Source organism: Mesorhizobium sp. M0244 (genome assembly GCF_040321795.1).
GTDB lineage: Bacteria > Pseudomonadota > Alphaproteobacteria > Rhizobiales > Rhizobiaceae > Mesorhizobium.
The window spans coordinates 1-57,162 of the sequence record NZ_JAMYSE010000016.1 but is presented as its reverse complement, the minus strand read 5'-3'; the positions used below and the strand labels follow the sequence as shown (position 1 = coordinate 57,162).

50 protein-coding genes and 1 pseudogene (1 of these 51 only partly in view) are annotated in these 57,162 nt (G+C 62.4%); 26 read left to right on the top strand and 25 right to left on the bottom strand.

Annotated elements, in window-relative coordinates; translation table 11 throughout:
• The 3 genes from fabI to fabA form a co-directional block, all read right to left on the bottom strand.
• Positions 1-20, bottom strand: partial view of an enoyl-ACP reductase FabI gene (gene fabI, locus NKJ08_RS13435; protein WP_352526710.1) — the start only. 793 nt of this gene lie to the left of the window's left edge; 20 of the gene's 813 nt are visible here — the first part of the coding sequence; its start codon is at positions 18-20; its stop codon lies beyond the left edge, outside the window.
• 13 nt (positions 21-33) lie between these two features.
• A complete protein-coding gene (gene fabB, locus NKJ08_RS13430; protein ID WP_352776135.1) occupies positions 34-1,254 on the bottom strand; it encodes a beta-ketoacyl-ACP synthase I in 1,221 nt (406 codons plus the stop codon).
• 122 nt (positions 1,255-1,376) lie between these two features.
• Positions 1,377-1,895, bottom strand: a complete 519-nt coding sequence (gene fabA, locus NKJ08_RS13425; protein WP_352526713.1) for a 3-hydroxyacyl-[acyl-carrier-protein] dehydratase FabA — start codon at positions 1,893-1,895, stop codon at positions 1,377-1,379.
• A 240-nt stretch (positions 1,896-2,135) separates the two neighbouring features.
• Between fabA and irrA the strand changes: the two genes are divergently transcribed.
• Positions 2,136-2,567, top strand: a complete 432-nt coding sequence (gene irrA, locus NKJ08_RS13420) for an iron response transcriptional regulator IrrA (protein WP_352526715.1) — start codon at positions 2,136-2,138, stop codon at positions 2,565-2,567.
• 10 nt (positions 2,568-2,577) lie between these two features.
• Entirely contained in the window at positions 2,578-2,937 is a 360-nt protein-coding gene (locus NKJ08_RS13415; RefSeq protein WP_352776132.1) for a DUF4260 domain-containing protein, read from the top strand.
• A gap of 81 nt (positions 2,938-3,018) precedes the next feature.
• Here the strand turns inward: NKJ08_RS13415 and NKJ08_RS13410 are convergent, their stop codons facing one another.
• Entirely contained in the window at positions 3,019-3,576 is a 558-nt protein-coding gene (locus NKJ08_RS13410) for an SH3 domain-containing protein (protein WP_352776130.1), read from the bottom strand.
• 155 nt (positions 3,577-3,731) lie between these two features.
• Here NKJ08_RS13410 and NKJ08_RS13405 point away from each other — a divergent pair, with 155 nt between their 5' ends.
• Complete coding sequence (locus tag NKJ08_RS13405; protein ID WP_352470076.1) at positions 3,732-4,733, top strand: 2-hydroxyacid dehydrogenase; 1,002 nt, start codon at positions 3,732-3,734, stop codon at positions 4,731-4,733.
• Between the two features lie 64 nt (positions 4,734-4,797).
• Here NKJ08_RS13405 and NKJ08_RS13400 read toward each other — a convergent pair whose 3' ends face one another.
• From NKJ08_RS13400 to NKJ08_RS13360, 9 genes are all read right to left on the bottom strand, one after another.
• Positions 4,798-5,286 carry a GNAT family N-acetyltransferase gene (locus NKJ08_RS13400; protein ID WP_352526719.1) on the bottom strand — a complete coding sequence of 163 codons (489 nt, stop codon included), beginning with the start codon at positions 5,284-5,286 and terminating at the stop codon, positions 4,798-4,800.
• The gene (locus NKJ08_RS13395; protein ID WP_352781973.1) at positions 5,283-6,044 is read right to left on the bottom strand and encodes a molybdopterin-synthase adenylyltransferase MoeB; all 762 of its coding nucleotides are present in this window, start codon (positions 6,042-6,044) and stop codon (positions 5,283-5,285) included. Before NKJ08_RS13395 ends, NKJ08_RS13400 begins: the two co-directional genes overlap by 4 nt.
• Before the next feature lie 76 nt (positions 6,045-6,120).
• A complete protein-coding gene (recF, locus tag NKJ08_RS13390; protein ID WP_352781972.1) occupies positions 6,121-7,275 on the bottom strand; it encodes a DNA replication/repair protein RecF in 1,155 nt (384 codons plus the stop codon).
• Positions 7,276-7,301: 26 nt separating this feature from the next.
• Positions 7,302-8,420 (bottom strand): DNA polymerase III subunit beta, encoded by a 1,119-nt coding sequence (dnaN, locus tag NKJ08_RS13385; protein WP_352526725.1) that lies wholly within the window; start codon positions 8,418-8,420, stop codon positions 7,302-7,304.
• A gap of 199 nt (positions 8,421-8,619) precedes the next feature.
• The gene (gene dnaA, locus NKJ08_RS13380; protein WP_502896014.1) at positions 8,620-10,167 is read right to left on the bottom strand and encodes a chromosomal replication initiator protein DnaA; all 1,548 of its coding nucleotides are present in this window, start codon (positions 10,165-10,167) and stop codon (positions 8,620-8,622) included.
• A gap of 835 nt (positions 10,168-11,002) precedes the next feature.
• Positions 11,003-11,269, bottom strand: coding sequence for a 30S ribosomal protein S20 (gene rpsT / locus NKJ08_RS13375; protein WP_023676922.1), 267 nt, complete (start codon positions 11,267-11,269; stop codon positions 11,003-11,005).
• A gap of 160 nt (positions 11,270-11,429) precedes the next feature.
• Positions 11,430-12,203: an enoyl-CoA hydratase gene (locus tag NKJ08_RS13370; RefSeq protein WP_352526730.1), complete on the bottom strand. Its 774-nt coding sequence runs from the start codon at positions 12,201-12,203 to the stop codon at positions 11,430-11,432.
• A gap of 23 nt (positions 12,204-12,226) precedes the next feature.
• Positions 12,227-13,117 (bottom strand): bifunctional DNA-formamidopyrimidine glycosylase/DNA-(apurinic or apyrimidinic site) lyase, encoded by an 891-nt coding sequence (gene mutM / locus NKJ08_RS13365; RefSeq protein WP_352776124.1) that lies wholly within the window; start codon positions 13,115-13,117, stop codon positions 12,227-12,229.
• Positions 13,110-14,351, bottom strand: a complete 1,242-nt coding sequence (locus NKJ08_RS13360; RefSeq protein ID WP_352776122.1) for a phosphopentomutase — start codon at positions 14,349-14,351, stop codon at positions 13,110-13,112. The genes mutM and NKJ08_RS13360 overlap by 8 nt, the downstream gene beginning before the upstream one ends.
• A 160-nt stretch (positions 14,352-14,511) precedes the next feature.
• Between NKJ08_RS13360 and NKJ08_RS13355 the strand changes: the two genes are divergently transcribed.
• Positions 14,512-15,438 carry a phosphate/phosphite/phosphonate ABC transporter substrate-binding protein gene (locus NKJ08_RS13355; protein WP_352781971.1) on the top strand — a complete coding sequence of 309 codons (927 nt, stop codon included), beginning with the start codon at positions 14,512-14,514 and terminating at the stop codon, positions 15,436-15,438.
• 28 nt (positions 15,439-15,466) lie between these two features.
• Here NKJ08_RS13355 and NKJ08_RS13350 read toward each other — a convergent pair whose 3' ends face one another.
• From NKJ08_RS13350 to NKJ08_RS13340, 3 genes are all read right to left on the bottom strand, one after another.
• Positions 15,467-16,087 carry a TadE/TadG family type IV pilus assembly protein gene (locus tag NKJ08_RS13350; protein WP_352526736.1) on the bottom strand — a complete coding sequence of 207 codons (621 nt, stop codon included), beginning with the start codon at positions 16,085-16,087 and terminating at the stop codon, positions 15,467-15,469.
• 30 nt (positions 16,088-16,117) lie between these two features.
• Complete coding sequence (locus tag NKJ08_RS13345) at positions 16,118-16,678, bottom strand: TadE/TadG family type IV pilus assembly protein (RefSeq protein ID WP_352776118.1); 561 nt, start codon at positions 16,676-16,678, stop codon at positions 16,118-16,120.
• Positions 16,679-16,829: 151 nt separating this feature from the next.
• On the bottom strand, positions 16,830-17,252 hold the full coding sequence (locus NKJ08_RS13340; RefSeq protein ID WP_352526738.1) for a pilus assembly protein N-terminal domain-containing protein: 423 nt from the start codon (positions 17,250-17,252) through the stop codon (positions 16,830-16,832).
• 347 nt (positions 17,253-17,599) lie between these two features.
• Between NKJ08_RS13340 and NKJ08_RS13335 the strand changes: the two genes are divergently transcribed.
• The 9 genes from NKJ08_RS13335 (at position 17,600) to NKJ08_RS13295 (ending at position 26,675) form a co-directional block, all read left to right on the top strand.
• A complete protein-coding gene (locus tag NKJ08_RS13335; protein ID WP_352526740.1) occupies positions 17,600-17,770 on the top strand; it encodes a Flp family type IVb pilin in 171 nt (56 codons plus the stop codon).
• 153 nt (positions 17,771-17,923) lie between these two features.
• A complete protein-coding gene (locus NKJ08_RS13330; protein WP_352781970.1) occupies positions 17,924-18,442 on the top strand; it encodes an A24 family peptidase in 519 nt (172 codons plus the stop codon).
• 191 nt (positions 18,443-18,633) lie between these two features.
• A complete protein-coding gene (cpaB, locus tag NKJ08_RS13325) occupies positions 18,634-19,449 on the top strand; it encodes a Flp pilus assembly protein CpaB (RefSeq protein ID WP_352526742.1) in 816 nt (271 codons plus the stop codon).
• Complete coding sequence (locus tag NKJ08_RS13320; protein WP_352776113.1) at positions 19,446-20,975, top strand: type II and III secretion system protein family protein; 1,530 nt, start codon at positions 19,446-19,448, stop codon at positions 20,973-20,975. The genes cpaB and NKJ08_RS13320 overlap by 4 nt, the downstream gene beginning before the upstream one ends.
• A gap of 14 nt (positions 20,976-20,989) precedes the next feature.
• On the top strand, positions 20,990-21,727 hold the full coding sequence (locus NKJ08_RS13315) for a CpaD family pilus assembly protein (RefSeq protein WP_352776111.1): 738 nt from the start codon (positions 20,990-20,992) through the stop codon (positions 21,725-21,727).
• Positions 21,728-21,782: 55 nt separating this feature from the next.
• Positions 21,783-23,066 (top strand): CpaE/TadZ family protein, encoded by a 1,284-nt coding sequence (locus NKJ08_RS13310; RefSeq protein ID WP_352526748.1) that lies wholly within the window; start codon positions 21,783-21,785, stop codon positions 23,064-23,066.
• Between the two features lie 29 nt (positions 23,067-23,095).
• Complete coding sequence (locus NKJ08_RS13305; protein ID WP_352526750.1) at positions 23,096-24,604, top strand: TadA family conjugal transfer-associated ATPase; 1,509 nt, start codon at positions 23,096-23,098, stop codon at positions 24,602-24,604.
• 29 nt (positions 24,605-24,633) lie between these two features.
• Entirely contained in the window at positions 24,634-25,647 is a 1,014-nt protein-coding gene (locus tag NKJ08_RS13300) for a type II secretion system F family protein (protein ID WP_352526752.1), read from the top strand.
• 11 nt (positions 25,648-25,658) lie between these two features.
• Positions 25,659-26,675, top strand: coding sequence for a type II secretion system F family protein (locus tag NKJ08_RS13295; protein WP_352781969.1), 1,017 nt, complete (start codon positions 25,659-25,661; stop codon positions 26,673-26,675).
• Positions 26,676-26,791: 116 nt separating this feature from the next.
• On the opposite strand, the gene NKJ08_RS13290 is transcribed toward NKJ08_RS13295, so the two are convergent.
• On the bottom strand, positions 26,792-27,613 hold the full coding sequence (locus NKJ08_RS13290; protein WP_352526826.1) for a tetratricopeptide repeat protein: 822 nt from the start codon (positions 27,611-27,613) through the stop codon (positions 26,792-26,794).
• Between the two features lie 122 nt (positions 27,614-27,735).
• Here NKJ08_RS13290 and NKJ08_RS13285 point away from each other — a divergent pair, with 122 nt between their 5' ends.
• The 5 genes from NKJ08_RS13285 to pdeM all read left to right on the top strand — a co-directional run bounded on the left by NKJ08_RS13285 (position 27,736) and on the right by pdeM (position 33,715).
• On the top strand, positions 27,736-29,100 hold the full coding sequence (locus NKJ08_RS13285; protein ID WP_352526756.1) for a leucyl aminopeptidase family protein: 1,365 nt from the start codon (positions 27,736-27,738) through the stop codon (positions 29,098-29,100).
• A gap of 70 nt (positions 29,101-29,170) precedes the next feature.
• Positions 29,171-29,521, top strand: a complete 351-nt coding sequence (locus tag NKJ08_RS13280; RefSeq protein WP_023676939.1) for a MarR family winged helix-turn-helix transcriptional regulator — start codon at positions 29,171-29,173, stop codon at positions 29,519-29,521.
• A 30-nt stretch (positions 29,522-29,551) separates the two neighbouring features.
• A complete protein-coding gene (locus NKJ08_RS13275; protein WP_352526758.1) occupies positions 29,552-30,412 on the top strand; it encodes a C40 family peptidase in 861 nt (286 codons plus the stop codon).
• Positions 30,413-30,479: 67 nt separating this feature from the next.
• The gene (locus NKJ08_RS13270) at positions 30,480-33,002 is read left to right on the top strand and encodes a ligase-associated DNA damage response DEXH box helicase (protein ID WP_352781968.1); all 2,523 of its coding nucleotides are present in this window, start codon (positions 30,480-30,482) and stop codon (positions 33,000-33,002) included.
• The gene (gene pdeM / locus NKJ08_RS13265; protein ID WP_352776107.1) at positions 32,999-33,715 is read left to right on the top strand and encodes a ligase-associated DNA damage response endonuclease PdeM; all 717 of its coding nucleotides are present in this window, start codon (positions 32,999-33,001) and stop codon (positions 33,713-33,715) included. The genes NKJ08_RS13270 and pdeM overlap by 4 nt, the downstream gene beginning before the upstream one ends.
• A 7-nt stretch (positions 33,716-33,722) precedes the next feature.
• On the opposite strand, the gene NKJ08_RS13260 is transcribed toward pdeM, so the two are convergent.
• From NKJ08_RS13260 to NKJ08_RS13250, 3 genes are read right to left on the bottom strand one after another with little or no spacing between them, the layout of a single operon-like run.
• Entirely contained in the window at positions 33,723-34,658 is a 936-nt protein-coding gene (locus NKJ08_RS13260; RefSeq protein WP_352776105.1) for a dimethyl sulfoxide reductase anchor subunit family protein, read from the bottom strand.
• A gap of 11 nt (positions 34,659-34,669) precedes the next feature.
• Positions 34,670-35,404 (bottom strand): 4Fe-4S dicluster domain-containing protein, encoded by a 735-nt coding sequence (locus NKJ08_RS13255; RefSeq protein WP_352526765.1) that lies wholly within the window; start codon positions 35,402-35,404, stop codon positions 34,670-34,672.
• The gene (locus NKJ08_RS13250; RefSeq protein ID WP_352776103.1) at positions 35,401-38,331 is read right to left on the bottom strand and encodes a molybdopterin oxidoreductase family protein; all 2,931 of its coding nucleotides are present in this window, start codon (positions 38,329-38,331) and stop codon (positions 35,401-35,403) included. Before NKJ08_RS13250 ends, NKJ08_RS13255 begins: the two co-directional genes overlap by 4 nt.
• Positions 38,332-38,611: 280 nt before the next feature.
• On the opposite strand from NKJ08_RS13250, the gene NKJ08_RS13245 reads away from it, so the two are divergent.
• Entirely contained in the window at positions 38,612-39,514 is a 903-nt protein-coding gene (locus NKJ08_RS13245; RefSeq protein WP_352526769.1) for a LysR substrate-binding domain-containing protein, read from the top strand.
• A 61-nt stretch (positions 39,515-39,575) separates the two neighbouring features.
• On the opposite strand, the gene NKJ08_RS13240 is transcribed toward NKJ08_RS13245, so the two are convergent.
• From NKJ08_RS13240 to NKJ08_RS13225, 4 genes are all read right to left on the bottom strand, one after another.
• Entirely contained in the window at positions 39,576-40,832 is a 1,257-nt protein-coding gene (locus NKJ08_RS13240; protein WP_352776101.1) for an Hsp70 family protein, read from the bottom strand.
• A gap of 106 nt (positions 40,833-40,938) precedes the next feature.
• Positions 40,939-41,730 (bottom strand): TIGR02186 family protein, encoded by a 792-nt coding sequence (locus tag NKJ08_RS13235; protein WP_352526773.1) that lies wholly within the window; start codon positions 41,728-41,730, stop codon positions 40,939-40,941.
• The gene (locus NKJ08_RS13230; protein ID WP_352526775.1) at positions 41,730-42,653 is read right to left on the bottom strand and encodes a sulfite exporter TauE/SafE family protein; all 924 of its coding nucleotides are present in this window, start codon (positions 42,651-42,653) and stop codon (positions 41,730-41,732) included. The genes NKJ08_RS13235 and NKJ08_RS13230 overlap by 1 nt, the downstream gene beginning before the upstream one ends.
• A 191-nt stretch (positions 42,654-42,844) precedes the next feature.
• On the bottom strand, positions 42,845-46,711 hold the full coding sequence (locus NKJ08_RS13225; RefSeq protein WP_352776098.1) for a peptidoglycan-binding protein: 3,867 nt from the start codon (positions 46,709-46,711) through the stop codon (positions 42,845-42,847).
• 552 nt (positions 46,712-47,263) lie between these two features.
• Here NKJ08_RS13225 and NKJ08_RS13220 point away from each other — a divergent pair.
• From NKJ08_RS13220 to NKJ08_RS13190, 7 genes are all read left to right on the top strand, one after another.
• Positions 47,264-47,725, top strand: coding sequence for a MerR family transcriptional regulator (locus NKJ08_RS13220; RefSeq protein WP_023719513.1), 462 nt, complete (start codon positions 47,264-47,266; stop codon positions 47,723-47,725).
• 224 nt (positions 47,726-47,949) lie between these two features.
• Complete coding sequence (locus tag NKJ08_RS13215; RefSeq protein WP_352526779.1) at positions 47,950-49,746, top strand: acyl-CoA dehydrogenase; 1,797 nt, start codon at positions 47,950-47,952, stop codon at positions 49,744-49,746.
• Positions 49,747-49,867: 121 nt separating this feature from the next.
• On the top strand, positions 49,868-51,037 hold the full coding sequence (locus NKJ08_RS13210; RefSeq protein ID WP_352526781.1) for an acyl-CoA dehydrogenase family protein: 1,170 nt from the start codon (positions 49,868-49,870) through the stop codon (positions 51,035-51,037).
• A 32-nt stretch (positions 51,038-51,069) separates the two neighbouring features.
• Positions 51,070-52,278 (top strand): acetyl-CoA C-acetyltransferase, encoded by a 1,209-nt coding sequence (locus NKJ08_RS13205; RefSeq protein ID WP_352526783.1) that lies wholly within the window; start codon positions 51,070-51,072, stop codon positions 52,276-52,278.
• A gap of 12 nt (positions 52,279-52,290) precedes the next feature.
• Complete coding sequence (locus NKJ08_RS13200) at positions 52,291-54,510, top strand: 3-hydroxyacyl-CoA dehydrogenase NAD-binding domain-containing protein (RefSeq protein WP_352526827.1); 2,220 nt, start codon at positions 52,291-52,293, stop codon at positions 54,508-54,510.
• Positions 54,511-54,591: 81 nt separating this feature from the next.
• A complete protein-coding gene (locus NKJ08_RS13195; protein ID WP_352526784.1) occupies positions 54,592-55,236 on the top strand; it encodes a S24 family peptidase in 645 nt (214 codons plus the stop codon).
• A 9-nt stretch (positions 55,237-55,245) separates the two neighbouring features.
• A complete protein-coding gene (locus tag NKJ08_RS13190; RefSeq protein ID WP_352781967.1) occupies positions 55,246-56,082 on the top strand; it encodes a thermonuclease family protein in 837 nt (278 codons plus the stop codon).
• Here NKJ08_RS13190 and lysK read toward each other — a convergent pair.
• Positions 56,045-57,162 (bottom strand): annotated as a pseudogene (lysK, locus tag NKJ08_RS13185) (lysine--tRNA ligase); the annotation flags it as partial. The gene NKJ08_RS13190 and the pseudogene lysK overlap by 38 nt on opposite strands.

The window sequence follows — 57,162 nt, the reverse complement described above, 5'->3', positions numbered from 1 at the left end:
CCCTTCATCAATCCGTCCATGGTCGGCAAATCCTTATGCGGAATAGCGCTGGAAGATCAGCGTTGCGTTGGTGCCACCGAAACCGAACGAATTGGACAAAACAGTGTCGATCCTGGCGTCGTCGATGCGCTTGCGCACGATCGGCATGCCCTCGAACTCCGGATCGAGGTTCTCGATATGGGCGCTTTCACCGATGAAGCCACCTTGCATCATCAGGATCGAGTAGATCGACTCCTGCACGCCGGCCGCACCTAGCGAATGGCCGGTCAGCGATTTCGTCGACGTGATGAAAGGCATGTTGTCGCCGAACACCTCGCGGATGGCGCCCATTTCCTTGGAGTCGCCGACCGGCGTCGAAGTGCCGTGCGTGTTGATGTAGTCGACAGGCGAAGAGGCGGTCGCCAGCGCCTGCCGCATGCAGCGCACCGCACCTTCGCCCGAAGGCGCCACCATGTCGTAGCCGTCCGAGGTCGCGCCATAGCCGACGATCTCGGCATAGATCTTGGCGCCGCGCGCCTTGGCCTGCTCGAGCTCTTCAAGAATCAGCACGCCAGCGCCGCCGGCAATGACGAAACCGTCGCGATCGACGTCGTAGGCGCGGGAGGCGACCGATGCCCTGTCGTTGAACTTGGACGACATGGCGCCCATGGCGTCGAACAGGTCCGACATCGTCCAGTCGAGATCCTCATGGCCGCCGGCGAACACCATGTCCTGCTTGCCCCATTGGATCAGCTCGTACGCATTGCCGATGCAATGCGCAGACGTCGAGCAGGCCGATGAGATCGAATAGTTGACGCCGTGGATCTTGAACCAGGTGGCAAGCGTCGCCGAAGCGGTCGACGACATCGCTTTTGGCACCGCGAACGGCCCGATCCGCTTGGGGCTGCCGTTTTTGATCGTGGTCTCGGCCGCTTCGACGATTGCACGGGTCGACGGTCCGCCGGAGCCCATCACGATACCGGTGCGCTCGTTGGTGATGTCGGTCTCGTCGAGGCCGGCGTCTGCGATCGCCTGGTCCATTGCGACATGGTTCCAGGCAGCACCCTGCGACAGGAAGCGCATAGCGCGACGGTCGATCATGCCCGACGGATCCAGCGTCGGCGCGCCCCACACCCGGCAGCGGAAGCCATGCTCGGCGAAAGAGTCGGAAAAGCTGATGCCGGATCTGGCATCATGCAGCGAGGTCTGCACCTCGTTGGCATTGTTGCCGATCGACGACACGATGCCGAGACCTGTGACTACGACCCGTCTCATTCGCAACTCCTTCCAGCGCGGACCCCGAAACCTGAATCAATTTCCGGAACGGAACCATGCGCAAAATTAAAGTGCCACAGCGTCCTTTAGACGTCCAAGACGTGGCACTGTAGGGTCTTCGCTCAGACGGCGGCCGATTGTTTGGACAGACCGACTTTCAGATCCGTTGCCGCATATATGGGCTCGCCATCTGCCTTCAGCCAGCCATCGGCGATGCCAAGCACAAGCCGACCGCGCATCACCCGCTTGAAGTCGACGCCATACTCCACCTTCTTGACCGAAGGCGTGACCATTCCTTTGAATCTCACTTCACCGGTCGACAGCGCCATTCCCTTGCCGGGTTCGCCGAGCCATCCAAGATAGAATCCCGTCAACTGCCACATGGCGTCCAGGCCCAGGCATCCCGGCATGATCGGATTGCCGATGAAATGGCAGGCGAAGAACCACAAATCCGGCTTGATATCGAATTCCGCGCGGATGAAACCTTTGTCGAACGCACCGCCGGTCTCGCTGATCTCGGTGATGCGGTCGAACATCAGCATCGGTGGATAGGGCAGCTGCGCATTTCCCGGTCCGAACAGCTCGCCGCGGGCGCAGGCAAGCAATTCGTCGTAGCCATAACTGGATTTCGAACCCGCCATCAATCTCGTCCCCGTGATCGTCCCGGGCGATAGGCGCCCTTGCTGATGGTTTCCTAACACAATCTGTTTGAGGCCGGAAACCGGCGTTTGCGCTTAACCTGCCCGTCTGCCCGGGTCAATGCGCGCTATTGATCGCATTCGGCCGACAGAATATATGTCAGGACATGTCCAGTTTCGGCAGATGCTCTATTTCTGCCATTTTGGACGTGTCTGAGGCGAAACGGTGAGCGCGACCGATAGATGGATCTGGGTTGCCGGAAGGATAATGTCACTGTGGACAAGCGGGTTCGCGAAGCCGGTCTGAGGCCGACACGCCAGCGCATCGCGCTGGCCGATCTGCTTTTCGCCAAGGGCGACCGCCATCTTTCGGCCGAGGAACTGCACGAGGAGGCGCTTGCCGCCGGCGTGCCGGTGTCTCTGGCCACCGTCTACAATGCTCTGCACCAGTTCACCCAAGCCGGTCTTCTGCGTATCCTCGCCGTCGAGGGATCGAAGACCTATTTCGACACCAACACCTCCGATCACCATCATTTCTATATCGAAGGCGAAAACAGGATCTTCGATATCGACAGCGGCCCGGTGACGGTCTCCAACCTGCCGGAACCGCCGGAAGGCATGGAGATCGCCAATGTCGATATCGTGGTGAGACTGCGTCCGAAACGCTGCGACTGACCGGCGCCTTATGAAAATCCTGGATTTGACGCTCCGGCTCGAATGGGTCGCCGTCGCGGTGGCAGCTCTTGTCTTCTATGCAATGGCCGGTGTTTCCTGGTGGCTGTTTGCTGTGCTCATTCTGGCGCCCGACCTGTCGATGCTGGGTTATGTGGCGGGGCCGCGCGTCGGGGCCGTTGCCTACAACGCCTTGCACATACTGATCTTGCCCGTTCTGCTGGCGCTTGTCGGCAGCGTTTTTGACAATGCAATGGCGACAGCTATTGCGCTGATCTGGATCGTCCACATCGCCATCGATCGTGCTCTGGGCTATGGCTTGAAGCTGTCGAGCAGTTTCCGAGATACCCATCTCGGCCGCATCGGCCGCTAGATCCTCCCGAACCGAAGATCAGCGAAACAAAATGTCGGATCCGGTGCTTGCAGCGCTGGCCTGATCTCCGGTTCGGAAACGTCAGTTCTTGACCTTTTCGCCGGGATAGGCACCCCAGACGAGCGACTGGGCGAGCCAGCCGGTATGGCCGTCGAAGGTCATTTCGCACCACTGGCCATCGCAGGACTTGATTGTGCCCATCACCCCCGGTTCGAGGATCGCGATGACGCCTGCATCTTTTGCAGGGTCGTCGAGGAGGTTGACGCGGGCGTCCTTGCCGCGCTGCCAGGGGGCGACGATCGCCGTGCGGCGGCCCGAAAGCAGCGACTGATTGATCCAGCCTTCCGAGCCGTCGGCATCGCGCACGCGGCGCCACGTATCGAACTCCTGGATGATCTCCATCGGCAGGCCTGGCTTCATATACATCCAGTCGACGGAATAGTTGACGCCCGGACCGACGCGCGAGTTGACGCGGCCGGATTTCAGGCTGACGAAGCGCGGCAGCGGCAAGCCGCTTGGTCCGAGCGTGACGCTCTGGGCGGGTGCCGCCGCACTTTGCGCCATCACCAGTGGGCTATAGATGAGAGCGCCGAGCAATGCTGCACTGAGGGTCAGGCGAAGCGACGCGAAACCAGACACTTTCGTTCCTTTCGGCGCCGGCCCATCGGCCTCGCGCCCTTTTTCTTTGTCTTCGGCGGAACCGCTTGTTACATGGATGATCGGTACCGCGATCGGCTCTCAGTTTCGCCGTTCTTGGTTAAAGAGGTCTCAACGAGATCGGGTTCGAGGAAACAATGGCAGGCAAAAAGAAGCCCCTCGTCGTTATCACGCGCAAGTTGCCCGACCCGGTCGAAACCCGCATGCGCGAGTTGTTCGACGCTCGGTTGAATGTCGAGGACAGGCCGATGACGCAGCCGGAATTGGTGGCGGCGGTCAAGGAGGCCGACGTGCTGGTGCCGACCGTGACCGATAATATCGACGCGGCGCTGATTGCCCAGGCCGGCGATAACCTCAAGCTGATCGCCAATTTCGGCAATGGCGTCGACAAGATCGATGTTGCGGCAGCGGCCAAGAAAGGCATCACCGTCACCAACACGCCGAACGTGCTGACCGAAGATACGGCCGACATGACCATGGCGCTGATGCTGGCCGTGCCGCGACGGCTGGCCGAAGGCGCCAACGTGCTGACCGGGGACAAGAAATGGGCGGGCTGGTCGCCGACCTGGATGCTCGGCCGTCGCATCTGGGGCAAACGGCTCGGCATTGTCGGCATGGGTCGCATTGGCACCGCCGTCGCCAGGCGCGCCAAGGCCTTTGGCCTCTCGATCCACTACCACAACCGCCACCGCGTGCTGCCGGCAATCGAGGACGAGTTGGAAGCCACGTATTGGGAAAGCCTCGACCAGATGCTTGCCCGCATGGACATTATCTCGGTCAATTGCCCCTCGACACCGGCAACTTTCCATCTGCTTTCGGCACGGCGGCTGGCGCTTCTGCAACCGTCCGCTTACATAGTCAACACCGCGCGCGGCGATATCATCGACGAGGAATCGCTGGTCAAGCTCATCCATGACGGCAAGATCGCCGGCGCCGGCCTCGACGTCTACGAGCACGAGCCGGCGCTGAACAGCAAACTGCTGAAGCTCGCCCACAAAGGCAAGGTCGTGCTGTTGCCGCATATGGGTTCGGCGACGCTCGAGGGCCGCATCGACATGGGTGAGAAGGTGATCATCAACATCCGCGCCTTCTTCGACGGCCATCGTCCGCCCGACCGTGTGCTGCCGCTGCGGGCGTGACCGGCCATCGTGCCAGCGAATTCTGGTCGCGGCAGCTGCCTGCTCGCTTTTGGATAGCGTTTGCTTACAAAAGCACCTTGCGCATGGTGATTGAGGTCGGCCGGTCGTAACCTTTGTGCGCTGTCCGTTCGGTTTCGCGAAAGCCGAGGCGGGCGAAGGCAGCGTGGTTTCCGGTCAGTTCGACCCGGGTCTGGAGCTCGATGGCGGTCCTGTTCTGGCTACGGGCAAGATCTTCGACAGCCTGCATCAGCCGTTTTCCGATGCCTTGTCCCTGAAGAGCCGGCACGACCGCGAGCTTTCCGACATAGAAGTCGTCTGCCCGCTCCAGGACGAAGACGCAACCGACGATCTCGCTTTCCTTCAGCGCCAGGAATCCTGTCTCCTCCAGCGCTTTAGCCCTAAGATTTTCGACGGTGAGCCGATGCGCCGAGGACGGTGGATCAATAACGCCGTCCATGAAGGCGAAGGCGCGCATGACCAGTGCCAAGACCTCGTCCCAACGCTCGAAATCGGCCCCAAGCTGCACAATGGAAACGTCGGCAGGCAGGCTCACAGGTTAGTTCGCTTGTAGCGGATCGTGTCGAAGCGTGCCGCCAGCGCATCGTAGAGCAGCAGTCGCCCGACCAGCGGCTCGCCAATCCCGGTGACCAGCTTGATTGCCTCCATGGCTTGCAGCGTCCCGATGACCCCGGTCAGCGCGCCGACAATGCCAGCCACCGTGCAGGACGGCACCAGTCCCGGCGGCGGCGGTTCGGGAAAAAGATCGCGGTAGCTTGGGTTCAACGTGCCGTCCGGGCCGCTTTCGAACGGCTTCAGCACCGTCACCGAGCCGTCGAAGCGGCCAACGGCGGCATGCACGAGCGGCCGGCTTTCCGCGGCGCAGGCGTCGGCCACCGCGTAGCGTGTCTCGAAATTGTCGGAGCCGTCAACGACGATGTCATAACGGGCGATGAGGGCAGGGGCGTTGTCCGCGGTCAACCTGAAATTGTGCTCTTCCACGACGACGTTTGGATTGGTGCGGACGATCGCTGCCTTGGCGCTGTCGGTTTTCGCCATGCCGACATCGCCCGTGGCGTGGATCACTTGTCGTTGCAGGTTGGAAAGCGAAACGACGTCGTCGTCGACGATACCGAGTGTGCCAATCCCTGCGGCGGCGAGATATTCGAGCACCGGCGCTCCCAATCCGCCGGCGCCGATGACCAGCACCCGCGACCGCTTTAGCCGCTGCTGGCCGGCGCCGCCGATTTCGGGCAGCACGATGTGGCGGGCGTAGCGTTCGAGCTCTTCGTCGGTGAGGGCGGCTGTGATCATCGCCGGACCATATAACGGAGGAAAAAACTTGTCAGGCGTCAATGCATGCGGCCCAGAAATGCGCCATTGACGAAGTTCAAATGGTCGGCCTGACCTTGCCGTGATCGACGGTCAGGAACTGCGCGCGTCCCTTGAGGCTGTCAAACAACGCGGCATCGGTCCCGGTCATGAAAGCCTGGCAGTTCAGTTCCTCCAGGATCGAAAACAAGGCCGCGCGCCGGCCGCCGTCGAGATGGGCGGCGATCTCGTCGAGGAGCAGGATCGGCGTCATGCCCGACATCTCGCCGGTTAGCCGCGCATGCGACAAGACAATGCCGACCAGCAGCGCCTTCTGCTCGCCGGTCGAGCAGAGTTCGGCGGGCATTGCCTTGGGCCGGTGGCGCACTACGAGATCGGAACGGTGCGGGCCGTCGAGCGTGCGTCCGGCGGTGCGGTCGCGCTCGCGCCCTTCGGCGAGTATGCGCCTGAACCGTTCCTCGACGTCGACGGCCGGTGAAATGCCAACTTCGCCTTCCAGTTCCCCCGAGATGCCGATGTCGGCTTGCGGAAACGGTCCGTCGCCGGGCAGACGGTCGATCATGGCGGCGAGCAGGCGCACCAGTTCAGCACGCGCCGCGGCAATTGCCACGCCGGTCTCGGCCATTTGCATCTCGATCGCATCGAACCAGGCACCGTCGCGCGAACCTTCAGCGAGCAGCCTGTTGCGGCCGCGCATTGCCTTTTCGTACTCAAGCGCGCACTGGCCGTGGCCGGGATCGATCGCCAACACCAGCCGGTCGAGGAAGCGCCGACGGTCGGCGGCCGGCCCAGGGAACAGGCCGTCCATGGCCGGTGTCAGCCAGACGACGCGCAGCCATTCCAGCATGTCTTCGGCTGAGCGCGCCGCCGCGCCATTGATCCGCACCCGCCTGCCGCCTTCGCCGGCGGTATCGCTGCCTGCAATCCCGGTACCGATCTCGACCTGGCCGTCCGGCCCGTCAAGCCGGGCATGTAGCGCAAAGCCACCGTCGCCGCCTTCGCGCGCCACCTCGGCATAGGGTGCGCGGCGCAGGCCGCGGCCTGGCGTGAGCAGCGAGATCGCTTCAAGCAGATTGGTCTTGCCGGCGCCATTGTCGCCGGAGAAAACCACAGCGCCGGGATCAAGGTCGATTGCCAGTGCCGCATAGTTGCGGAAATTCGTAAGTGTAAGCTTACTAATATGGGTTTGCTGCTGTTTTGCAGATCCGGTCACGACAGCAAGATGGCCCCGTTCGGGCCCTACACCCGCATCGGCATCAGCACGTAGAGCGCGGTCTCGTCGGCCATGTCGTGGATCAGCGTCGGGGAACCGGCATCTGCCAGCATGAACTTCGCCTCCGTGCCGGTCAGTTGCGCGGCAACGTCGAGCAGGTATTTGGCGTTGAAGCCGATTTCGATCGGATCGGACGAATAGTCGGCCGCCAATTCCTCGGTGGCGCTGCCCGAATCCGGGTTGTTGACCGCAAGCGTGACCTGGCCTTCGGCGATCGAAAGCTTCACCGCCCGGCCGCGTTCGGAGGAAATGGTCGAAACCCGATCGACGGCTGCGGCGAAACTTTGACGATCGATAATCAGCTTCTTGTCGTTGCCGGTCGGAATGACGCGCTGGTAGTCCGGGAAAGTGCCGTCGATCAGCTTGGAGGTCAAGATGACGCTGCCGATGGTGAAACGGATCTTAGTGTCCGACAGCTCGGTGGTCACTGCAACGTCGGGATCATCGACCAGCTTTTGCAGCTCGCTGACCGTCTTGCGCGGGATGATGACGCCAGGCATGCCCTCGGAGCCTGCCGGCGCATCGATCTCGGCGCGCGCCAGCCGATGGCCGTCGGTCGCGACCGAGCGCAACTTCAACTTGCCGCCGGTCTCGTGCGTGTGCAGATAGATGCCGTTCAGATAATAGCGCGTCTCCTCGGTCGAGATGGCGAACTGGGTCTTCTCGATCAGGCCCTTTAGCCCGACGGAATCGAGCCGGAAAATATGCGAGAACGACCCGGCTGAAAGTTCGGGAAAGTCGGACTGCGGCAGGCATTGGAGGCGGAAGCTCGAGCGCCCGGACGTCACCGTCATGGCGTTGCCGTCTTCGTCGGTCTTCAGCAGCACCTCCGCGCCGTCGGCGAGCTTGCGCACGATGTCGTAGAGCAGATGCGCCGGAACCGTCGTCGCCCCGCCACGCTCGACCTTTGCCGGCGTTGCTTCGGTCACCTCCAGGTCGAGGTCGGTTGCCTTCATTTCAAGGCTGGCCCCCTCGGCGCTGAGCAGCACGTTCGACAGGATCGGAATGGTGTTGCGCCGCTCGACCACGCGGTGAACATGGTTGAGCGACTTCAGGAGGTTTGACCGTTCCAGGATAACACGCATGACGAAACAGGCTCGCTTGAATGAATGAACGGGTCTCCGACAAGCGGCGCCCCGCGAAAGGTCTGAACAGGCTCAGAATCTGCGTAAACTGACAGGAAAAACCCGGCAAACGCAAGCCCGCGCTACCGGTTCGGGCCGGCTGCAAGGGCTTTCTCGGGATAAAAAGGCCGAAGTCCGCAAGCCGGCGTTTTTCGGGCCGTCAGGCCTGGTCGTTGATCAGCCTTCTCAGCAATTCGAGTTCCTGCGCCAGCGTGTTGTCGACGCCGGAAAGATCCTCGATCTTGCGGACCGCGTGCAGCACGGTCGTATGGTCGCGGCCGCCGAAACGCCGCCCGATCTCCGGCAGCGAGCGCGGCGTCATCACCTTCGACAGATACATAGCGACCTGCCGCGGCTTGACGATGGTGCGTGTGCGCCGGTTGGACAGAAGTTCGGTTTTCGACACGTTGTAGTGGCGCGCGACAATGCGCTGGATGTCCTCGATACGCACCCGCTTCGGCTCGCCCGAACGATAGATGTGGCCGAGGATCTCGTCGATGCGGTCGATAGTGATCTGCGGTTCGAAGGATTGGCGAAACAAAAGCTGGTTGAAGGCACCTTCGAGCTCGCGCCCGCTGCCGGTCACCGTGCGGGCGACGTGGTTGAGGATCTCTTCGGAAATATCGAGCGACGCATCGTCGAGCTTGGCGGTGGCAAGCCTGAGCTTGAGCATACCGATGCGCATGGCGAAATCCGGGGCCGACATTTCCAGCGCGACGCCGCCGTTGAGGCGCGAGCGGACGCGCGGCTCCAGCGATTCCAATTCCGACGGCGGCCGGTCGGCAGCGACCACCACTTGCTTGGCGCTGTCGAGCAGCATGTTGATCAAATGGCAGAATTCATGCTGGATCGACTTGCCCTGCAGGAACTGCATGTCGTCGATGATGAGGAGGTCGATGTCGCGCAGCTGTTCTTTCAGCGTCAGTGCGTTGTTGTCGCGGATCGCGGTGGCGAACCGCCACATGAAATATTCAGCCGTCAGATAAACGACCCGCGATTTCGGATTCTGCTTCAGCGATTCTGCGGCGATCGCCTGCAACAGATGCGTCTTGCCCAGCCCGACCGTCGCGTGAAGAAAGAGCGGATTGAAACGCACCGCGCTCGACTGCGATTCCGCGACCGCCTTGGCGGCGGCAAAAGCCACTCGGTTCGATGGTCCCTCGATGAAAGAGGTGAAAGTATAGCGTGGATCGAGCGGCGAACCGAGCACATTGTGCCGGAACTCGGTCTCTGCCGGCATCCCCGGGCGGGGTGCAGAGACCCGCTCGACCCTGCTGGGGCTCGCCGTGCCCGCAGAGAGCGCGGTTTGCGTCTGCCTGGTCATCTTGCGGGCCGGGGCCACTTCTGGCTCGACGCTGTTGCGGCCCTGGCGTGTGGCGGTGCGAACGACGATCTCGATCTTGAGGATCTCCGGATCCTCGTGCTTCCACAACTCGGCGATGAGATCGAGATAGTGGCCGTTGATCCATGAACGCAGGAATGCGGTTGGCACCGAGATGCGGACAATGCCCTTGGAGGATTCAGCGACCTTCATGCGCCCGAACCAGCTCGAATAGACCTCGGTTCCCAGACGCGCCTTCAGCTGGGCCTTGACCCGATCGAACTTCTGTTCAGCTTCATTGGAAGCCGCCATGTCGTTCCTTCCGATTAACGTTCCAGGAAATGGGAGGTCGCCCGTAAGCTCCCTTTCGATGCCGCCGCTTTGCATGATCGAGTTCCTTGTCTCTTGTACCTGTTTTCCGCCGGGGATGCGCCTCCTGCATCCATGTTTCCGGCGACCGTGTCTTCGCTGCGACACTATCGCCGCCGCCGGCTGATGAATCGCCTCGTTATCGGTCCGGCTCCAAGAGCCGATCCGCCTTGGTCATGTCAGGACAATAAAATGCCGTCCGGCGAAAAACCGCCGGCGCACCGTCAACCTGCCATGTACAATTACGCCAGTCCCCTACCGTATCGAAAAGACAAACCAACCCGTCCGCGGAGTTGAATCCGCGCTGTAAACTCTGCCAATTTGAGCTGGCCGGTTTCAGGCTGGTCAAGGGCCAAGGGCCCGTCCCTTCGATAGACAGACATTACCGAAATCGCTGTGGATAGGGCAAGGCCACCCCTAACGGATTTTTAAGGAATCTGACTAGCAAGGGGCGGTTCGGACGTCATGCTGCAACAACTGATTTTGACAAAGCCATTGTGATTCAAACCCTTTTCCGGCGAATATGAAAAAGGCCGCACAACGCGAAATTTTCTGAAATAATTCACTTGACAGCCAATTGTCGCCTATCGGCCGCAGCCGATGTGAACAAGCTGTGGATCACCATCGGTAAGCCTCTGAAAAGAAGCGGTAATCTGTGATGCTCGGAAATTTTCGCATTGGCGGTTTCGGCGGCTGCGAATATCAGCGGGCATGTATATGCCGGCAAAGCATTTCGAACTTTGAAATGCACGTGGAGCACCGTTTGCGGGCTTTCTTTTAAGTACTTGCCGGCAAACGAAAAAACCCGGCGCGATCGGCCGGGTTTTAGGAAGGGCAGTTCAGGGAAAAGTGTCTAGGCTGACAGCACCTTGACCCGCTGGGCCAGCCGCGACACCTTGCGCGATGCCGTGTTCTTGTGCACCACGCCCTTGGTCGCGGCGCGCATCAATTCCGGCTCGGCCACCTTGAAGGCAGCCTGTGCGGCCGCCTTGTCGCCGGCCGCGAGCGCCTCTTCGACCTGGCGGATGTAGGTCCGGACGCGGGAGCGGCGGTTCTTGTTGATCGCTGCGCGACGGGCGATCTTGCGCGTTGCCTTTTTGGCCGAGGAGGTATTGGCCATGGTGCCTCTCTTCTGATCTGGTAGGCGCTTGCGGGATACCGCGGGGCGCAAAAAACAAACGGGCAGCCACAGGGCCGCCTCGGTTGGTGCGGCTTATAGTTCAGCTTTTCCGGCGCGTCAACGCTGCAGCGCTTTCTTTTTGACCGGTGCCTTCGTCATTTCATCGGTTCGTGAAATTCGGCTTCCGCTTGCCGGTGAAGGCCGCCATGCCTTCCTTCTGGTCATCCAGCGCAAACAGCGAGTGAAACAGCCGACGCTCGAACCGCAGGCCCTCGGTGAGCGTCGTCTCATAGGCGCGGTTTACGGCTTCCTTTGCCATCATCACCGATGGCAAGGAAAAACCGGCGATCTTGGCCGCGGCCTTAAGCGCTTCCTCGATCAACTCGCCGGCTGGCACGACGCGCGAGACCAGGCCGGAACGCTCGGCCTCCGCTGCGTCCATCATTCGCCCCGTCAGGCACATATCCATCGCCTTCGACTTGCCGACGAAGCGGGTCAGTCGCTGCGATCCGCCCATGCCGGGCATGACACCCAGCGTGATCTCGGGTTGGCCGAACTTGGCGTTGTCGGCGGCGATAATGAAATCGCACATCATCGCCAGTTCGCAGCCGCCGCCCAGCGCGTAGCCCGCCACCGCCGCGATGATCGGCTTTCGTGCCCGCGTAAATTCTTCCCAGCCGACGAAGAAATCCTGCAGATAGGCATCCACATAGGAGATCGACTGCATTTCCTTGATATCGGCACCTGCCGCGAAAGCCTTTTCCGAACCAGTGATGACCATGGCGCCGATGTCGGCATTTGCGCCCATGCTGTTCACCGACGCGACCAGTTCCGCCAGCACTTGTGAATTCAGTGCATTGAGCGCCTGCGGCCGGTTCAGCGTAATCAGCCCGACCTTGCCGCGGGTTTCGACGATGATGGTTTCGTAGCCCATGCTTGCTCCTCCTCGCTTCTGGTTCAAGCCTGACAGGTCCGGCAGTGGAAGGTCGAGCGACCGCTTTGCACGATACGCTCGATGTGGCCGCCACAACCAGGCTTGGAGCAGGCCTCGCCCTCGCGATCATAAACCGCGAAGGAATGCTGGAAGTAGCCCAGCGATCCATCGGTCTGCATATAATCGCGCAACGACGAGCCGCCGGCGGCGATCGCATCGGCGACGACCGAGCGGATTGCCTCGGCCAGGCGTTCGTTCTGTTCTTTGGCTTTCTTGCCGGCTCTCGCGAGGGTGCCCGCTTCGCGCAGCGGTGACAGGCCGGCCCGCCAAAGCGCTTCCGAGACGTAGATATTGCCTAGCCCGGCGATCAGCCGTTGGTCGAGAAGTGCCGCTTTCAGAGGTGACTTGCGACCTTTCAGCAGCGAAGCGAGCAGCGCGCCGTCCAGTGCATTGCCTGTAGGCTCGACGCCTAATCCCGCCAGCATCGGATGCATGTCGGGCTCCCCTTCCGAAAACAGCATGAACCCGAAGCGGCGTGGGTCGTTGAAGATCACGCGAGAGCGGACGCCGGCAGGTGATGCTACATCGAAGACGACGTGATCGTGAGTGGTGTTTTTCGAACGTTCGTAGTGGAACGCGCCGGGTGTTGCGCTCTCGTCGGCCGTTTCGATGCGAAACGAACCCGACATGCCGAGATGGCAGATCAGCACAGGGCCGTTGTCCAGGTGCATCGTCAGATATTTGGCACGGCGGCCGAGCGCTGCAATCGTCTTGCCGGTCAGCCGCTCCGAAAATCTCTCGGGGAACGGAAACCGCAAATCGGGCCGGCGTGCCTCGACACCGACGATGCGGGCACCTTCAAGGACCGGCTGCAGACCGCGCCTGACTGTCTCGACCTCCGGCAGCTCAGGCATGGCCGCCTATCGTGGCATGGAAGGAGGTGCCGTAAGGGCCGCGCGCCAGCCCGAGATGTTCGGCCGCGGTTTCGCCGATGTCGGCAAACGTCGTCCTCAGTCCGATGTCTGCGCCTTTGAAACCCGGCCGTGTGCCGATAACCGGAATACGCTCGCGTGTGTGGTCGGTGCCGCGCCACGTCGGATCGTTGCCGTGATCGGCGGTCAAAATGAGCAGATCGCCTGGCCTCAGCCGTGCGAATGCCTCAGGCAGGCGCCGGTCGAAAGCTTCGAGTGCGGCGGCGTAGCCCGCAACGTCGCGCCGATGCCCGAACTCGGTGTCGAAGTCGACAAAGTTCGCGAAGACGAGGTCGCCGTCGCGGGCATCTTCCATGGCGCCAAGCGCTTTGTCGAACATCGCCATGTTGCCGGCAGCCTTGCGGACTTCCGAGATCCCCCGATGGGCGAAAATGTCGCCGATCTTGCCGACCGCGATAACCCGGCTGCCGCGCGCCGTCAGCCGGTCGAGCAGTGTCGGTTCCGGCGGCGGTACCGCATAGTCGCGACGATTGTGCGTTCGCTCGAACGTGGCGGCGGTTTCACCGACAAACGGCCGCGCGATGACGCGGCCGATATTCAGCGGATCGACCAGTCCGCGCACCACCTTGCAGAAGTCGTAAAGCCGTTCCAGGCCGAAATGAACCTCATGCGCGGCGATCTGCAGGACGGAGTCGACCGAGGTGTAGCAGATCGGCTTGCCGGTGCGGATATGGTCGTCGCCGAACCGTTCGATGATCTCGGTGCCCGGGGCATGGCAATTGCCGAGAATGCCGGGCACCTTCCCTTCGCGCACCATCGCTTCGGTCAACTCGGCTGGAAAGGCAGGAATCGTGTCCGGGAAATAACCCCAGTCGAAACGGACCGGCAGGCCGGCTATTTCCCAATGGCCCGACGGCGTGTCCTTGCCGCTCGAAACCTCCTGTGCCGCGCCGTGAAAGGCGGCGGCAAGCGGGGCACTGCCGCCGTTCTCGAACCTGAAACCCGTCGCCGTTGCCGCGGCATGGCCGAGGCCGAGCGAGAGCATGTTGGGTACCAGAAGCGGTCCGTCACGCAAGCCTTCGCGATCGGCGCGGCCTTCCGCGCAGGCCTGCGCGATGTGTGCGAACGTGTTGGAGCCGGTGTCGCCATAGCGCTCGGCATCGGCCGCGCCGCCGATGCCGAAGGAGTCAAGGACAAAAAGGAAGGCGCGTGCCATCGAAGGGTTCATCATTGCCTGTGTGTTGGCTCAGACATAGGGTTCCGTGCTGCCGTTGGCAATTCGGAAACCCAAACGGCACGGCTTGGCGCGCTGGTCCGGGAGAGACGAATCGCGGCATGGTCGATCTGCCGATGGAAATGCGCGGCATGGAGCTCGCATGAGGCCTGCCCTGAAAGCATTCGCTGCCGTACTGGCCTTGCTGCTGGATGCATCTTGCGCGGGCCCGGTGCGCGCCGATTGGCGCGATGGTATCGGAACGTTCCGTATCGGTATAGTCGCCGAGCCTGGCGCCGGCAACACTGTTCCAGGTCTGGCGCTGCTGACCGACGCCTTTACCAAAGCGCTCGGCATGAAGGTGGAGTTTGTCGTTGCCCGCGACTATGCGGCGTTGATCGAGGCGCAGGCCGATCGCCGCATCGAATATGCCGTCTATTCGGCAACTGCCTACGCCACCGCCTCCGAACGGTGCGGGTGTGTGGAACCTCTCGTGGCGCCGGTCGATTCGGACGGCGCCATCGGCATCCGCTCCGTTCTGCTGACGCGCGACGGCAGGGTTCCCGATCTGATGGCCATGGAAGTCCGTCGGGTCGTCATGGCGCCTTCCGACAGCGTCGGTGGTGCTTTGTTGCCGTTTGCCGGGCTGGCTGCAGACGGGGTCAACGTGGCGGAAGATGCACCGTTTTTGACCCACGCCAATTCGGCTGCTGCAGCTGAAGCGATGCTGGTCGACGGTGAGGCCGATGCCATATTCGGCTGGATGCCGGCTGTGGCCGACGGACAGCCAAACCCTCCTGGCGGCACGGTGGCGAGGCTCGAGGCCGCAGGGCTCTCGAAATCAGCGCTTCAGGTCGTATGGACGTCAGGCCTGCTGAGATATGGCCCGCACGCCGTCCGCAGCGATCTGGACCCCGAAGCCAAGCGCCGGCTCGCCGTGTTTCTCACCAATCTCAGATCAACCTCGCCGGACATTTACGATCTTCTGGAGCAGAAACATTCCGGCGGGTTCGCCGTTGCCGGTCCGAGGGATTATGTGCTGGCTGCGGCCATCGTGCACCTGGTCTCGGCCCGCGGTCTCAAGCAATAGCAACAGCCAGGTTAGCAGGTCTTAGGCATCAGCAATCGCTGCACGGAATGGTCGGGCTCCTGCGCGGCCGAAGATAATAAGTTTCGGCCATCGAAATCGAATTGAAGACCGAGCTTAACCCAAACCGGCTTTGGCCGTCCGCCGACCAGGTGATGATTGGCTTGTAGGCGAGGTCGCTTTCGACGCGAATGAGGAAAGTGCCTTTGATCTTGAGCGCGCTCGGGACCGTTGTGGCGGAGTCCTTGACGGCGTCGACGCTAGAGACGCCATCGACCACTTTGCGCGACCACACGACCAGGACTTTCGGCGTCGTCTCGTTCGTCACCTGTATCGCCGTGATGATGATCTTCGGTTTCGAGCGGTTGTAGGGCTGAAGCGTGGAACTGCCGATCGCCATGATGGCATCGAGATCTGCCGCCTTGATGGTCTGCTGCTGCGTGACAAGGTCCGCTACCATGCTGCCGATGCGGCTGACCTTCTTGCTGGTCTCGATGGCTTGCGAGGCCTCCATGGTCATAAAGTACATGATCAACAGGACAGGCACGATGAGGGCAAACTCGACAGCCGCAATACCGCGGCGGTCCGAGCAAAGCCGGATTGCTCTTGTACAAATCTCTGCGATGCCCAGCTGTGCCCCCGCACGAATCATGGCTTTGCCCTTTTCAAGCGACTACGCGGTTCAGTTGTCGAACGGCTCGTTCTGCCAAGTGATCGAAGCGAAATGCAGCGTTTTGCCGTCCTTCAGATTGGCCATCGACTTGGCCATGAAGTCGGTCATCACCGGCCATTTGTAAAAAACCCGCAGCATGTTTCTCGACTCCGCCAGGCCCGGTGCGACCGTGAAGGTCTGCGTGCTCGTGCCCTTGGTCAGCACGACATCGCCGTCCTGGATCTTGAAACCGGCCAGCGCCGCATCGGCGAAGGTCGGATATTCGCGCAAATCCACCAGCAATCCGGGACAGGTCTTGGCGACCATGATCTCCAATTTGGTGCAGATCATATCCCGCAGCTTGGTCCCGGACACATCGGCAGGTCTTAGCTGGCCGGTACGCAGCTGGCGCGCGATGTCGTCTGTGGCGTTTGCCATCACTTCTTGTGCGCCAAATGAAATGCAGCTCTCCAGGATGGCGAAGACGAGAAGCGCGAAGGGAATTGCAAGCATGGCGAATTCGATCGCCGTGCTTGCGCGTCGGTCGCCCAAAAACCGTCCGGGAAAGCCTGCTCGTCCTGCCTTGCTCATGTCCTCTACCCGCCGATTCCGGTTCTGTATCGGACCCAGCATTAGTCGGAACCGATTGAAGTCCGGTTGGAATGACCGTTAAATTCGGCGGGAAGGCCTTAACCGGCCGATAACCGAAGCGCGTTCCCGCAAAGGCGGAGAGGTCGGCTAGCTAATGCCCGGCGCTCATCTCGGCTTCAGAGGCCTTCTCGGCATCGCTCTTGTACGAGCTTTCGCAATATGGCGCGCAGGACATGGTCTGTACTTCGGCACGTCGATAGATGCGCACCGACGACGCTGCCTGGCGCACGACGGTGATTTGCTCATCGATGATCGGGTTGCCCTCCTGATCGAGGACAACCAGATTGGTGACGCCAAATCCCTTGCCGGTCAGCACGATCGTCGATGCGTCCTGCACGGAGGCGTCGGCGATCGCCGGATTGCCGACGACAATCGTATCGGCGGCGCGCGACAATTTGACGATCTTTGCCTGGTTCATCGTGACTTCGATGCCGGCGCCGGCCATCGCTGGAACAGCGAAGGCCGCCGCGGCAAGAAGCGCCGCAACTGGAAATAACGATCTCGGCCCGGCCATTGAGGCGCTCCCCGGCAGCAACAAACTGTTCAACAGAACATGAACGAGATTGGTGAACCAACCGTTAAGCGGCTGGAGGTCATGATTAATCCGGAACCGGCATTGGGCTAGCTGGCACGGCTCAAAGGCGTTGCCGAATTGCGCCTTTCGCGGCCTTTGTCAGCCAGTGCGTCCAGTGGCCGGTATTTTAGTTCTGGGTTAACCACGCAATGTCATCGAAGCGCGAAAGGAATCAGTAAGCCTGTTTATTAAGTCGATTGAAACAGCTTCGCGCTAGATTCGCAGCATCCGATCAGCCACCAAGAGAAGTTGACGGAAGTGCTGTAACAATTGGAGTAGGAGCTCGAATGTCTAACCTTATCGCACGTTTTGTGAAGGACGAATCCGGCGCGACCGCTATCGAATACGGTCTGATCGCCGCTCTTATCGCGCTCGCCATCATGGTCGGCGCCGGCTCGCTCGGCAACGCGCTGAATGCCAAGTTCGACAAGATCGCCAGTAAAGTCAACGGTTCGTAACAGACAACAACATTCGGTTGTTTCCAATAAGGGCCGCCGCACTGGCGGCCCTTATTTAGTCCTACGCATGATTTGAAATTTAGACCTCATCAATCGTTAATCGAACATGCCTAGGCTGGGACCAGGTACAGTTTGACCATAGGCGCCACGCCCATGCTTGAAGCAGTGATCTTCGTCGTCTTTCCGTTCTGCATGCTTTTTGCCGCGATCTCCGACATGCTGTCGATGACGATTGCCAATCGCGTGCCCGTCCTGCTCGTCGTTGTCTTCGCCTTGGTTGCGCCTTTGACCGGCGTGGACTGGGCCACCTATGGCTGGCATTTCGCCGCCGGCGGCCTGGTTCTTGCTGTGACGTTCGGCCTGTTCGCCCTCGGCGGCATGGGGGGCGGCGACGCCAAGCTCCTGGCCGCCACTGCCGTATGGATGGGACTGAACATCCATCTCGTCGAGTATCTCGTCGCCTCGACATTCATCGGCGGTCTGCTGACGCTTGCCATCCTCGCCTATCGAAAATCGCTGCTTGCCGCCGTCACAAGCCATAATCGGTTCCTGCGCCATTTCGCAGATGAAGCGACCGGCGTTCCGTACGGCATTGCGCTTGGCATTGGGGGTCTGCTTACCTATCCGGACTCGCCATTGATGGCCTGGGCACTCACCAGGCTTGCCGGCTGAATTTGCTTACTGTGTTGGCGCCGGGGCAGGCGAGTTGCCCACGCCTTTCGTTCGGGCCGGGCTTGGTCGCTCTAATTTATGTAAACCTTAAATTAATCACGATCGTAAGTATAACATTAACCTTGTTTTGACGATTGCCGCTGCAAAGTCCGGCTTGGCGAGGTGGATTGCCAAGGGCGAGGTTCGGACAGATGCCAGCATCCCGATTGATTATTCTGAGCGTGGCGATAGCCGCGGCCGGTGGTGCAGGCTATGTCGCGAAGAACATGGTCGCGGCTCCGCCGCCTCCGATTGTCGATTCCGGTCCTCAGGCGCCGGCGATCGCGCTGCAGGACGTGCTTGTTCTTTCCGGCGACGTTCCGATGGGCAGCCCGCTTGAAAACAACATTTCCTGGGAGTCATGGCCGTCCGCCGGCATCAACGCAAATTTCATCACCCGCGCCGCCGAGCCTGAAGCGCTGGACAAGCTGAAGGGCGCCGTTGCCCGCGTGGCGCTCTATGCCGGCGAGCCGCTGCGGCGCTCGAAGCTGATCGGTGAGGGGCAAAGCTTCATGTCGTCGATCCTGCCCTCCGGCATGCGGGCCGTCGCCACAAGCATCTCGGCCGACACTTCGGCCGGTGGCTTTATTCTTCCCAACGATTTCGTCGACGTCATCATGACCCGCAGAGCCGATACCGCCAATGGCGGTGGTCCGGGCTTCACGACGGAAACCATCCTCAAGAACATTCGCGTCCTGGCGATCGACCAGACCATTCAGGAGGACGAGGAAGGCAAGAAGACCAGGGTCGGCCAGACTGCCACACTGGAACTGACGCCGCAGCAGTCCGAGATCATCACCGTCGCGCAGCAGATGGCGGATCGCCTGACATTGGCTCTGCGCTCGATCAAGGACAGTCAGGACAAGAATCTGAGCGAGGCCGATTATCTGGTTTCCGGCAATGGCCGGCGCGGGACGGTGCGGTTGATCAAGTCGGGCGAAGTTTCCGAAGTGGGGGCGAGGAAATGAGGCTAAAAACCAAACTGCCAGTCACCCTGGCTGCGGCGATCGGCCTGTTCATCCTTGGCACGAATGCATATGGCATACTGGACGCCAGTGCGGCGAGCAATGCCAGGGTCACGGCTTCGACCGCCACCCAGCGAGTGAAGCTTGGGCTCAACAAATCGGTGGTCATCGACCTGCCGAGCGACGCCTACGATATTCTCGTCGCCAACCCCGCGGTAGCCGACGCGGTGACCCGCACCGCCAGGCGCATCTATCTGTTCGGAAAGGCGGTCGGCGAGACCAACATCTTCGTCTTTGGCCCGAATGGCGAGCAGATCGTCAGCCTAGATCTGGCGGTCGAACGCGACGTTGCCGGGCTGGAGGATTATATCAAGCGCTTCATCCCGTCATCGGAGGTCAAGGTCGAGTTGCTGAACGACAACGTCGTTCTGACCGGAACCGTGGACACTCCTCTGGACGCCAAGCGCGCGCAAGACCTGGCGAACATCTTCGTGTCCGGCGGCGAGGCGACCACGGGACAATATTCGCAGACCGCTGCCGGCGGCTCGGCAGAAGCCGGCGTCGCCATCGACAATCCGGATGCCGAGCGCCGCGTCAGCCAGATCGTCAACCTGCTGCAGATCATCGGCGACGACCAGGTGACGTTGAAGGTGACAGTTGCCGAAGTCAGCCGCTCGGTGATGAAGCAACTCGGCGTCAACATGATGGGCGACGGCAGCAGCAACGGTATTAGTTGGAAGTCCTTCAGCACCCCCGCATATGGATTGGGAAAACCACTGTCGCAATTTTCGGGGGCCTCGATCGGCACCTCGACGCTTCAAGCATACATAAACGCTATGGAGCAAAGCGGCGTCATGAAGACGCTGGCCGAGCCGACTCTCACCGCCGTTTCGGGCGAGAAGGCGACGTTCAAGGTCGGCGGCGAATTCAATATCATCACCGGCCGATCAAGCAACGTTTCAAACGACAATCAAACGGGCCAGACTACCTACGAGCACGAACGCCTTGAATATGGAATTGGGCTCGAATTCCAGCCGGTCGTGCTCTCGGCGGGCCGCATTAGTCTTAAAGTGAGGACATCGGTTTCGGAACCCACGACCGAAGGCGCCTCAGTGCTCGAAGGCGTTGGTGACTTGCCCGGCACCACTTTTCTGTCGATCCGCAAACGCTTGGCCGACACTACGGTGGAACTGCCCTCCGGCGGTTCCATGATGATCGCCGGTCTTGTCCGCGACGACATCAGGCAGGCGGTCGCCGGGCTGCCCGGCCTGACCAAGATACCGGTGCTCGGCACGCTGTTCCGCAGCAGGGATTTCGTCCGCAACGAGACTGAGCTCGTCATCATTATCACGCCCTATCTGGTGAAGCCGGTGGCGCGCAACGAGCTTGCCAAGCCGGATGACAATTTCAACGCCGCCAGCGACGGCGCCGGCATGTTCCTTGGCCGCGTCAACCGTGTCTACGGCACCATGCAGACCGACAAGCCCAATGGCCGTTATCACGGCGTTGTCGGCTTCATCTACAAGTAAGCGGGGAAGCGGACATGTCTCAGTCAGCATCGAAGACAAGGGCGATCACCGCGGCGATGCGGTCCGGCCGCTCGCGGATCTGGCGGCCGGCCGTTCCGCTCCTGGCAATCGCGATCGCGGCATCGCTGGCCGGGTGCGCCAATCGCGACAGCGTCACGGTCGGTGCCATACCGGACGACTATCGCACCACTCATCCGATCGTCATCGCCGAGAAGATCCAGAAGATCGACCTTCCGGTCGGCGCCGGCGACCGGGGCATGACCAGATCCCAGCGCGACACGCTCCTGGGTTTCCTGGACGGATACGACAAGAGCGCCGCTCCGGTGCTGACGATCGAAATCCCGAGCGGTTCGGCCAACGAGATCGCAGCGGCTGCGGCCGGCCGCGATTTCGCCAGGCTTGCCATTGCCAGTGGTATCAGCCGCAACCGGATTGCGATGCGATCCTATCAGTCCGTTTCGGCCGAAGCGTCCGCGCCGGTCCGTGTCGCCTTTGTCTCGGTGAAGGCCCAGACGGATAAATGCGGCCGCTGGCCCGAAGACCTGCTGGAGACTTCGGAAAACAAGCACTATGCCGATTTCGGTTGTTCGTATCAGAACAATCTTGCCGCCCAGATGGCCAATCCGGCCGATCTGATCGGGCCGCGCAAGCAGACACCCATCGACGCGGCAAATCGGAGCGGAGTGATCGACATCTATCGTGACAGAGGTATTTCGGATGAATTCCTCGGCAATTCGGAAGTCGAATATTAACGAGTGTTGAGGCTCAACAGACCCTAAGCCGCGCAAGTCACGGAAAGAGATGACAATGAGCAATCTTGCCTATGACACAGAGGTAGCAGGCGGCGAAACCTCGGAACAGGATATTGCCGCGATGCAGGCGTTGCGGCCGATCCCACGCATTTCGATCCAGGCATTTTGCGAGACCGAAGGCGTAGCCAATCCGGTCGAGCGCGCCGGCGAGGATCGCCGCATGGCCAAGGCCCATCTGAAAGTGCATATGGGGGGCATCCCCACCGCTATCGAATTCTACCAGTCGGCGCCGACACCGAACCTGATCCTGCTTGAATCGCGCAGCGAGCCGAAGCTGTTGCTGGAACAGCTCGCCCAGCTCTCCGAACATTGTGATCCGAGTTCCAAGGTGGTGGTTGTTGGCCACTACAACGATGTCGGCCTGTACCGCGAACTCATCCGTTCGGGCATTTCCGAATATGTCATTGCGCCGGTATCGATGGCCGACATCGTCAGCGTGGTGTCCTCGATCTTCGTTGATCCGGAAGCTGAGCCAATCGGCCGCTCGATTGCCTTCATCGGCGCCAAGGGCGGCGTCGGCTCCTCGACCGTAGCCCATAATGTGGCCTGGGCGATGTCGTCCCTTTTCAAATCCGAAGTGGTTGTCGCCGATCTCGACCTCGCCTTCGGAACGGCCAACATCAATTTCGACCAGGACCCGGCGCAAGGCATTGCCGAGGCGGTCTTCTCGCCGGAACGCGTCGACGAGGTCTATCTAGACCGGCTGCTCGCCCAATGCGCCGAGCACCTGTCGCTGCTTGCGGCACCTTCGACCCTGGAGCGGGTCTATGATTTCGATCCCGACGCTTTCACCCAGCTTATCGACATAGCCCAGCGTAGCGCGCCGCTCCTCGTACTCGATGTTCCTCACGTCTGGGCCGGCTGGACCAAGAACACGCTGGTAAAGGCCGACGAGATCGTCATCACGGCGACGCCCGAACTGGCCAATCTGCGCAACACAAAGAACCTGGTCGACATGCTGAAGCGGCTTCGTCCGAACGATCCTGCGCCAAAGCTTGTGATCAATCAGGCGGGTGTGCCGAAACGTCCCGAGATTACGCCGTCCGACTTCTCCGAATCGCTCGGCCTATCGCCGATGTCGGTCATCCCATTCGAGCCGCTTTTGTTCGGAAATGCCGCCAACAACGGACGTATGCTCGGTGAAATGGATGCCAAGAGCCCGGTCGTCGCCTTGATCAACGAGATCGCCCATGTGCTGACAGGGCGCAGCGAAATTAAGGTGAAGAAAAAGGCTGGCCTCGGCAACCTGCTCGGCAAGCTTTCGGGCAACAAGAAGTGACGCCTCAGCGGTGGAATTGGTAAGCGATTATGTTTGGTAAAAGAGGCAGCGACGACGGCAACCGGACCATCCCGGAATTCCGTCAGCCAGCACCCACGCCTGCAGCGCCGGCGGCCGCGAACCCTGTGGAAGCGGCGGTAGCTGCCAGGCCCGCGACACTGCCGCCGTCCGGCGCGCCTGCCGCGCCGCCGGTTCGCCGTGCGGTCGAGCCGCCGCCATTGGCGCCGGAGCCGAAAAGGCTTCAGCGCGAGCGCAGCGAGAGCTATTACGACACCAAAAGCCAGGTCTTCTCCGCACTCATCGACACGATCGACCTGTCGCAGCTCGCCAAGCTCGATCCCGAAAGCGCGCGCGAAGAAATCCGCGACATCGTCAACGACATCATCGCGATCAAGAATTTCGCGATGTCCATCGCCGAGCAGGAAGAGCTTCTCGAGGATATCTGCAACGACGTTTTGGGCTACGGGCCGCTGGAGCCACTGCTTGCCCGCGACGATATTGCCGACATCATGGTCAACGGTTCCAAGAACGTCTACATCGAAGTCAACGGCAAGGTCGAGCAGACCGGCATCCGCTTCCGCGACAACCAGCAGCTCCTCAACATCTGCCAGCGTATCGTCAGCCAGGTTGGCCGCCGCGTCGATGAATCAAGCCCGATTTGCGACGCGCGTCTTCCTGATGGCTCCCGTGTCAACGTCATCGCACCGCCCTTGGCCATCGACGGCACCGCACTTACCATCCGCAAGTTCAAGAAGGACAAGCTGACACTCGACCAACTGGTCAAGTTCGGCTCGATTTCGCCGCAAGGGGCCGAGATTCTCAAGATCATCGGCCGTGTCCGTTGCAACATCGTCATCTCGGGCGGTACCGGCTCCGGCAAGACGACGCTGCTCAATTGCCTGACCAACTATATCGACCGCGATGAACGCGTCATCACCTGCGAGGACTCGGCTGAGCTGCAATTGCAGCAGCCGCATGTGGTGCGTCTCGAAACCCGTCCGCCCAACCTCGAAGGCGAGGGCGAAGTGACCATGCGCGACCTGGTCAAGAACTGCCTGCGCATGCGGCCCGAACGCATCATCGTCGGTGAAGTGCGCGGACCCGAAGTGTTCGACCTCCTGCAGGCGATGAACACTGGCCATGACGGGTCGATGGGAACGATCCACTCGAACAGCCCGCGCGAATGCCTCAACCGCATAGAGTCGATGATCGCCATGGGCGGCTACACGCTGCCGCAAAAAACCGTACGCGAAATCATCGTCGGCTCTGTCGACGTGATCATACAGGCCGCACGCCTGCGCGACGGATCGCGGCGCATCACCCACATCACCGAGGTGATCGGCATGGAGGGCGACGTCATCATCACCCAGGACATCGTTCTCTATAACATCAAGGGCGAGGACGCGAACGGCAGGCTGCTGGGCGAGCACGTGTCGACTGGCATCGGCCGTCCGCATTTCTGGGAGCGCGCCCGCTACTATGGCGAGGAGCAGCGCCTCGCCGTTGCGCTCGAGGCGATGGAGAAACGCGCTGACTGATCCGTCTGGAAGCGTGGGGGCCAGGGTCGATGTTTGGAATTGACGGCACCGTATTGGCATTCGTCGTGCTCGCCGGCTTCAGCGCTGGCGCGGTGGCCTATGCTTTCCTGGTCAACCGGATCAGCACCGAAAAGCAGGTCGGCAAGCGGCTTGAATCGATCAAGACCGCCGAGACGGATCGTTCCGTCGTCAAGGCTTCGCGCGATCGCGTGGCGGAAGCGGCCAAGCGTCGCAAATCCGTCCAGGATTCGCTGAAGGATCTCGACCAAAAACAAAAGTCCAATCAGAGCTTGGTCAAGAAACCACCGCTGAAGATCCAAATCCGCCAGGCCGGCATGAAGATCTCGCTTGAGCGCTTCTATGTCTACTCGGCGGTCTGCGGCATCGTCTTGACGGCTCTTGCCTATTTCATCGGCGCGCCGCTGCTGGTCTTGCCAGGCGCGCTGCTGGTAGGCGCCTTGGGTCTGCCGCGCTGGTTCGTCTCGTTTCTCCGCGCGCGCCGGGTCAAGGCATTCCTCAACGAATTTCCGAACGCGCTCGACATCATCGTGCGTGCGGTAAAGTCCGGCCTGCCGCTGAACGACGCCGTGCGCCTGATCGCCATTGAATCCCCCGAGCCGGTCAAGACCGAGTTCCGCCGCATCGTCGATTCGCAGCAAATGGGTTTGTCGATCCCCGACGCGGCCATGCGCATGCCCGAAACAATGCCGTGCACCGAGGCGAGCTTCTTCGGCATCGTCATCCAGATCCAGTCTCAGGCCGGCGGCAATCTTTCCGAAGCGCTGGGCAATCTTTCGCGCGTGCTTCGCGACCGCAAGAAGATGAAGGCCAAGGTCCAGGCGTTGTCCATGGAAGCCAAGGCATCCGCCGTGATTATCGGCGCGTTGCCTTTCGTCGTTGCCTTTCTCGTCTATTTGACGAGCCCGAACTACATCATGCCCCTATTCACTACCAGCACCGGCAATCTGATCCTCGGTTGCTCCGGCGTCTGGATGTCGATGGGTATCCTGGTGATGCGCAAAATGATGAACTTCGAAGTCTAGGATTTGCGTGCATGACCGATCACGTCATCAAAACCCTCACCGATCCGTCTCTGCTGATTGCACTGCTGGTCGGCATTGCGGTGTTTGCGACCGTCTTCACGCTGCTGCCCGCCTTTGGCGGGAACCAGCTCAAGGCGCGCATGAAATCCGTGGCGCTGGAGCGCGATGATCTGCGCGCCAAGCAGCGCGCGCGGCTGGCAGTCGAAGCCGACCGCCGCCGCAAGGGCCTGCGCGAAGAACAGTCGGTCGGCATGCGCAATATTGTCGATCGCCTGGATCTCAGGCGTGCGCTGGCGGATGAAGGTACCTTGCAGAAATTGAAAGTGGCGGGTTTTCGCGGGCAAAATCCGCTGACGCGCTTCCTTTTCTTCCGTCTCGTCCTGCCCTTTGTCGGCTTTGCATTGGCGGCGATATATCTGTTCGTGCTCGGAGGACTGCCCGAGCAGCCGCTTTTCGTGAAGCTGTTCGTTTGCATCGTGGTTGCCTATGCGGGGTTCTACGCGCCGGTGCTCTACGTCAACAACCGCGCTACCAAGCGCAAGCAGTCGATTCAGATGGCGTGGCCCGACGCGCTCGACCTGTTGCTGATATGCGTCGAGTCCGGCATGTCGGTGGAAGCAGCGCTTCGCAAGGTCGCCGATGAGATCGGCGCGCAATCGGTAGCATTGGCGGAAGAATTCATCCTGACCAACGCCGAACTTTCCTATCTGCAGGAACGCAAGCAGGCCTACGAGAACCTTGCAAGCCGCACCGGCCTGGAATCCGTCAGGTCGGTGTCCCAGGCGCTGGTCCAGGCCGAGCGCTACGGCACGCCCGTGGCGCATGCGCTGCGCGTGCTTGCGGGAGAGAGCCGCGACATGCGCATGAATGCCGCCGAAATGAAGGCGGCCGCGCTGCCGCCGAAGCTCACCGTGCCGATGATCCTGTTCTTCCTCCCGGTGCTGTTCGCTATTATTCTGGGTCCCGCCGGCATCCAGGTGAGTCAGCGCGGCATCTTTGGCGACCAGCCGAAATCCAGCAGCGAGTAGCGCCAGCCGCGTCGCCACAAACGCTGAAATGATTCAAAGCCGTGCTGCCGGTGCAGCGCGGCTCCTTGCGGTTGACATGTTGCGGAATTCTCGCACCAGTTCGGCGCTTGAAGCGGTCAGTTGGTGGCGGGCTTTGCCTTGTCCTGGTCCTTGAGCTGGCTCCAGGCATTCTGCTGCGCCAGCATCTGGCGAAGATAAGCGACATTTGCCTGTGCCTGTTCCGGCGACAGCTCCTGCGAGGCGATCTTCTCGGCCTCCTCGAAACGGCCCTGTAGACCGACGACCAGCGCCAGGTTCTGGCGGACGCGGCTGTCGGCATTCGGCTGCTGGGCGGCCGAGCGCATATAGGTTTCGGCCGTGCGCAAATCGCCTTCCAGCACGTACGACATGCCGAGATTGGAAAGGATCGACGGTTCGTTCGGCTTGAGATCCAGCGCCTTGCGATAATCCTGGCGCGCCTCGTCCTTTTGGCCGAGCTGGTCGAGAATGGCAGCTTCTGCCGATACCAGTTTCCAGTCAGGATATTCGGGGGTCTGCGCGCGGCGCACGGCATCGAGAGCCGGCTCGAACTGTCCGTTGGCGGCAAGCGCCTTGCCATAGGCGGCGAGCACGTCGCGATCCTTCGGCAAGGCAATCGCCAGCTTGCGCATCACCGCAAGCGACTGGTCGGCGTCGCCGTCCATCTGCAGCGCCGCGGCATAATTTGTCGCGATCCGCTTGTCGTTGGGGTTTTTCGAGTAGGACTGCCCGAGCGCCATCGTGGCATTGTGCAGTTCGCCCGCCGACATTGTTTCCAGCGGCTTGCCGCTTGAGCGAGAAATCGAACCTGTCGTCAACTTGCTGGTTCCGCAGCCGGCAACGCCTGCAGCAAGTGCCACCATCAACGCCGTGGTGATCAGCTTTTTGGCAGTGGCGTTCATCCTGCGGTTGGTCGGCATCGGTACCAGGGCTCCGTTCATGCGGGTGACCATTTACGGGGTCATCTTCCCTCCCGCAGAAATATTCTGTTAACCCTAATGGAGAGTTAAGAAACGCCGACTCAGAGGCTGGAGACCAGCGAATGCCCGTCGAACTTGTCGAGAAAAAATTGAGCAATGCGCTGCCGGTCCATCTGGTGGCAAAGAACGCTCTGAAGGCGGCCGGACTTGCGCCATCCTCGGTCGCCTGGGCCAAGGCCAACGGCTTTTCCGGTGAGGCCGGCAGGACGCTGGTCGTGCCTGACGACAACGGCGCGATTGCCGGAGCCCTGTTCGGCACCGGCAACGGCGAGGGCGCACTGGCCGTCGGCGCACTGGCGAGAGCTTTGCCCGAAGGCGACTGGCATTTTGCGTCCGCACCGGCCGAGCCGGAGCTTACGGCACTCGCGCTGGCGCTGGGCAGCTATGCCTTCACCCGCTATGGCAAGAAGCCCGGCAGGACGCTGCGCTTCGCGCTGCCGCCGGGCGCCGACGCCGCCCGCGTCAGACGCATCGCCGATGGCGTTTTCCTGGCGCGCGATCTGGTCAACACGCCGACCAGCGATATGGGCCCTGGCCAGCTGGAGAAAGCCGCCCGGACCTTGGCCGCGACGCACAAGGCCGAAATATCGGTGACCAAGGGTGACGATCTTCTCGCCGCCAACTTTCCGATGATCCACGCCGTCGGTCGGGCTTCTGCCGACGCGCCGCGCCTGATCGACATGATTTGGGGGCCGAAGAATGCCCCCAAGGTGACGCTGGTCGGCAAGGGCGTCTGCTTCGATACAGGCGGTCTCGACATCAAGCCGTCCTCGGGCATGCTTTTGATGAAGAAGGACATGGGCGGCGCTGCCAACGTGCTCGGCCTCGCTTCCATGATCATGGCCGCCAGGCTGAAGGTCCGGCTGCGCGTGCTCATCCCCGCTGTCGAGAATTCGATTGCCGGCAACGCCTTCCGGCCCGGCGATGTGCTGGTGAGCCGCAAGGGCATCACCGTCGAAATCGGCAACACCGACGCCGAAGGGCGGCTGGTGCTCGCCGATGCCCTGACCTTGGCCGATGACGAAGAGCCGCAGATGCTGGTCGACATGGCAACCCTGACAGGCGCTGCGCGTGTTGCGCTCGGCCCCGACCTGCCGCCCTTCTACACCGTTGACGAGGCCCTTGCATCCGAGCTGGCAGATGCCTCCGTCGCAGTGGAGGATCCACTATGGCGCATGCCGTTGTGGAAGCCCTATGACGCCAAGCTGGCGTCGAAAATTGCCGATATCAACAACGTCGCGTCGGATGGTTTCGCCGGCTCGATCACCGCCGCGCTGTTCCTGAAGCGCTTCGTCGAAAAGACCGCCGGCTGGGCGCATGTCGACATCTTCGCCTGGAACCCGTCCGACCGCCCGCACGGCCTTGCCGGTGGCGAGGCGCAAGGCATCCGGGCGCTGGAGCGTGTCATTTCGAACCGCTACGGCTGATGCCTCGGGCATAGCCGACGAAGGTGTTGACTGAAACGGAACCGAAACAATTTTCCGTCATGCTGGACGGATGTCGATTATCATGCGTCCAAGTCAGGCCTTGCGACTATGGCAACAGGTGGTGCTGTCCGAGGTGCGCGACGACGCGCCCGATCTCACCATGCGCCAGACGGCGATCCTGTTCACCATCTATCTCGATCCGCCGCCACACACGGTGCGCGGGCTGGCCGCCCGCCTCAATGTTACCAAGCCGGTGATTACGCGTGCGCTCGACACGATGGGAGCGCTGAAGTTGGTGTCGCGCCACCGCGACGAGCTCGACAAGCGCAACGTGCTGGTCAGGCGCACGGTCGAAGGCGCGCTCTTTGTCGAACGCTTTGGCGATGTTATCATTGCCAGAGCCCAAGAATTGCCCATTTGACCAAATTGCCCATTTGAACGAGTTGCCGATTTGACCGCCAGGGATGCCCGCCTCCACGCCTTCCGCTCCGATCTCGCCGATGCCAGGTTGAGAGGCGAGGTCGCCGCCGACCGTTTCGTCGCCGGCCGGCCGGCTCGCATCGCCGCTTCCGTGGCCGACATCCGCAAGGCGCCGCGGCCGGATGCCGGCGTCAACACCCAGCTTCTGTTCGGCGACGAAATTCTCGTCTTCGAGGATGTCGAAGGCTGGGCCTGGATCCAGGCCGAACGCGATGGCTATGTCGGTTATGTCGCCGACACGGCACTGGGCGCTCGGGACCGTGCGCCGACCCATATCGTTTCGGTGCCGCGCACCTTTCTCTATCCGGGACCCGACTTGCGCTTTCCGGTGAGCGGGCAACTGTCGATGGGATCGTCGGTGACGGTGACGGGCTTAGCCGAAACGCGCGGCACGCATTATGCGCTGTTGCCGTCCGGCCAGGCGGTCATATCGGGCCATCTCAGGCCTGTCGGTGAGGCGGCTGGCGACTACGTTGCGGTTGCCGAGAGCTTTCTCGGCACGCCCTATCTGTGGGGCGGCGCCTCGGGCTTCGGCATCGACTGTTCCGGCCTGGTGCAGCTGGCAATGCACATGGCCGGCAGGCAAGTGCTGCGCGATTCCGACATGCAGGCGGCAACCATCGGCGAACCGCTCGATCCGCGGCCGGATTTTTCGGGGCTGCGGCGCGGCGACCTGGTGTTCTGGAAAGGCCACGTCGCTGTTATGACCGACGCAGAGACGATGATCCACGCCAACGGCCACACCATGCTGGTGTCGCGTGAAGGACTGAGGGATGCGATCGCCCGCATCGGCTATCTCTATGGCGGTCCGACAGGGTTTCGCCGGCCGTAACGCTAATCGATCACCTTTTGTTCTGATTCTTCTTGGCGATTGCGCGTCACCGCGCTACGTCTGGCGCGTGACAGAGCAGCCGCGCCTTGCCGAACAGAATGCCGCCGTCGTCCTGCCCGAGCCATTCGTCAAATGGTTTGCGGAAAAAGGCTGGTCGCCGCGCGCCCATCAGATTGATTTGCTGGCCAAGGCTCAGGGCGGGCAGTCGGTATTGCTGATCGCCCCGACCGGCGCCGGCAAGACGCTGGCCGGGTTCTTGCCGTCGCTGACCGAACTGGCCGGACGGCCGAGGAGAAGGCCGGGGCAGGCGCATCGCGGCATCCACACGCTCTACATCTCGCCGCTCAAGGCGCTGGCCGTCGACATCGAGCGCAATCTCGGCAAGCCGGTCCAAGAGATCGGCCTGCCGGTTACCGTCGAGACCCGCACCGGCGACACGCCCGCACACAAGCGCCAGCGGCAGAAGCTGGCGCCGCCCGACATTCTCCTAACCACGCCCGAGCAATTGGCGCTGCTGATTGCCGCGCCCGACGCCAGGCGCTTCTTCGAGGACCTGCGCTATGTCGTGCTCGACGAACTGCATTCGCTGGTGACCTCGAAGCGCGGGCATCTCCTGTCGCTCGGGCTGGCCCGGCTGCGCAGCTTTGTGCCCGCCCTGCAGACGATCGGCCTGTCGGCGACGGTCGCCGAGCCCGACGAATTGCGGCGCTGGCTGGTCAGCCAGAATCCACCGGGGCCCATGGCCGAACTGATCGTCGTCACCGGCGGCGCCAAGCCCGAGATCTCCATTCTCGATTCGGAGGAGCGCGTGCCGTGGGCTGGACATTCGGCCCGCTACGCGACGCCGGAGATCTACAACGAGATCAAGCGCCACAAGACGACCCTGTTGTTCGTCAACACGCGCAGCCAGGCGGAGTTGCTGTTCCAGGAATTGTGGCGGGTCAATGAGGACACCTTGCCGATCGCGCTGCACCACGGCTCGCTCGACGTCGCCCAGCGTCGGCGCGTCGAAAAGGCGATGGGCGAGAACGCTTTGCGTGCCATCGTCGCCACCTCGACACTCGACCTCGGCATCGACTGGGGCGACGTCGATCTGGTCGTCCAGGTTGGCGCGCCAACGGGGGCATGCCGGGTGGCACAGCGCATCGGCCGTGCCAACCACCGTATGGACGAGCCGTCGAAGGCGATCCTCATTCCCGCCAACCGCTTCGAGGTGCTCGAATGCAGGGCGGCGCTCGACGCCAATTATCTCGGCGCCCAGGATACCCCGCCGCTGGTCAACGGCGGGCTCGATGTGCTGGCGCAGCACGTGCTGGGCTGCGCCTGCGGTGCGCCGTTCCATGCCGATGCGCTGTTCGAAGAAGTGCGGACGGCCGCGCCCTATGCCGATCTCGACCGGCCGACATTCGATCGCGTCATCGATTTCGTCGCCACCGGCGGCTACGCCTTGAAGAACTACGAACGTTACGCCCGTATTCGTCTCAACAAGGACGGGCTGTGGCGGGTCTCCAATCCTCGCTTCGCCCAGCAATACCGGCTGAATGTCGGCACCATCATCGAAGTGCCGGCGCTCAACGTCCGCTATGTCCAGGCCGGCAGGAAAGGCGCGGCTTCGCGCGGCGGCCGGGTCCTCGGCAAGATCGAGGAGGCGTTCCTCGAGACCCTCACGCACGGCGACACGTTCATGTTCGCCGGCAAGGTGCTGCGCTTTGAAGGCATCCGCGAGAATGAGTGCTTCGTCTCGAACGCGCCGGGCAGCGACGCCAAGGTGCCGTACTATGGCGGCGGCAAATTCCCGCTTTCGACTTACCTTGCCGAGCAGGTGCGCATCATGCTGGATGATCCGCAGCGCTGGAAGAAGCTGCCGGAGCAGGTCGCCGACTGGCTGCGCTTCCAGGCTGACAGGTCGGTGCTGCCGAAACGCGACGATTTGCTGATCGAGACCTTTCCGCGCGGCAACCGCTACTATCTGGTGGCCTATCCATTCGAGGGCAGGCTGGCGCACCAGACACTCGGCATGCTGCTCACCCGCCGCCTCGACAGGGCGGGAGCCAAGCCGCTCGGCTTCGTCGCCACCGACTATGCGCTTGCCATATGGTCGCTGGCCGATATGGGCCGGATGTTCAGGGCGAAGAAACCGTCGCTGGCAGCGCTCTTCGATCAGGATATGCTGGGTGACGACCTCGAAGCCTGGCTGGCCGGCAGTTGGCTGTTGAAGCGCACCTTTCGCAATTGCGCGCTCATCTCGGGATTGATCGAGAAACGCCACCCGGGCCAGGAGAAGAGCGGCCGCCAGGTGACCGTGTCAACCGACCTCATTTATGACGTGCTGCGTAGCCATGAGCCTGACCACATCCTGCTGCAGGCGACGCGTGCCGATGCCGCCACCGGTCTGCTGGATGTCAGCAGACTTGCCGAGATGCTCTCGCGCGTCCAGGGTCGAATCATGCATAAGAACCTCGAGCAGATCTCGCCGCTCGCCGTGCCGATCATGCTCGAGATCGGCAAAATGCCGGTGAACGGCGAAGCCGATGAAACGCTGCTGATGGATGCAGCCACGCTGGTCGAGGAGGCCATGGGAACGAAATGACTGTCGCGCCGGCCATGGCTGCGCCTCTGGCGGATGCAGGCTTTGTCCATGTCGCCGGCGAACGCGCGATCTGTGACCGTCGCGGTGTGCTCTATTTTCCCGAATTTCGGCTTCTGGCCGTGTCCGACCTGCATCTGGAAAAAGGCTCGTCGCTGGCCAGACGCGGCACGTTGGTTCCGCCTTACGATACCGGAGCCACGTTGCTCCGGCTCCAGTCGGTCATTGCCGACTATCAGCCTTCGATCGTCATCAGCCTGGGCGATAGTTTTCATGATGGCGGCGGCGCCGCGCGCATGCACTCGAGCTTCCGCGAAAGGCTGGAAGGGCTGATGACCGGGCGCGACTGGTTCTGGGTCGCCGGCAATCATGACCCGGAAGCACCGGCCGACCTGCCAGGCGAGACCGTGCGCGAATTGGCCATCGGCTCTCTGCTCTTCCGGCACGAGCCTTCGGCGGTAAGGGTGGAGGGCGAGATATCAGGCCATCTGCATCCTTGCGCCCGCATCGTGCAGCAAGGCCGCTCGGTGCGGCGGCGCTGCTTTGCCGGCGATGGCGGCCGCATGATCATGCCGGCCTTCGGCGCCTATACCGGCTCGCTCAATCTGCTTGACCGCGCCTATGCCGGGCTGTTCCGCCGCGAAACGCTGATGGCCTATATGCTCGGCACTGAGCGCATTTTTGCAATTTCTCACTCAATGCTCAGGCCGGGCTGAACCCGCTCTATCTGCCGTAGTATAAAGTCACAGTGTGTTTGGCCTCGGCGAAGAACAGCCAGCGCTCGACCAGCATGCCGGCGAATTGGGCGATTGCGGCGGCTATCGACAGCACCGCCGCATACGGCCACGGCAAGGAGAACGCCGAGACCAATAGCAGGGCGGGCAAAGCAAAGGCCAGCACCTGCGTGATCTGGCGGAGTTTAGTGCTGTGCTTGCGCGCGATGCGAAAGCCCATCTCCTTGAGCAAATAGTTTTCCTCGGTATGCGGCCATTCCATAGACCGCACAATGCCGCCGGCAAGTCCGGTCGCGGTGTTGGCGTTGGTCGGGATTTCCAGCCTGTCGTTGTGACGCCAGGTCGCCAGTTTCAAACCCCAGCCGAGCACGGTCAGCAATAGGGCAGCCGCCAGAAATGGATTCGAGCCGATAGCAAAACCTTGCAGCAGCGCATTGAGCAGCACGCTGCCGGTCATCGCCGAAAAGATCAAATAGCCGGGCAAGGTGAAGCGGCTGTGCCATTGGGCGATCGGCTTCAGGGAGGCGTAGATCATGCCGGTGGTGCAGACGGTGACGATCGCGCCGATGGCAGCCAGCAACCCGGCTACGGTCACCCAGCCGTTCGTGCGACCGAGGAACACCCAGCCGATGCCGAACAGTCCCGCCGGGACGAAGGTGACGACCGAGGCAACGCCTTCGCGCGACAGCCAGGAGCTCTGCCATTGCGAGAAGGCGCGCCAGGCCCGTTCGGGCCGGCCGAGATGGCCGGCCGACGACAGCAGGCCTGCCGATATCAGACCAAGCGCCAGTCCCATGCCGACCAGGCCAAGCCAGAAATCGGGCGGGATAAAGCCCTGTCCGGCGAACGCGCCAAGCAGCGCGAGCAGGCCGTAACCGGCGCCCGTGGCGGTGGTGAAAAAGACGACGGAGAATGCTGGATGCATGAAGGCACGGATCAGTTCGAAAGCATGCGGTCGACCCAGCCAAGGAAGCCGCCTTCGGCCCGCACCGGCTCGAGCGCCGGGGCCGGCACCGACGCGGCGCGTGTGGTGTGCGCGCGCGGCGGCAGATATTTGTTGGTCGGCTTGTAGCCCATCTCCGGCATCAGATCGACACCGCCGCGCTCCGCCACCAGTTGCGACACCGCCGATGCCGGATCGCCCAGATCGCCGAAATGCCGCGCGCTGGTCGGGCAGGCGGCGACGCAGGCCGGCACGCGATCTTCCTCCGCCAGATTGTCGTTGTAGATGCGGTCGACGCACAACGTGCATTTCTTCATCACGCCGACATCGGTGTCGAATTCGCGCGCGCCGTAGGGACAGGCCCAACTGCATAATTTACAGCCGATGCATTTGTCCTCGTCGACCAGCACGATGCCGTCCGACGCCCGTTTGTAGGAGGCGCCGGTCGGGCAGACGGTGACGCAGGCCGGGGTCTCGCAATGCAGGCAGGAGCGCGGGAAATTCACCGTGCGCCCGCCCATCTCCGTCATGTGCTCATAGCTGTGCACACGGTTGAACCAGACACCGTCGACATTGCCGCCATAGGGATCGATGTCGGTCAGCGGCGCCATATGGCCGCCGGTGTTCCATTCCTTGCAGGCGGTAACGCAGGCCTGGCAGCCGACGCAGGTGTCGAGGTCAATGACCAGGCCGAGCTTTTTATCGGTGTGGGCGGGAAGGCAGGTCATTCGGCAGCTTCTCTTTCCCGGCGGAATTCGGCGCCGAAACTGAGCTTGTCGGGCGAGGACTCGAAATGCGGCGGCTGCCTGAACCGCTCGAATTGCGGTTCGGTGAAGCCTGCTTCCTCGGCTGCGCATTTGACGATGCGCACGCGCAGGTCGAACCATGCGGCCTGGCCGGTCACCGGATCGGAATTCGAATAGCGTCTGCCGCTGGCATCAGCGGAGGTCTGGTCGCCGATGATATGGTTGAGCAGGAAGGCGCGATTGGATTCGGCCGCATCATCCTTCAGCCCCCAGCTGCCGCGCCGCTTGCCGATCGCGTTCCACGTCCACACCGTATCGACGTTCACCCCGTCGACCAGCTTGATCTGCCCTTTGACCCTGCCGTTGATGCTCTCGATCCACACCCAGTCGTCATCGACAAGCCCGAGGCCGGCAGCGGTCCGATTGTGCACGAACAGCCGATTCTGGCTGGTGACCTGCCGCAACCACGCATTCTGCGAGCCCCAGGAATGATACATGTGCATTGGCCGCTGCGTCAGCGCGTGGAGCGGATAGGCTTGACTGTCGACCGCAGCCTCTTCGAAGGGCGCGTACCAGAATGGCAGCGGATCCATATAGGTCTCGATGCGGCTGCGCTCCGCCTCCGGCGGCAGCACCCCGCCATGGCCGCGTGCCGCCAGGCGGAAGCGCTGCATCGGCTCGGAATAGAGTTGGAACACGATCGGCTCGGCTTTCGGGATGAAGCCCATGTTCTCGGCGAAGTCGAGATAGGAGCGGTTGGCCATCTTGTAGTAGCGCTGATCGTCGGCGAAATCCTGGTGCCAGAAGCCGCCATTGTCGATGTAGCGCTGCAACTGGTCGAGATTGACCTCGCCCTTGCCGACCGAGGTCCCGTCCTTGCCGCGCCAGCCGGCGAGCGGACCGACACCTGGCGTGCGCTCGTGATTGACGATGTAGTCGGCATAGTCGCGGTATTTGGCGGAGCCGTCGTCATCGACGAAGCCGGGCAGGCCGAGCCGCGCGCCGAGTTCGATCAGAATCGTCTGGAACGGCCTGACGTCACGGTCCGGCTCGACGACGGGATGGCGGATGGCGTCGCCCGGCCCGTCGGCGTGGCTGATCGGCCGGTCGAGCAGACTGATACAGTCATGCCGCTCGAGGTAGGTGGTGTCCGGCAGCACCAGATCGGCAAAAGGCACGGTCTCGGAATAATAAGCGTCGGAATAGATAATGAACGGGATCTTGTACTCGCCCGACGCATCGATATCGGTCAGCATCGCCATCGTCTCGACCGTATTCATCGACGAGTTCCAAGCCATGTTGGACATGTACATGAACAAAGTGTCGATCTTGTAGGGATCGCCGGCCCAGGCGTTACGGATGACCGTGTGCATGAGCCCGTGTGCGGCCAGCGGCGCGTCCCAGGAGTAGGCCTTGTCGATACGAACAGGCTTGCCGCCTTCATCGATCAGCAGGTCCTCCGGCCCGCAGACGAAGCCGAGCGGCATGCCTTCGAGCGGCGTCATCGGCCTCACATTCTTGCCGGCGGGCTTCGGCCCCGGCGGGACCGAACGGGGATAAGGCGGCTTGAAGCGAAATCCGCCCGGCACATCCACCGTGCCGAGTAGCACCTGAAGCAAATGGATCGCGCGGCAAGAGTGAAAGCCGTTCGAATGGGCCGAAATGCCGCGCATCGCATGCATCGACACCGGCCGGCCCTTGATGGTCTCGTGCCGGCGGCCGGCCCAGTCCGTCCAGGCCACCGGCAGCTCGATTTGCTGTTCGAAGGCGACATGCGCGAGTTCTGCAGCAATGCGTCGGATCGTGTCGGCGGAGATGCCGCACCGGCTAGCGACCGCCTCGGGTGAATAGCTCTCGTCCAGATAGCGGTCGGCGATGAGCTGGAAGACCGGCACGCAGCGGCGACCGTCGACGAGAAAGCTGCCGGTCAGCGCCGGTTTTGCGTCGGCATCGCTGGCATTGACAGGCGTCTTCGCCACCCTGTCCCAAGCCAGCGGATTGCCGTCACCGTCGCGCGCAAACAGACCGTCATCGGCGGCACCAGGTTCCTGGATGACGAGGCCGTGGGCGTTGGTGTAGCGCAAGAGGTAGTTGAGATCGACACGGCCGGCCTTCAGCAATTCATGGATGAGGGCGAACACGAACAGGCCGTCGGTGCCGGGCCGGATGCCGATCCAGTCGTCGGCAATGGCGTTGTAGCCGGTGCGGCACGGATTAATGGAAACCACCTTGGCGCCACGCGCCTTGAGCTTGCCGAGGCCGATCTTGATCGGATTGGAATCGTGGTCCTCGGCGACGCCGAACAGCATGAAATATCTGGTATTGTCCCAGTCGGGTTCGCCGAACTCCCAGAACGAGCCGCCGATCGTGTAGAGGCCGCCGGCTGCCATGTTCACCGAGCAGAAGCCGCCATGGGCGGCGAAGTTCGGCGTGCCGAACTGGCTCGCCCACCAACCGGTCAGCGATTGCGACTGGTCGCGGCCGGTGAAGAAGGCGAGTTTCTTCGGATCGGTTCGGCGGATGTTCGAAAGCCGTTCTGTCGCGATCGACAAAGCTTCCTCCCACTCGATTTCGCGGAACTCGCCCGAGCCGCGCGGGCCGGTGCGCAGTAGCGGCTTCTTCAGCCGGGCCGGGCTGTAATGCTGCATGATGCCGGCGCTGCCCTTGCCGCACAGCACGCCGCGATTGACCGGATGATCCTTGTTGCCGTTGATGTAGCGGACCTTGCCGTCCTTGATGTGGACGTCGATGCCGCAGCGGCAGGCGCACATGTAGCAGGTGGTCTTGGCGATGCTGTCGGAGACATCAGGCGAAGTATCGACGCCGTCGCCTTCAGCGGGCGCGCGCGTATCGGCGAGCGGCCGTTGTGATGGTGCTGAGTTGGCGCCGCGCAGCGGTTTGTTGGTCATGATCCGGCGAGGTTTTTGCGTTCCGCGGCCTTGGCTCTCGTCTTCGGGCCTGGGCCGCGCATGTAATGTTGTTCCGGCCGATAGCGTTCACCCACGAGACGCCGCCGCAGGCTGCGGGTCCAGTGCGCAAACACGGATTTGAACAGCCCCACCAATTTCTACCCTCGACTGCTCTGGCGCGACTTTTTTCCAATTTCGGGCCAAAATTTAGAACAAAGAAATCAATCTGTCTAACAACTTGCTCTTGTAATTCCAATCGGATTTGCTTCTTAGTGTCGGCATGACTCTGGACCAACTACGGATCTTCGTCGCCGTCGCCGAACGGGCGCACATGACCAAAGCGGCCGAGTTGTTAGGCATTTCACAGTCGGCCGCGTCCGCCGCGGTCCGCTCGCTCGAACAGCAGCACGGCGTACAGTTGTTCAACCGAGTGGGCCGCAACATCGAGCTCGCCGAGACCGGGCGCCGGTTTCTGCCCGAGGCCAAGGCGGTCCTCGAGCGAGCTGCGGCCGCCCACAATGTGCTGGAGCATGTCTCGCAGACGATCACCGGCAGTCTTTCGATTGCCGCCAGCCAGACCATCGCCAGCTATTGGCTGCCGCGCCGGCTGGCCTCCTTCCACGAAGCCTATCCCGCCGTCAGGCTGAGCGTGAGCATCGGCAACACCCGGCAGGTCGAGACCGATGTCCTTGATGGCGCAGCCGATTTTGGCCTGGTCGAGGGGCGCACCGAATCCGACATTTTGCGGCGGGCAAAGGTCGATATCGATCGCATGATGTTGGTTGTGGCGCGCTCGCACCCCGAGGTCGCCGAAGTTTCGCTTGGGCATCCCGACCTTGGCAGGCTTCGCTGGATCATTCGCGAAAGCGGATCGGGCACGCGCGAGGCGCTGGAGGACCTTGCTCGACGCGACGGGGTTTCGTTCGCGGATCTGCAGATATTCCTGGTGTTGCCGAGCAATGAGGCTATTCGCCAGGCGGTCGAGGCCGGCGCCGGCGCCACCATCATTTCGGAACTCGTCGTCACGCGCGCGGTCGCCGAAGGCAGCCTGCGTTCCGTGCCGATCGATCTGCCGAAGCGCGAATTTGCCATGATCACGCATCGCGACCGGCAGCCAAGTCTGGCTCAGATGGCGCTCAAGGCACATCTCAGCGGGCAAGCTGAGAAAGCCGCGCCGCTCTAGAACATTTTGCAGCCAAGTGGAATCACTTGGCGTCGCAGAAATGCGGCTAAAACAAAATGGATCAGCCGAACTTCCGCTGCGCGTCGAGTGCCAGCCCGAGCCCGACCGAGCCGAACACATCGCCTTCGATTACCGACGCCTGCGGCACCAGAGCCAGGATCTGCTGCCTGGCTAACGGGATCGCGGTCGATCCGCCGGTCAGGAATACCGCGGTGATGTCGGAGGGCTTCACCTGCGCGTCGCGGACGGTCTGCTCGACGGTAGCTGCAACGCGCTCAATATCCCGAGCGATGGTGGCTTCGAGACCCTTGCGCGTGATTTCTGCCGTGAACCTCACCTCGGGCAGCGCGACCTCTACATCGGCGGACGATCGGTCCGTCAGCTCGATCTTGGCCTTTTCGACCAGCGCCGCCAGCGCATGGCCGTAACGATGCTCGACGATGTGGATGAAGCGGTTGACCAGGTCTGCGCGTTCCGCCTCATAGCGGATCTGGCGCAGATGCGTCATCGCCCTTGCGGTATAGACCAGATTGATGCGCTGCCATGTCGCCAGGTCGATGAAGTAGCTCGCCGGCAGATTACGTTTGCCATCCTTGGTTGGCGTCAAATAGCCGAGCTGCGGCATCACATGGGCGATGCTCAACAGCCGGTCGAAGTCGGTGCCGCCGATGTGGATGCCGCGGCTGGCCAGGATGTCGTCCTTGCGGTCGAACGAGCGGGCGCGCTCGGGCGAGACCCGCACGATTGAGAAGTCGGACGTGCCGCCGCCCATGTCGACGATCAGCGCCAGTTCCTCGCGCGTCACCTTTTGTTCGTAGTCAAGTGCCGCAGCAATCGGTTCGAACTGAAAGGCGATGTGCTTGAAGCCCTGGGCACGAGCGGCATTTTCGAGTTCGTGCTCCGCCTTGGCGTCGGCCTCGGCATCGTCGTCGACGAACTGCACGGGCCGTCCCAGCACCACGCTCTCTACCGTGTCATGGGCGTCTTCTTCCAGCTTCCTTTTCAGGTGACCGATGAACAGGCCGACAATCTCCATGAATCCGATCGAGCGCGCCTTGATGCGCGTCTTTTCGTGGGCGAGCGAGCTGCCGAGCACGCTCTTCAGTGAACGCATCAAGCGGCCTTCGATACTGTCCGTATAGTTGGCGATGGCGCGCCGCCCGAAATAGGTGCGGTTATCCTCGAAATTGAAGAACACCGCACTGGGCAGCGTAACCTGGCCGTCTTCCAACGCCACCAGCCGCGGCTGCCCGTTCCTGATCATGCTCACGGTGGAATTCGAAGTGCCGAAGTCGATCCCGGCAAATGCTGGTCGCATCCTGCGTTCCTGTATTCTGATTTGGGGAGCAGCAGCTCGTGTCCGGTCGGGCCGGGGTCGCGGTCTAGCCCATACCCTCGGAAAGGGAAACCACTTTTACGAGAGTTTAGTCTTTCCTGAAGACCAGCCTTCCGAGCCAGCCCGTCAACATGGCTAGCGACACGGCAAAGACACCGTAGAGGAAGGAATAGTCGTGCGCGACGCGGAAGATCGACTGTTCGAAACCGGACTTGCGGATTTCGAGCTGGGCGGAACTTTCCTTGATGAACAGGCCACTCTTGAACAGGAAGGCGCGGGCCTTGTGGGTGCCGACTGGAACGTTGGGAGCAAGCCTGACGGTGGCCCGGAACAGGTTCTGCGACAGGAACTGAACGCCGCCGACATTCTCGCTGTAGAGGCCGGTCGCCGCCTTGCGTTCGCGCAGCGCGGCGGTGAATTCCTCGATTGTCGCCGGGCTGTCGCCGGCGTCGGCCGGCTGCAAATAGAGGTTGGAGGCGCCGAGCGACAGCTGCTTGTAGCTGTTCGGATCGGTGACGTCCTGCAGCGGCCGCGTCGTCGCCACCGAATAGGAGACCGGTACGTTTTCGAAGGTCTCCGACTCCAGATTGACCCAGACGCCGAGCACCCGGTCCTTGCGGCGCACGACGACTGGCCGGGCCGGACCTTCCAGCACGACGATCACGTCGTAGCGCCCTTGCCGCGCGACAAGCGGATCGGCATTTTCCAGCGAGCCGAAGATGGTCAGGTCGGCGCCGGAAAAGCCGGCGGTAATCGAGACATTGTCGGTGGAAAGGCCGATCTGGATATTTTCGGTTAGTGGCGTCTGCGCCTTTACCGGTGACGCAGCGGCCAGCAGCGACAGCAAGGCGGCGGCCGCGATCGTCCTCAAGCCAGCCATCAGCTCAGGCCCACGCCGGACAGCGAATAGAGATTGGGCGGCGTGACGAAAAGACCGATGGCGAGCCGGATGGCGACCGCCAGCACCAGCAACGCCAGCAGCGCCCTGAGTTGCTCGCCGCGCAACCTCTGACCGGCCTTGGCGCCATATTGCGCGCCGGCGACACCGCCTGCCATCAACAGGAAGGCGAGCATGACGTCGACCGTCTGGTTGGTGGTGGCGTGGACCAGCGTGGTGTAGGCCGAGGTGAAGATGATCTGGAACAGCGAGGTGCCGATGACGACGTTGGTCGGCACTTTCAAAAGATAGATCAGGGCCGGCACCATGATGAAGCCGCCGCCGACACCCATGATCGACGACAGAAAGCCGATCGCCGCGCCCAGGCCAAGAACCGGAATGACGCTGACGAAGAGCTTCGAGGCCCTGAACCGCATCTTCAGCGGCAGGCGGTGGATCCAATTGTGCTGGCCGGATTTCTTCAACACCGGTGCGGCGCCGCTGCGGGTGGCGCGCAGCGCATTGACGCTCTCGACCAGCATCAGCCCGCCGACGGTGCCGAGCAGCACGACGTAGAGCAGCGAGATGAACAGGTCGAGCTGGCCGAGTCGGCGCAGGAACGCAAAGACATAGATGCCGCCGGTCGAGCCGACGATGCCGCCGGCCAAAAGCACGCCGCCAAGCTTGAAGTCGAGCGTGCCGCGCTTCATGTGCGACAAGGCGCCGGAGAAGGAGGAAGCGATGACCTGGTTGGCGCCGGTGGCGACCGCGATCGCCGGCGGTATATTATAGAAGATCAACAGCGGGGTGATGAGAAAGCCGCCGCCCACGCCGAACATGCCCGACAGGAAACCCACCGCCGCACCCATGGCCAGCAGCACGAAGACGTTGACGGAAATTTCCGCGATCGGGAGATAGATGCCCACCCGTCAGTCTCGATCAGTTTGCCTCCTGGCGAATGCAACCGTTGCGGGCATTTTGCGTCAGAAGGGTATCTCGTTCTTGCGCCGGCCGGGCGGTGAAGTCAAACTTCGCTGCGCCGCCGAAACAAAAAACAACTCAATCAGTTAACAGGCAAATCTGTGGCAAGGGCGTCGCGGAAACGACGCATCTGCCGTTATTTGCGCGCAAGCAGCGCCTTGACCAGTTTTTCGTCGATCGCGCCGGTTGCCTTCATGTCGTTGTCGGTCTGGAAGGCCATGATCGCGTTCTTGGTTTTCTGGCCCATCATGCCGTCGGGGTTGCCGGCTTCGTAGCCGTTCTTGTTGAGAATGCGCTGGATGTTCTGGACCGCTTTCTTCATGTCGATGCCGGCGGTCGTCTGTGGCGTGCCGTCCTGCCACGATTCAGGAATGTCGGCCGAATTGGCTGCCGGATCGAGCGGCTTGGCCTTCCACAGCTCAGCCGCGGCCCGCGCACGCTCCAACTGCTCGGGCCTCAGCGCCTTGGCGATTTCGTCGCGCTTGGCCGCAGCATCCTTGTCGCCGGCCTTGGCGACGAGCGCGAACCATTTGTAGCTCTCCTCGAGGTTCTGCTTCATGCCGACGCCTTTCGCCGCCAGAATGCCGAGATTGAACTGGCTGTCCTTGACGCCGAGATCGGCCGCCGCCTGGAACCAGTGCGCGGCCGATTCATTGTCGGTCACGCCATCCGCCGCCATCGCAAACAGCACGGCCAGGTTGTGCATGGCGCTGGCGTTGCCCTGCTCTGCGGCAAGCTGATACCAGGTCTTCGCTTTCTTGATGTCGCGTGCGACGCCGATGCCCTTCTCGTAGAAATTGCCGATGCGGTATTCTGCCGGTGCGAAACCGAGTTCGGCAGCCTTCTCATACCATTTGGCGGCCGCCGCCATGTCTTCCTTGACGCCGCGCGACTCGGCGTAGCGCGAGCCGATCTCGAACAGCGCCTTGGCGTCGCCGCCGGCCGCTGCATCGCGCAGGGCGGCCGGACCGACACCGGCCGGAACGTCGATCTTGGCAACGCCTGCCGCCGCGGCAGCATCCGCCGGCGGCACCGTGCCGGTCGTGTCCTGCGCCGCAGCGGTGGTGGTAGCAGGCGCGGCAGCCATTGGCTCGGCGTCGCTGGCCGTCGCCGCTGCCGGCGCGGGCACTGCGGCCGTGGTGTCTGGCGCCGCCAGGTCAGGAGCTGCCGCGGAGGCCGCGGGCGCCGTCGATGCTTCGGTTGCCGGCGTGGCGGGGGCGGTTTGCGCCGCCGCGTCGTCCTTGGTCATCGCAGTGGATGGGTCTGCCTGCCTGACGGTGGGGGACGGCGCGCTATCCTGCGCTGCCGTCTGCGCGTCCGCCTTCGGCTCGCTGGCAACGCTGGCCGATGCAGTCTCCACCGGCTGTGCGGCCACGGGCGGCGCCGCATCATTGCTGGCGACTTCGACCGGGTCGGAGAAGAAGGCCTTGCCCAGTTGCAGGCCGGCAAGCGCCAGCATGATCGCAATTGCCCCCATCAGGATCGGTTTGCGCCGCGCCTTGAGCAGGTCGCCGATCCTGAGCGCCTTGACCGGGCCTTTCATCGTCGACTGGCGCTTGAGGGCGTCCGCCTCGGCGGCCGCCGCTTGTGCCGCCCGTCTGGCTGCCGCGATGAAGTCCGATTTCGCCGCTTCGGCGCCGCCTTCCCGGGCCGGCTGCCCGCGCTCGTCGCGCACACGCTTCATGATGGCGTTGAGATCGGGTGCACCGGAGCCGGGTTCCAGTGGCCGGTTGGCGAGCTTGGGGTCGAGGGGCTCGTCGAGATCGACGCTCGGTATCTCGGCGCTCGCCGCCGAGCCGGCCAGCGGCGGCATCTCGGCCTCCTTCTTGCCCTTCAAGGCGCGCGCCAGCCCGCCTAACATCGATTTCCTGCCGCCGCCCTGCTCGGTTTTTTCACGCGTCGTGTCTGAGCCGAGAGCCGCCAGGGCGGCTGCAGCGGCGGCCTCGGCCGGCGTACGCGGACCTGGCTCGTCGCGCACGAGCGCCGCGGCGCGGCCGTCGAGATCGGCCATGTTGCCCGTTAACGGCAGCGGCTGGTCGATGTCCATCGACGGTGCGTCCTGCACCGAGATCTTGGATACCCGGCCGGAGCGTTTGCTCAACTCGGCGCTTGCCGGTTCGCCGGTCTCGAGTGAACCAAGCCTGTCAACGATCTTGAGCAGCGTATCGTGGATAGCCTCGAACGTCCTCGAATTGCGCTCGTCCGAACGGCGCGTCAGCGCCTCGAGCGTCTTCAGATCCTGGGCGAGGCCGGTAACGGCCGCCGTGTTAGCGCTTGATCCGGCCAGCGAGCGGACGGCGCTCTCGGCTGCCTCGCGCGCCGCGCCGAGGATGGAATCGCGGGTTCCGGCCAGCGACTTCTCGATTTCGTTGAGACGCGGGCTGATGTCGTCGAATTCCGGCAGCGGCGTGCCGGGCTTGGAAAGATGCGCCGTCAGGCCGGCGACCTGCGCTTCGAGGCTGCGGATCAACGCCGGGTCGATGCTGGCGACTTGTGCCGCGGACGAATCCAGTCGGCTTGAGATGTCTTCGAGCCGGCTCTCCAGGCCGCGGATCGCCGCCTCGTTGGCAGGATCTGGAACGCGCGTCTCCATCCGCTTGGCCAGCGCGGTGAAGCGGGCGTCGATGGCATCCATGATGCCGGCGCTGTCGACCTGCGGCATGCGCTGGTCCAGCCTGTCGGCGACCTCGTCCAGCCGGCGCTCGAGATCGCGAAACAGCATGTTGCCTTGTTCGATGGCGTCGCCCTGGCGACGTTCCATCATGCTGGACAGCACGTCGAAGCGCTGCTCGAGCCCCTGGAAGATGTAGTCGGCGTCGGGCATGGCAGGTGCGTGGTCGATCTTGTCGGCGATAAGCGCGACTTGCCTGGCAAGGCGTTCCATCGCCTGTTCCGGCAGATTGGCTCGGCCGGCCAGCTCGTCCACGCGGCTCGACAATGTGTTGAGGCGGTCGATGACCTCCCGGCCCGGACGATCTTGCGACACTTCTTCGATTTGCTGGGCCAGAGAATCAATCCGCTTCTCGATGCGTTCGAAGGGCTCCGGGTCGAACGAATTGGCTTGCGCGGCAACCGTCGAGGCGACGATCGCGCGGGAAATCTCGTCGAGCCGCTCGTCGATCTGGCTGAATGTGTCGCTGCCGCGATTGTCCTGCTGGCGGGCGAAATGATCGACCGCTCCGGCAAGCGTGCGGACCTTTTCCTCGAGCGAGCGCAGCGACAGCGATTCCGGCAGATTGCTGACGGCATTGCTGATCTGTTCGAGCCGCTCGGTCAGCGCCGACAGGCCGGGCGCGTCGGACCGCTTGCGCTGATCGGCGTCGACGCGGTCCTCGAAGGCGCTCCAGCGGCGGTCGAAATCGTCCCAGCGGCGGCCGACCGCCTGCACGCTCTCCTCGCGCGCCAGCGTGTCGAGAGCGGCCTTGACCTGCTCAAGCTCGAGCCGCAGCATATTGACGCTTCTGTCGTCGCTTTTTTCGGCCAGTGTCTGGATGGCGCCGGAAAGCCGCTCGAACTCGACGCCGAGTTCGGCGCTGCGCTTGCCGCCGCCATTTGACTGGAAGGCCCGCTCAATATTCTTGCGCAGTGCGTCGAACTCGCTTTGCAGGCCGGAGGTCATCTGCTGGCGCAGCTCTTCGCGCAGGCCGCGCAGTTCGCCGGCGATCTTGCCGGCCAGGGCGACGCCGTCCTCCTGGCCGCGCACCCGGTCGATATCGCGGGCGATCGCCTGGTAATTCTGGTCGAAAGTCGCTGCCGGACCTTTCGGCCGCTGCGCCTCGCGCGGGTCCTCATACAGGCGTTGCTGGCCATAGGGTTGGGCACTGGGATAGCGCGGTTCTGCCGCTGGTCGGCGTAGATCGGGGCGGCTTGCCGTCTCCTCGCGCGTCCGCTCCAGCCGCTGCTCCAGAGTTTCCAGCGAGCGGTTGAGCTCTTCAAGCGTCGTGTGCGGCCTGCGTTGCCTGCCGGCGTTGAGTGTATCGAGGTAGGACCGCTTGCTGTTCATCAATGCGCCCGTTTCAGAATTGCTGGCTTTCACCAGGTTCCCAAAGTCCTGCCGGGACGAAGGCGACCGCTTGGCTTGTTGCAGTGGAAGACGAGCTTCCCGGGTCTTACCCGCGCTCCGAAAAACCGTGAAAAATTCAATACAGGATAGACACGGGTAACCGACATGCGCACATTTCGCCCCAACGTGGTAAACAACGCGTTAACCAAGCTTAAGAAGTTGCAACTTTGTCGACTGGCTTCCGATGGCCCCGCGTGTCTTTTTGGACGCACAAAGGACGCTGTAGAATTTTGATCTGCCGCAGGGTCCTTTTCGAGATCGACTGCGATTTTCGGGATCGTCCGATAGCCGCTGCGGCATAAAGTTCTAAGCCCAGAACGCTCTTGCGTCGTGAGGCGGCTATCGATATAGCATTGACGTAAACGTAAACGAGCGGATTACGCCGTTTGCGATTTGTTTGTTGAAACCACGAGTGGAAGCACGCCCCCGCTTTCACTCAGGCGACGCAAGGTCCGCGACCGCGACGCCACCAGACGGGGAAAGCCAGTGACCATGAAACTTATTTCGCCCGGCCAAGCCGCGGCCAACACCAACGATATGTCGAGCGAAGCCGGTGAAGAGCTTGTCCGCATCGGCGAAATGGCCAAGAAATACGGGGTGACGCTGCGTACGTTGCGTTTCTATGAGGACAAGGGTCTTCTCAACCCGCAGCGTGACGGCTCGACCCGCCTCTATACCCGCCGCGACAGGGCCCGGCTGAAACTGATCTTGCTCGGCCGCAAGGTCGGGTTCTCGCTGCGTGACGTCAAGCAGATGATGGACCTATACGATCCGAACGGCTCCAACACCAAGCAGTTGCGGTTGGCGCTTGACAAGTCGGAGAAGCAGCTTGCCCGCCTGCAGAAGCAGCGGGCGCTGATCGACGACGCGATCAGCGAACTGAGTGCCTCGATGTCGACCGTCCGGCAAATGCTGATCGAGCGCTCGGCGCCGCAGGCCAGCGTGGCGAGCTAAACTAAACCTGTCGATTTCTGACGAATGAGAACCGCGCGGCTTTTGCTGCGCGGTTCTTCGTCGTTTGCCGTCCTGGAGCGCGGGAGAAAATTCGCTGCATCGCAGAATTGACGTTTACGCAAACGTCAATATTTGTTATCTCGACCCGTAACGTTTGGTCCGCCTGCTATCCTCATATACCGGGGCTGATTTCGGGGCCAAGACCGCATGGTGGAGGAAAACGTATGCCGATCTACAGGGCGCCGGTCCGGGACACGCTGTTCGTGCTGAACGAAGTGCTGAGGTATCAGCGCTATTCCAATCTTCCCGGATTTTCCGACGCCACGCCGGATGTGCTCGAGGCAATCCTTGCCGAAGGGGCGAAGCTCGCCGAAAACGTGATGCAGCCGCTGAACCGCGTTGGCGACATTGAAGGCTGCGTGCGCCATGACGACGGCTCGGTAACGACGCCGAAAGGCTTCAAGCAAGCCTTCGACCAGTATCGCGAAGGCGGCTGGATGGGGCTCGCCGCACCTGTCGAGTTTGGCGGACAAGGCTTGCCCTACGCGGTGCACACTGCGGTTGCCGAATATATGGTGTCGGCCAATATGTCGCTGATGATGTATGCCGGCCTGACGCAGGGCGCGATCGCTGCGATCATCACCCATGGCACCAAAGAGCAGAAAGCGACATGGCTGCCGAAGCTGGTCGAGGGCACCTGGACCGGCACCATGAACCTGACCGAGCCGCACTGCGGTACCGATCTCGGCCTGCTGCGCACCAAGGCCGTCCCCAATGGCGACGGCACCTACAAGATTTCCGGCCAGAAGATCTTCATCTCGGCCGGCGAGCATGACATGTCGGACAACATCGTCCACCTCGTGCTGGCCCGCATCGAGGGCGCGCCGGATGGCGTGAAGGGCATTTCGCTGTTCATCGTGCCGAAGCTCATGCTCGATGCATCAGGCAATCCGGGCGAGAAGAATACCGTCTCCTGTGGCTCGATCGAGGAGAAGATGGGCATCCATGGCAATTCGACCTGTGTCATGAATTACGACGAGGCGGAAGGCACGCTGCTCGGCGAGGCCAATGGCGGGCTGAAAGCCATGTTCACCATGATGAACGAGGCGCGGCTCGGCGTCGGCCTGCAAGGACTTTCGCTGTCGGAGGTCGCCTACCAGAATGCGGTTTCCTACGCCAAGGATCGCCTGCAGGGCCGCTCGCTGTCGGGGCCGAAAGAACCGGACAAGAAGGCCGATCCGATCATCGTCCATCCGGACATCCGCCGCAGCCTGATGACCATGAAGGCCTTCAACGAGGCCGGTCGGGCGCTGGCGCTGTGGACGGCGATCAAGTCCGACATTGCTCACCGCTCCGGTGACGACAAGGACCGCCTTGCCGCCGACGACTACACCGGCCTGATGACGCCGGTGGTCAAGGGCGTGCTCACCGACAAGGGTTTCGATCATGCGGTAATGGCGCAGCAGGTTTTCGGCGGCCACGGCTATATCGAAGAGCACGGCATGAGCCAGTTCGTGCGCGATGCCCGCATTGCCATGATCTACGAGGGCGCCAACGGCATCCAGGCGCTCGACCTTGTCGGCCGCAAGCTCGGCTTGAACGGCGGCCGCGCCGTGCAGGCCTTCTTCAAGGAGGTCGGCGAGTTCTGCGAGGAGAACCGCGCTGATGAGAAGATGGCGCCCTTCACCAAGGCGCTGAAGAAGGGCCTCAACGACCTGCAGGCCGCGACGATGTGGCTGGTGCAGAACGGCATGGCCAAGCCCGACAACGCCGGTGCCGCCTCGACCGACTACATGCATCTCTTCGGCCTCGTGGCGTTGGGCTACATGTGGGCGCAGATGGCCAAGGCTGCCGGGGCGAAATTGGCAAATGGCGCCGACGGTTCCTCGGCCTTCTACGACAGCAAGCTGGTGACGGCGCGCTTCTTCATGGAGCGGATCATGCCGGAGACGGCGGCGCACCTTGCCCGCATCTCCAGCGGCGGCGACACATTGATGGCACTGCCGGCCGAAGCGTTCTAAGTTCGACGTCCCCCTTCCCCTCGACGGGAGGGTGGCCGCGAAGCGGCCGGGAGGGGTCGCCACGGCAGCGCGCCAGCCTCAATTCTGGCGGCGTGCTTGGAAGGAGGATCAGAGAATAAACATGACCAGTCCCGCCGAAATCCTCGGTCTCCCCAAGCCCGCCTGGGCGGCGGACGAGGTCGGCATGCTCTACGACATGGCGCACCGCTTCATGTCGGAAGAGATCGCGCCGCGTTACGACGAGTTCGAGAAGAACGAGATGGTCGATCGCGAAAGCTGGCTGAAGGCCGGTGCTGCCGGCCTGCTCTGCGCCTCGATACCGGAGGAATATGGCGGCTCGGGCGGCACCTTCGCGCATGAGAGCGCCATTATCGAGGCGATCGGCCATGTCGGCGTCGACGGGTTCGGCATTGGCCTGCACAATTCGATCGTCGCCCCCTACATCCTCCATTACGGCTCGGAGGAGCAGAAGAAGAAATGGCTGCCGAGGCTGGCGACCGGCGAGCTGATCGGCGCCATCGCCATGACCGAGCCGGGTGCGGGCTCCGACCTGCAGGGCGTCAAAACGCGGGCCGAGAAGGACGGCAACCAATACAAGCTCAACGGCTCGAAGACCTTTATCACCAACGGCCAGCTCGCCAATTTCATCATCGTCGTTACCAAAACCGATCCTGAGAAGGGCGCCAAGGGCATCTCGCTGATCGTCGTCGAGACCGACGAGGTGGCGGGCTTCGAGCGCGGCCGCAACCTCGACAAGATCGGCCTCAAGGCCAACGACACGTCGGAACTATTCTTCAACGACGTGCGTGTGCCGACCTCGAGCCTGCTCGGCAGCGAGGAAGGCCAGGGCTTCGTCCACCTGATGCAGCAATTGCCGCAGGAGCGGCTGCAGATCGGCACCACAGCTATCGCCATGGTCGAGCGGGCGCTGGCTCTTACCATCGACTACGTCAAGGAGCGCAAGGCCTTCGGCAAGGCCATCATCGAATTCCAGAACACCCAGTTCAAGCTTGCCGAATTGAAGACCGAGGCGACCATCGGCCGCGTCTTCTACAATGACTGCGTTGCCCGCCACATTAACGGTGGCCTCGACCCGGTGACGGCCTCGATGGCCAAATACTGGTTGTCCGACCTGCAGGGAAAAGTCGTCGACGAATGCCTTCAATTGCATGGCGGCTATGGCTACATGAATGAATATCCGATCGCCCGCATGTTCCGCGACGCCCGCGTCCAGCGCATCTACGGCGGCACCAACGAGATCATGAAATTGCTGATCGGGCGCTCGCTCTGAGCGATTTTTCAGCAAACCCAAGGAGCAGGAAAATGGCCGAAGCTTATGTCTATGATGCCGTGCGCACGCCGCGCGGCAGGGGCAAGAAGGATGGCTCGCTGCACGAAGTGCCGGCGGTGCGGCTCGGTGCCAAGGTGCTCGAAGCCATCCGCGACCGCAACGGGCTGGACACCGGCACCGTCGACGACATCATCTTCGGTTGTGTCGATCCAGTTGGCGAGGCGGGTGCGGTCATTCCACGTGCCGCCGCTTTCGAGGCGGGCTACGACACCAAGGCGCCCGGCATGCAGATATCGCGCTTCTGTGCCTCGGGCCTGGACGCCATCAATTTCGGCGCCGCCAAGATCGCGCAAGGTGCCGACGAGATCGTCATTGCCGGTGGCGTCGAATCAATGTCGCGCGTCGGCATGGGTGCCTCCGGTGGCGCCTGGTTTATGGATCCCTCGGTCGGCCTGCCCGGCTGGTTCGTGCCGCAAGGCATATCGGCCGATCTGATCGCCACCAAATACGGTTTTTCGCGCGACGACGTCGATGCCTACGCGGTCGAAAGCCAGAAGCGCGCCGCCAAGGCGTGGGGAGAGGGCCGCTTCAAGAAGTCGGTGATCTCGGTCAAGGACCAGAACGGCCTGACCATCCTCGACCACGACGAACACATGCGGCCTTCGACCGACATGCAGTCGCTGGCCGCGCTCAACCCGTCCTTCGTCATGCCAGGCGAAATGGGCGGCTTCGACGCCGTCGCCGTGCAGAAGCATCCCGAGGTGGAAGAGGTCAACCACGTCCACCATGCCGGCAATTCGTCCGGCATCGTCGATGGTGCGGCCGCCGTCCTGCTCGGCTCGAAAAAGGCGGGGAAGACGCTCGGTCTCAAGCCCCGCGCGCGCATCCGTGCCTTCGCCAACATCGGCTCCGAACCGGTGCTGATGCTGACCGGCCCGGTCGACGTCACCGAGAAGCTGTTGAAGCGGGCGAAGATGAAGCTGTCGGACATCGACCTGTTCGAGCTCAACGAGGCGTTCGCTTCGGTGGTGCTGCGCTACATGCAGGCTTTCGACATTCCGCATGACCGGATCAACGTCAATGGCGGCGCCATCGCCATGGGCCATCCGCTCGGCGCCACCGGTGCGATGATCTTCGGTACGGTGCTGGACGAATTGGAACGCCGCGACCTGAACACTGCGCTGGTGACGCTTTGCATCGGCGCCGGCATGGGCACCGCAACGATCATCGAACGCGTCTGACGGAGAGACATGATGAGCTACACCAATTTCACCCTCGACATCGACGCCGACGGCATTGCGATGATTACCTGGGACATGCCGGACCGTTCGATGAACGTCTTCACCGAAGAGGTGATGCTCGAACTGAACGCCATCGTCGACAAGGTGGCGGGCGACGCGGCAATCAAGGGTGCGGTGATCACCTCAGGCAAGGATACGTTCTCGGGCGGCGCCGACATCACCATGCTGCAGAAGATGCTGGCGACCTTCGCCGCCGACAAGGTGAAGGACACAGAGAAGGCGACCAAGGCGCTATTCGATAATGCGGGCACTATGAACGGCCTGTTCCGTAAGCTGGAAACCTCGGGCAAGCCGTGGGTTTCGGCGATCAACGGCACCTGCATGGGCGGCGCGTTCGAATTGTCGCTCGCCTGCCATGGCCGTGTCGCGGCCGATTCCGACAAAGTGAGGATGGCGCTTCCCGAAGTGAAGATCGGCATTTTTCCGGGCGCCGGCGGCACCCAGCGCGTACCGCGGCTGACCGACCAGCAGCAGGCGCTGCAAATGCTGACCTCCGGCCAGACGCTATCGCCGCAGAAGGCCAAGTCAATGGGCCTGATCCATGAGATTGCCGAGCCGGACAAGCTGGTCGAAACCGCCAAGGCGATGATCAGGAACGGCTTGAAACCGGTGGCGCCGTGGGATGAGAAGGGCTTCAAGCTGCCCGGCGCTCCGATCTATTCGATGGCCGGTGCCAATCTGTGGCCGCCGGCCATCGCCATCCTGCGCCGCGAGACCTATGGCAATTATCCCGCCGCTGCCGCCATCCTGAAATGCGTCTATGAGGGCCTCCTGGTGCCGTTCGACACCGCCTTGCGAATCGAGCAGCGCTATTTCACCGAGATCATGCAGACCAGGGAAGCGGCAGCGATGATCCGCTCGTTGTTCGTGTCGCTCCAGGAACTGAACAAGGGTGCGCGCCGCCCGGCCGGCGTGCCGGAAACGAAGTTCAAGAAGATCGGCGTGCTCGGTGCCGGCTTCATGGGCGCCGGCATCGCCTATGTGACGGCCAAGGCCGGCATTCCGGTGGTGCTGCTCGACCGCGACATGGAGTCCGCCACCAAGGGCAAAGCGCATTCCGACAACCTGATCTCGGATCAGGTGAAGAAGGGCCGTGCCAAGCCGCAGGACAAAGACCAGCTGCTGTCGCTGATCACGCCGACGGCCGATTACGCCGATCTTGCCGGCTGCGATCTTGTGGTCGAGGCGGTGTTCGAGGATTCGGCCGTTAAGAAGGATGCCACCGAACAGGCCGAGGCGGTGCTGAAGCCGTCGGCAATCTTCGCGTCGAACACGTCGACCATCCCAATTACATCGCTGGCCAGGAATTCGGCGCGGCCGAAGAATTTCATCGGCATTCATTTCTTCTCGCCGGTCGACAAGATGATGCTCGTCGAGATCATCCTCGGCAAGAAGACCGGCGACAAGGCGCTGGCCACCGCGATCGACTTCGTCCGCGCCATCAAGAAGACGCCGATCGTCGTCAACGACACGCGCGGTTTCTATGTCAATCGCTGCGTGCTGCGCTACATGTCGGAAGCCTACAAGATGCTGATCGAAGGTGTTCCGGCGCCGATGATCGAAAATGCGGCCAAGGCCGCCGGCATGCCGGTCGGTCCTCTGGCGTTGACCGACGAGACTGCGATCGACCTTGCCCAGAAGATCATGAAGCAGACCATGCGCGATCTCGGCGCCAAGGCGGTCGACCCGAAGCAGATGGCGCTGATCAACACGATGGTCGACACGCATGGTCGCTTGGGCCGCAAGAACGGCAAAGGCTTTTACGACTATCCCGCAAAACCGGCCAAGAAGAAGCTGTGGCCAGGCCTCAGGGATCTCTACCCGCAGTTGGCGGCGGAGAAGGTCGACTATGAGGAGCTGAAGCAGCGGCTGCTGGTCACCATAGCGCTTGAGGCGGTACGGGTGATGGAGGAGGGCATCGTTACCGATCCGCGCGAGGCCGATGTCGGCTCTATCCTGGCCTTCGGCTTCGCGCCCTATACAGGCGGTGCACTGTCCTACATCGACGGCATCGGCGTGAAGAAATTCGCCAACATCGCCAAGGGCCTGCAGAAGAAATACGGCGCCGAGTTCAAGGCGCCGAAGCTGCTGCTCGACATGGCCGAGAAGGGCGAGACCTTCTATGAGCGCTTCGATCCTTATACCAGGAACGAGGCCAAGGAGGCGGCGTGACGCCGTCTTCGGCGGTGGACAAGATGGCGGCCAGGGGGTAGAACAGGGAAGGTATTTTTTCCTGTTTCGAAGGAGAGCAAGGTGCTCTCGCATGACCGCGTATGGGCCGCCATCGACGCTCTCGCCGAGCGTTACTCGCTTTCGGCCTCCGGCCTGGCCAGGCGCGCTGGCCTCGACTCGACCGCCTTCAACAAATCGAAGCGGCTGTCCTCGGATGGGCGGCCGCGCTGGCCGTCGACCGAATCGCTGGCCAAGATCATCGAGGCGACCGGCGCCTCGCTGGATGAATTTGCGGGGCTGGTCGAAGGCCGGGGTACATCCGGCGCACTGCCCGTGCAGAAATCGTCGGTGCCGCTGCTCGGCTTCGCCCAGGCCGGCGCCGGTGGCTTCTTCGACGACGCCGGATTTCCGGCGGGGCAGGGATGGGACCTGATCGAACTCCCCGCACGGGCGACCGAAACCTCCTATGCCTTGAAGGTCCAGGGCGATTCCATGCTGCCGCTCTACCGCAATGGCGATGTCCTGATCGTCGAGCCGGGGGCTGTCATACGAAAGGGCGATCGCGTCGTCGTCAAGACCAATGCCGGCGAGGTGATGGCCAAGGTGCTCGACCGCCAGACACCTAAGTCGATCGCGCTGGTCTCCCTCAATCCCGATCACCCGGACCGCGACATCCCCATGCGCGATGTCGAATGGGTGGCGCGGATTGTCTGGGCAAGCCAGTAGGGCGCGCCGGTGCGTCTGCCTCACCTTGCCTTGGCTGTTCTGGCGATCCCGGCGATGGCCACGGCAATTGTCGCCGGCGGCCGCGCCGTCCAGAACGCAAGCGGCGGCCCCGGGGAGCAAATCCAGGTCAGCGCTGAACCGCAGCCCGCCGCGCCGGCTACGTCGGCCATCCCGAAACCAGAGGCGGCCAAGCAGGCGGCGCATTCGAGGGCAATCGATCCGGAAATCGTGGTGCCGCCGCAGCTCGGTTCCGACGAGCTTGAACGGATCGAGCCGCGCGCCCCGTTGAGCGATCTGGCATTGGCCGGACCGCCCAAGCCGCCAAAAACGAAAATGCCGGAGGACGGGAAAGGCATGAAACTGTTTCAGCCCGTCGCGCCGGCCGCCGGGGTCATCGAGGCAAAGGGCTACGCGATTGCGGTTTCCGGTATCGACATCGTCAAGCAGGACGAGACTTGCACCGACAGCGGCAAGTCCTGGAGTTGTGGCGTCCGGGCGCGAACGGCCTTCCGCGCTTTTCTGCACGGTCGCGCGGTGGTCTGTACGGTGCCGCCCGAAGGCGGCCGTGACCTGATCGCCGCCGAGTGCCGGATCGGCAATCAGGATATCGGCCAATGGTTGGTCGAAAACGGCTGGGCGCGCGCCGCCAAAGGTAGCGCTTACACAGAAGCCGGCGAGAAGGCGCGTGCAGCGAAAAAGGGCGTCTTCGGGCCGGCGCCGAGCGTTTCAGGCCTGCCGCCGCTCCCGGCTGCGTCGCGGTTCGCGCCTGTGGCGCCGGGCTCGATCCTGGAGGAGCAGGACGGCGTCCTCAAGCCGCCAGCTGACCAGCCAGCGCCCGCTGAATGAGCTCACGCGTTTCGGCAATGCCGTAGAGCGCGGCGAAGGAGCCGAAGCGCGGCCCGCGTTCCTGACCTATCAGCACCTGATAGATCATCTGGAAGAAGGCGACGGAGACGCCGGGCCCGCCCTCCGGGCTCTGCTTCGAATGATCTTGGTAGCGCTCGATCTTGCGCGCGACATTGAGGGCAGCGTTCTGGATCGCCTCGCCATCGGCGTCGGCCGGCAGCGCGGCGAGCGCTTCCGAAAGCTTGGTCAGCGCCTCGCGCTCGACCGCCTCGGCGGCACGGTACACTTTGGCCGGCTTCACGAAATCGTCAAAATAGCGGATCGCATATTCGGTCAGCCGGTCGAGTTCGGGGTGGGTTGCCGGCGTCACACCCGGCGCGTGGCGCGAAATGAAGCCCCACAGCACGTCCCTGTTCTGGGCATTCGAGGCACTGACCAGGTTGAGCAGCAGCGCGAACGATACCGGCAGGTCGATGACGGGCGGATTGCCGTCATGCATGTGCCAGACCGGATTGCCCAGGCGCTCTTTCCACTCCTGCTTCTGATAAGCAGATAGGAACGTGTAATACTCGTCTACCGCCTTCGGGATGACGTCGAAATAGAGCTTCTTCGCGGTTCGCGGGCGCTGGAACATATAAAGGCTAAGGCTCTCGGTCGGGGCATAAGTCAGCCACTCGTCGATGGTCAGCCCATTGCCCTTCGATTTCGAGATCTTCTGGCCGTGCTCGTCGAGGAACAGCTCATAATTGAAGCCCTCCGGCGCCGGAGCATCGAGGGCGCGGCAAATCTGCCCGGCGAGCTTGACGGAATCGATCAGATCCTTGCCGGACATCTCGTAATCGACGCCGAGTGCCGCCCAGCGCATCGCCCAGTCAGGCTTCCATTGCAGCTTGGCGTGACCGCCGGTCACCGGCGTCTCGAAGCGCTCGCCGGTGGCCGGGTCGCGCCACACGACGGTGCCGGCGTGGGGCTTTGGCGCCTGGGTCCCCCCCAGCCAGACCCAGCCCGGGGTTGGTTGGGGAGGCAGGGAAGGCGGAAAGCTGAGACCCCCCGCCCCACCCCCCGCCGGCCCCCGAAAAT

Bases quoted from the DNA above. Each gene is read 5' to 3' on its own strand.
- fabB (WP_352776135.1), bottom strand. From the start codon at position 1,254: ATGAGACGGGTCGTAGTCACAGGTCTCGGCATCGTGTCGTCGATCGGC.
- fabA (WP_352526713.1), bottom strand. From the start codon at position 1,895: ATGGCGGGTTCGAAATCCAGTTATGGCTACGACGAATTGCTTGCCTGC.
- irrA (WP_352526715.1), top strand. From the start codon at position 2,136: ATGGATCTGGGTTGCCGGAAGGATAATGTCACTGTGGACAAGCGGGTT.
- NKJ08_RS13415 (WP_352776132.1), top strand. From the start codon at position 2,578: ATGAAAATCCTGGATTTGACGCTCCGGCTCGAATGGGTCGCCGTCGCG.
- NKJ08_RS13405 (WP_352470076.1), top strand. From the start codon at position 3,732: ATGGCAGGCAAAAAGAAGCCCCTCGTCGTTATCACGCGCAAGTTGCCC.
- NKJ08_RS13395 (WP_352781973.1), bottom strand. From the start codon at position 6,044: ATGATCACAGCCGCCCTCACCGACGAAGAGCTCGAACGCTACGCCCGC.
- dnaN (WP_352526725.1), bottom strand. From the start codon at position 8,420: ATGCGTGTTATCCTGGAACGGTCAAACCTCCTGAAGTCGCTCAACCAT.
- dnaA (WP_502896014.1), bottom strand. From the start codon at position 10,167: ATGCAAAGCGGCGGCATCGAAAGGGAGCTTACGGGCGACCTCCCATTT.
- rpsT (WP_023676922.1), bottom strand. From the start codon at position 11,269: ATGGCCAATACCTCCTCGGCCAAAAAGGCAACGCGCAAGATCGCCCGT.
- NKJ08_RS13370 (WP_352526730.1), bottom strand. From the start codon at position 12,203: ATGGGCTACGAAACCATCATCGTCGAAACCCGCGGCAAGGTCGGGCTG.
- mutM (WP_352776124.1), bottom strand. From the start codon at position 13,117: ATGCCTGAGCTGCCGGAGGTCGAGACAGTCAGGCGCGGTCTGCAGCCG.
- NKJ08_RS13360 (WP_352776122.1), bottom strand. From the start codon at position 14,351: ATGGCACGCGCCTTCCTTTTTGTCCTTGACTCCTTCGGCATCGGCGGC.
- NKJ08_RS13355 (WP_352781971.1), top strand. From the start codon at position 14,512: ATGAGGCCTGCCCTGAAAGCATTCGCTGCCGTACTGGCCTTGCTGCTG.
- NKJ08_RS13350 (WP_352526736.1), bottom strand. From the start codon at position 16,087: ATGATTCGTGCGGGGGCACAGCTGGGCATCGCAGAGATTTGTACAAGA.
- NKJ08_RS13345 (WP_352776118.1), bottom strand. From the start codon at position 16,678: ATGAGCAAGGCAGGACGAGCAGGCTTTCCCGGACGGTTTTTGGGCGAC.
- NKJ08_RS13340 (WP_352526738.1), bottom strand. From the start codon at position 17,252: ATGGCCGGGCCGAGATCGTTATTTCCAGTTGCGGCGCTTCTTGCCGCG.
- NKJ08_RS13335 (WP_352526740.1), top strand. From the start codon at position 17,600: ATGTCTAACCTTATCGCACGTTTTGTGAAGGACGAATCCGGCGCGACC.
- NKJ08_RS13330 (WP_352781970.1), top strand. From the start codon at position 17,924: ATGCTTGAAGCAGTGATCTTCGTCGTCTTTCCGTTCTGCATGCTTTTT.
- cpaB (WP_352526742.1), top strand. From the start codon at position 18,634: ATGCCAGCATCCCGATTGATTATTCTGAGCGTGGCGATAGCCGCGGCC.
- NKJ08_RS13320 (WP_352776113.1), top strand. From the start codon at position 19,446: ATGAGGCTAAAAACCAAACTGCCAGTCACCCTGGCTGCGGCGATCGGC.
- NKJ08_RS13315 (WP_352776111.1), top strand. From the start codon at position 20,990: ATGTCTCAGTCAGCATCGAAGACAAGGGCGATCACCGCGGCGATGCGG.
- NKJ08_RS13310 (WP_352526748.1), top strand. From the start codon at position 21,783: ATGAGCAATCTTGCCTATGACACAGAGGTAGCAGGCGGCGAAACCTCG.
- NKJ08_RS13305 (WP_352526750.1), top strand. From the start codon at position 23,096: ATGTTTGGTAAAAGAGGCAGCGACGACGGCAACCGGACCATCCCGGAA.
- NKJ08_RS13300 (WP_352526752.1), top strand. From the start codon at position 24,634: ATGTTTGGAATTGACGGCACCGTATTGGCATTCGTCGTGCTCGCCGGC.
- NKJ08_RS13295 (WP_352781969.1), top strand. From the start codon at position 25,659: ATGACCGATCACGTCATCAAAACCCTCACCGATCCGTCTCTGCTGATT.
- NKJ08_RS13290 (WP_352526826.1), bottom strand. From the start codon at position 27,613: ATGCCGACCAACCGCAGGATGAACGCCACTGCCAAAAAGCTGATCACC.
- NKJ08_RS13285 (WP_352526756.1), top strand. From the start codon at position 27,736: ATGCCCGTCGAACTTGTCGAGAAAAAATTGAGCAATGCGCTGCCGGTC.
- NKJ08_RS13280 (WP_023676939.1), top strand. From the start codon at position 29,171: ATGTCGATTATCATGCGTCCAAGTCAGGCCTTGCGACTATGGCAACAG.
- pdeM (WP_352776107.1), top strand. From the start codon at position 32,999: ATGACTGTCGCGCCGGCCATGGCTGCGCCTCTGGCGGATGCAGGCTTT.
- NKJ08_RS13260 (WP_352776105.1), bottom strand. From the start codon at position 34,658: ATGCATCCAGCATTCTCCGTCGTCTTTTTCACCACCGCCACGGGCGCC.
- NKJ08_RS13255 (WP_352526765.1), bottom strand. From the start codon at position 35,404: ATGACCTGCCTTCCCGCCCACACCGATAAAAAGCTCGGCCTGGTCATT.
- NKJ08_RS13250 (WP_352776103.1), bottom strand. From the start codon at position 38,331: ATGACCAACAAACCGCTGCGCGGCGCCAACTCAGCACCATCACAACGG.
- NKJ08_RS13245 (WP_352526769.1), top strand. From the start codon at position 38,612: ATGACTCTGGACCAACTACGGATCTTCGTCGCCGTCGCCGAACGGGCG.
- NKJ08_RS13240 (WP_352776101.1), bottom strand. From the start codon at position 40,832: ATGCGACCAGCATTTGCCGGGATCGACTTCGGCACTTCGAATTCCACC.
- NKJ08_RS13235 (WP_352526773.1), bottom strand. From the start codon at position 41,730: ATGGCTGGCTTGAGGACGATCGCGGCCGCCGCCTTGCTGTCGCTGCTG.
- NKJ08_RS13225 (WP_352776098.1), bottom strand. From the start codon at position 46,711: ATGAACAGCAAGCGGTCCTACCTCGATACACTCAACGCCGGCAGGCAA.
- NKJ08_RS13220 (WP_023719513.1), top strand. From the start codon at position 47,264: ATGAAACTTATTTCGCCCGGCCAAGCCGCGGCCAACACCAACGATATG.
- NKJ08_RS13215 (WP_352526779.1), top strand. From the start codon at position 47,950: ATGCCGATCTACAGGGCGCCGGTCCGGGACACGCTGTTCGTGCTGAAC.
- NKJ08_RS13210 (WP_352526781.1), top strand. From the start codon at position 49,868: ATGACCAGTCCCGCCGAAATCCTCGGTCTCCCCAAGCCCGCCTGGGCG.
- NKJ08_RS13205 (WP_352526783.1), top strand. From the start codon at position 51,070: ATGGCCGAAGCTTATGTCTATGATGCCGTGCGCACGCCGCGCGGCAGG.
- NKJ08_RS13200 (WP_352526827.1), top strand. From the start codon at position 52,291: ATGAGCTACACCAATTTCACCCTCGACATCGACGCCGACGGCATTGCG.